This is a genomic window from Candidatus Omnitrophota bacterium (assembly GCA_028716165.1).
Lineage (GTDB): Bacteria > Omnitrophota > Gorgyraeia > JABMRG01 > JABMRG01 > JAQUQI01.
The window spans coordinates 1-48100 of record JAQUQI010000012.1 but is presented as its reverse complement, the minus strand read 5'-3'; the positions used below and the strand labels follow the sequence as shown (position 1 = coordinate 48100).

Annotated in this window: 46 protein-coding genes and 1 tRNA gene; 45 read left to right on the top strand and 2 right to left on the bottom strand. The window is 45.6% G+C overall.

Annotated elements, in window-relative coordinates; translation table 11 throughout:
* Window positions 1–98: 98 nt before the first annotated feature.
* The 8 genes from pnp to PHV77_06240 all read left to right on the top strand — a co-directional run bounded on the left by pnp (window position 99) and on the right by PHV77_06240 (window position 9117).
* Complete coding sequence (gene pnp / locus PHV77_06275) at window positions 99–2198, top strand: polyribonucleotide nucleotidyltransferase (GenBank protein ID MDD5504892.1); 2100 nt, start codon at window positions 99–101, stop codon at window positions 2196–2198.
* Between the two features lie 45 nt (window positions 2199–2243).
* Window positions 2244–2693 carry a dUTP diphosphatase gene (gene dut, locus PHV77_06270; protein ID MDD5504891.1) on the top strand — a complete coding sequence of 150 codons (450 nt, stop codon included), beginning with the start codon at window positions 2244–2246 and terminating at the stop codon, window positions 2691–2693.
* A gap of 60 nt (window positions 2694–2753) precedes the next feature.
* Window positions 2754–3515, top strand: a complete 762-nt coding sequence (locus tag PHV77_06265) for an undecaprenyl-diphosphate phosphatase (GenBank protein MDD5504890.1) — start codon at window positions 2754–2756, stop codon at window positions 3513–3515.
* Between the two features lie 9 nt (window positions 3516–3524).
* Window positions 3525–5834, top strand: a complete 2310-nt coding sequence (locus tag PHV77_06260) for a DNA translocase FtsK (protein ID MDD5504889.1) — start codon at window positions 3525–3527, stop codon at window positions 5832–5834.
* A gap of 3 nt (window positions 5835–5837) precedes the next feature.
* Window positions 5838–6635, top strand: coding sequence for a DUF4115 domain-containing protein (locus tag PHV77_06255; protein ID MDD5504888.1), 798 nt, complete (start codon window positions 5838–5840; stop codon window positions 6633–6635).
* A 64-nt stretch (window positions 6636–6699) separates the two neighbouring features.
* A complete protein-coding gene (gene rimO, locus PHV77_06250) occupies window positions 6700–8025 on the top strand; it encodes a 30S ribosomal protein S12 methylthiotransferase RimO (GenBank protein MDD5504887.1) in 1326 nt (441 codons plus the stop codon).
* 34 nt (window positions 8026–8059) lie between these two features.
* A complete protein-coding gene (gene pgsA / locus PHV77_06245; GenBank protein MDD5504886.1) occupies window positions 8060–8632 on the top strand; it encodes a CDP-diacylglycerol--glycerol-3-phosphate 3-phosphatidyltransferase in 573 nt (190 codons plus the stop codon).
* Complete coding sequence (locus PHV77_06240) at window positions 8629–9117, top strand: phosphatidylglycerophosphatase A (protein ID MDD5504885.1); 489 nt, start codon at window positions 8629–8631, stop codon at window positions 9115–9117. Before pgsA (PHV77_06245) ends, PHV77_06240 begins: the two co-directional genes overlap by 4 nt.
* On the opposite strand, the gene thpR is transcribed toward PHV77_06240, so the two are convergent.
* Complete coding sequence (thpR, locus tag PHV77_06235) at window positions 9035–9589, bottom strand: RNA 2',3'-cyclic phosphodiesterase (GenBank protein ID MDD5504884.1); 555 nt, start codon at window positions 9587–9589, stop codon at window positions 9035–9037. The two genes, PHV77_06240 and thpR, sit on opposite strands and share 83 nt — an antisense overlap.
* A gap of 20 nt (window positions 9590–9609) precedes the next feature.
* Window positions 9610–10854: a competence/damage-inducible protein A gene (locus PHV77_06230; protein ID MDD5504883.1), complete on the bottom strand. Its 1245-nt coding sequence runs from the start codon at window positions 10852–10854 to the stop codon at window positions 9610–9612.
* A gap of 314 nt (window positions 10855–11168) precedes the next feature.
* Between PHV77_06230 and recA the strand changes: the two genes are divergently transcribed.
* The 37 genes from recA to PHV77_06045 all read left to right on the top strand — a co-directional run.
* On the top strand, window positions 11169–12218 hold the full coding sequence (recA, locus tag PHV77_06225; GenBank protein ID MDD5504882.1) for a recombinase RecA: 1050 nt from the start codon (window positions 11169–11171) through the stop codon (window positions 12216–12218).
* A gap of 188 nt (window positions 12219–12406) precedes the next feature.
* Window positions 12407–12883, top strand: coding sequence for a regulatory protein RecX (locus PHV77_06220; GenBank protein MDD5504881.1), 477 nt, complete (start codon window positions 12407–12409; stop codon window positions 12881–12883).
* Window positions 12858–15446 (top strand): alanine--tRNA ligase, encoded by a 2589-nt coding sequence (alaS, locus tag PHV77_06215; protein ID MDD5504880.1) that lies wholly within the window; start codon window positions 12858–12860, stop codon window positions 15444–15446. The genes PHV77_06220 and alaS overlap by 26 nt, the downstream gene beginning before the upstream one ends.
* Window positions 15443–16663 carry a histidinol dehydrogenase gene (gene hisD / locus PHV77_06210; GenBank protein ID MDD5504879.1) on the top strand — a complete coding sequence of 407 codons (1221 nt, stop codon included), beginning with the start codon at window positions 15443–15445 and terminating at the stop codon, window positions 16661–16663. Before alaS ends, hisD begins: the two co-directional genes overlap by 4 nt.
* 130 nt (window positions 16664–16793) lie before the next feature.
* On the top strand, window positions 16794–17402 hold the full coding sequence (locus PHV77_06205) for an imidazoleglycerol-phosphate dehydratase (GenBank protein ID MDD5504878.1): 609 nt from the start codon (window positions 16794–16796) through the stop codon (window positions 17400–17402).
* Window positions 17402–18013 (top strand): imidazole glycerol phosphate synthase subunit HisH, encoded by a 612-nt coding sequence (hisH, locus tag PHV77_06200; protein MDD5504877.1) that lies wholly within the window; start codon window positions 17402–17404, stop codon window positions 18011–18013. Before PHV77_06205 ends, hisH begins: the two co-directional genes overlap by 1 nt.
* A 1-nt stretch (window position 18014) precedes the next feature.
* Complete coding sequence (locus tag PHV77_06195; GenBank protein MDD5504876.1) at window positions 18015–18770, top strand: HisA/HisF-related TIM barrel protein; 756 nt, start codon at window positions 18015–18017, stop codon at window positions 18768–18770.
* Entirely contained in the window at window positions 18760–19515 is a 756-nt protein-coding gene (hisF, locus tag PHV77_06190; protein ID MDD5504875.1) for an imidazole glycerol phosphate synthase subunit HisF, read from the top strand. Before PHV77_06195 ends, hisF begins: the two co-directional genes overlap by 11 nt.
* Entirely contained in the window at window positions 19512–19883 is a 372-nt protein-coding gene (gene hisI, locus PHV77_06185; GenBank protein ID MDD5504874.1) for a phosphoribosyl-AMP cyclohydrolase, read from the top strand. Before hisF ends, hisI begins: the two co-directional genes overlap by 4 nt.
* Window positions 19884–21362: an anthranilate synthase component I gene (trpE, locus tag PHV77_06180; protein ID MDD5504873.1), complete on the top strand. Its 1479-nt coding sequence runs from the start codon at window positions 19884–19886 to the stop codon at window positions 21360–21362.
* A gap of 36 nt (window positions 21363–21398) precedes the next feature.
* Window positions 21399–21962, top strand: a complete 564-nt coding sequence (locus PHV77_06175) for an aminodeoxychorismate/anthranilate synthase component II (GenBank protein ID MDD5504872.1) — start codon at window positions 21399–21401, stop codon at window positions 21960–21962.
* Window positions 21963–21986: 24 nt separating this feature from the next.
* The gene (gene trpD / locus PHV77_06170) at window positions 21987–23036 is read left to right on the top strand and encodes an anthranilate phosphoribosyltransferase (protein MDD5504871.1); all 1050 of its coding nucleotides are present in this window, start codon (window positions 21987–21989) and stop codon (window positions 23034–23036) included.
* Window positions 23033–23812: an indole-3-glycerol phosphate synthase TrpC gene (trpC, locus tag PHV77_06165; protein ID MDD5504870.1), complete on the top strand. Its 780-nt coding sequence runs from the start codon at window positions 23033–23035 to the stop codon at window positions 23810–23812. The genes trpD and trpC overlap by 4 nt, the downstream gene beginning before the upstream one ends.
* 14 nt (window positions 23813–23826) lie before the next feature.
* Entirely contained in the window at window positions 23827–24453 is a 627-nt protein-coding gene (locus PHV77_06160; GenBank protein ID MDD5504869.1) for a phosphoribosylanthranilate isomerase, read from the top strand.
* 23 nt (window positions 24454–24476) lie between these two features.
* Window positions 24477–25697, top strand: coding sequence for a M20 family metallopeptidase (locus tag PHV77_06155; GenBank protein ID MDD5504868.1), 1221 nt, complete (start codon window positions 24477–24479; stop codon window positions 25695–25697).
* Between the two features lie 7 nt (window positions 25698–25704).
* Window positions 25705–26892: a tryptophan synthase subunit beta gene (trpB, locus tag PHV77_06150; GenBank protein ID MDD5504867.1), complete on the top strand. Its 1188-nt coding sequence runs from the start codon at window positions 25705–25707 to the stop codon at window positions 26890–26892.
* Window positions 26893–26933: 41 nt separating this feature from the next.
* Window positions 26934–27728, top strand: a complete 795-nt coding sequence (gene trpA / locus PHV77_06145; GenBank protein ID MDD5504866.1) for a tryptophan synthase subunit alpha — start codon at window positions 26934–26936, stop codon at window positions 27726–27728.
* A gap of 2 nt (window positions 27729–27730) precedes the next feature.
* Entirely contained in the window at window positions 27731–28813 is a 1083-nt protein-coding gene (locus PHV77_06140) for a sugar phosphate nucleotidyltransferase (protein MDD5504865.1), read from the top strand.
* Window positions 28814–29242, top strand: coding sequence for a Holliday junction resolvase RuvX (gene ruvX, locus PHV77_06135; GenBank protein ID MDD5504864.1), 429 nt, complete (start codon window positions 28814–28816; stop codon window positions 29240–29242). It abuts the gene before it with no gap.
* A 28-nt stretch (window positions 29243–29270) separates the two neighbouring features.
* Window positions 29271–30533, top strand: coding sequence for a pitrilysin family protein (locus tag PHV77_06130; GenBank protein ID MDD5504863.1), 1263 nt, complete (start codon window positions 29271–29273; stop codon window positions 30531–30533).
* Window positions 30534–30574: 41 nt separating this feature from the next.
* Window positions 30575–31231 carry a ribulose-phosphate 3-epimerase gene (gene rpe / locus PHV77_06125; GenBank protein MDD5504862.1) on the top strand — a complete coding sequence of 219 codons (657 nt, stop codon included), beginning with the start codon at window positions 30575–30577 and terminating at the stop codon, window positions 31229–31231.
* Between the two features lie 112 nt (window positions 31232–31343).
* Entirely contained in the window at window positions 31344–32765 is a 1422-nt protein-coding gene (locus tag PHV77_06120) for a phosphoglucomutase/phosphomannomutase family protein (GenBank protein ID MDD5504861.1), read from the top strand.
* A 100-nt stretch (window positions 32766–32865) separates the two neighbouring features.
* Complete coding sequence (lepA, locus tag PHV77_06115) at window positions 32866–34665, top strand: translation elongation factor 4 (GenBank protein ID MDD5504860.1); 1800 nt, start codon at window positions 32866–32868, stop codon at window positions 34663–34665.
* A gap of 22 nt (window positions 34666–34687) precedes the next feature.
* Window positions 34688–35257: a signal peptidase I gene (gene lepB, locus PHV77_06110; protein MDD5504859.1), complete on the top strand. Its 570-nt coding sequence runs from the start codon at window positions 34688–34690 to the stop codon at window positions 35255–35257.
* Between the two features lie 16 nt (window positions 35258–35273).
* Window positions 35274–36116, top strand: a complete 843-nt coding sequence (locus tag PHV77_06105) for a CsgG/HfaB family protein (GenBank protein MDD5504858.1) — start codon at window positions 35274–35276, stop codon at window positions 36114–36116.
* A 137-nt stretch (window positions 36117–36253) separates the two neighbouring features.
* Window positions 36254–36805: a CDP-diacylglycerol--glycerol-3-phosphate 3-phosphatidyltransferase gene (gene pgsA / locus PHV77_06100; protein ID MDD5504857.1), complete on the top strand. Its 552-nt coding sequence runs from the start codon at window positions 36254–36256 to the stop codon at window positions 36803–36805.
* Window positions 36792–38165, top strand: coding sequence for a ribosome biogenesis GTPase Der (gene der, locus PHV77_06095; protein ID MDD5504856.1), 1374 nt, complete (start codon window positions 36792–36794; stop codon window positions 38163–38165). The genes pgsA (PHV77_06100) and der overlap by 14 nt, the downstream gene beginning before the upstream one ends.
* Window positions 38155–38775, top strand: a complete 621-nt coding sequence (gene plsY, locus PHV77_06090; protein MDD5504855.1) for a glycerol-3-phosphate 1-O-acyltransferase PlsY — start codon at window positions 38155–38157, stop codon at window positions 38773–38775. The genes der and plsY overlap by 11 nt, the downstream gene beginning before the upstream one ends.
* A 233-nt stretch (window positions 38776–39008) precedes the next feature.
* A complete protein-coding gene (locus PHV77_06085; GenBank protein ID MDD5504854.1) occupies window positions 39009–39593 on the top strand; it encodes a sigma-70 family RNA polymerase sigma factor in 585 nt (194 codons plus the stop codon).
* Window positions 39590–41044 carry a FecR domain-containing protein gene (locus tag PHV77_06080; GenBank protein MDD5504853.1) on the top strand — a complete coding sequence of 485 codons (1455 nt, stop codon included), beginning with the start codon at window positions 39590–39592 and terminating at the stop codon, window positions 41042–41044. The genes PHV77_06085 and PHV77_06080 overlap by 4 nt, the downstream gene beginning before the upstream one ends.
* A gap of 148 nt (window positions 41045–41192) precedes the next feature.
* Window positions 41193–42197, top strand: a complete 1005-nt coding sequence (locus tag PHV77_06075) for an NAD(P)-dependent glycerol-3-phosphate dehydrogenase (GenBank protein MDD5504852.1) — start codon at window positions 41193–41195, stop codon at window positions 42195–42197.
* Between the two features lie 299 nt (window positions 42198–42496).
* A tRNA-Pro gene (locus PHV77_06070) sits at window positions 42497–42574 on the top strand.
* Between the two features lie 101 nt (window positions 42575–42675).
* The gene (locus tag PHV77_06065; GenBank protein MDD5504851.1) at window positions 42676–43983 is read left to right on the top strand and encodes a homoserine dehydrogenase; all 1308 of its coding nucleotides are present in this window, start codon (window positions 42676–42678) and stop codon (window positions 43981–43983) included.
* A complete protein-coding gene (gene thrC / locus PHV77_06060; GenBank protein MDD5504850.1) occupies window positions 43973–45055 on the top strand; it encodes a threonine synthase in 1083 nt (360 codons plus the stop codon). The genes PHV77_06065 and thrC overlap by 11 nt, the downstream gene beginning before the upstream one ends.
* A 37-nt stretch (window positions 45056–45092) precedes the next feature.
* Window positions 45093–46301, top strand: coding sequence for a cofactor-independent phosphoglycerate mutase (locus PHV77_06055; protein ID MDD5504849.1), 1209 nt, complete (start codon window positions 45093–45095; stop codon window positions 46299–46301).
* Window positions 46298–47929, top strand: a complete 1632-nt coding sequence (locus PHV77_06050; GenBank protein ID MDD5504848.1) for a carbon starvation protein A — start codon at window positions 46298–46300, stop codon at window positions 47927–47929. Before PHV77_06055 ends, PHV77_06050 begins: the two co-directional genes overlap by 4 nt.
* Window positions 47916–48100, top strand: a 185-nt coding sequence (locus tag PHV77_06045) for an aspartate kinase (protein ID MDD5504847.1), incomplete at its 3' end; no start/stop codon positions are given. The genes PHV77_06050 and PHV77_06045, both read left to right, overlap by 14 nt.

Here is a 48100-nt window from a genome sequence, read left to right as displayed (position 1 = left end):
AGGGGAGTGTTTGTTATAAAGGCGGTTAACAACGGCGTTGTCTGTTATTTTTTTACGGACAGGATAAACATTACGCAACTTTAAAGTCAGGAGACAGGATGAAGACGAGCGCAAAAGCTGTAATAGGCAATAAGGAGATTATTATTGAAACAGGCAGGCTTGCCAAACAGGCCGACGGAGCAGTTACGGTTTCATGCGGAGACACGGTTGTTCTTGTCACCGCTGTTATGTCAAGGCAGGCAAAAGAGGACACCGATTTTTTCCCTCTGATGGTTGATTACCGGGAAAGGACATATGCCGCCGGCAGGATACCCGGAGGATATTTTAAAAGAGAGGGCCGCCCCACGGAGCGCGAAATATTGACAGCACGCCTGATAGACAGGCCTATAAGGCCGTTATTCCCTGAAGGCATGTCTAATGAGGTCCAGATCATGGCTATGGTCGTATCAAGCGACGGCGAAAATGATCCCGATATATTATCTGTTATAGGCGCTTCAAGTGCCGTGCAATTATCAGGCATACCCTATCTTGGGCCGTTTGGCGCTGTAAGGATTGCCCGCGTTGAAGGGGATTTTGTGGTAAACCCCACATACGCGGAACTATGCGAATCTGATATTGATATTGTGGTTTGCGCCGGAAAAGAAGGCATCCTGATGATAGAATCAGGCTCCAAAGAAGTGCCCGAGGATGTTTTTTTAAAAGCCATTGACTTGGGTTTTGCGCAGTGCCAAAAATGCATAGCCTTGCAGAATGAGCTTGCCAAGGGGCTTAAAAAGAAAGAACTGACAGCGAGTATAAAAGTCCCCGAAGCCTCGCTTATTGAAAAGTTAAAAAATATGGCCTCAAGCAGGATAGCGCAGATTAATTCCGTTCCGGTCAAAGAAGAGAGGATAGAAATGATGGGGGCGCTGTCCAAGGAGATTATAGGCCAGCTTGTGACCGAAGGCGGCGAGATTAACGCCGCGGACATTATGACAGCGCTTAATGACATAGAAAAAAAGATTGTCCGCGATATGATATTACTACAGAAAAAAAGAGTGGACAAGAGAAGCTTTGATGGTATACGAAACATAGAGTCAGAGGTGGGCGTTCTTCCCCGCACTCACGGTTCGTCTTTGTTTACCAGAGGCCAGACCCAATCCCTTTCGGTAGTAACGCTTGGGACAGGCTCTGACGAGCAGTCCATAGAGGCGCTTGAAGGCGATTGGAAAAAAACGTTTATGCTCCATTACAATTTTCCTCCATTCAGCGTTGGAGAAGCCAAGCCCGTAAGGGGTGTTGGCAGAAGAGAAGTAGGCCATGGCGCCTTGGCCGAAAGGGCCCTTAAACCTGTTATACCCTCAAAAGAGCAATTTCCTTATACTGTCCGCATTGTCTCGGATGTTCTTGAAAGCAACGGTTCGTCCAGTATGGCGACAGTCTGCGCGGGCTCCCTTGCCCTAATGGACGCCGGCGTTCCAATAATAAGAGCTGTGGCAGGCATAGCCATAGGCGTTGTCAAGGAAGGCGATAATTACGTTGTTTTGACGGATATAGCCGGGCTTGAGGACCATTACGGCGATATGGATTTTAAGGTGGCTGGAACGTCCAAGGGCATAACGGCCCTTCAGGTTGACGTAAAATTGAAATCAGGCATTACCATGGATATCGTCAAAGACGCCATAGATGCCGCTAAAAAAGCCAGGATTAAGATACTGGACAATATGAATAAAGCCATATCGGTTCCGAAATCAAGCCTGTCGCAATATGCCCCCAGGATAGAGACTATCAAGATAAGCACGGACAAGATAAAAGATGTGATAGGCCCGGGCGGCAAAGTGATCAAAAAGATCATTGCTGATACGGGTGTTGATATAAATGTTGATGACGACGGGACCATCAATGTGGCTTCAAATGACCCGGAGGCGCTTAAAAAAGCGATGGATATTATCGCCAAAATAGTTGAAGAGCCGGAAGTGGGCAAGATATACAAGGCAACTGTAAAGAGGATAATGAACTTTGGGGCTTTTTGCGAGATATTACCCGGCAAAGAAGGCCTTTGCCATGTCTCGGAACTTTCCGACGAATACGTAAAAAACGTGGAAAGTATTGTTAAATTGGGGGATGAGATAACAGTAAAGCTTGTTGAGATAGACGAACAGGGCAGGCTTAATCTCTCAAGGAAAAAAGCCATGCCAAAATCCGGTAAGAATGCTTAAAACCGGCCTTAATAGACTTTATTTTATGTCGGAGATATGCCGGGCATGGATAAGACGGTTATAAAAATTAAAAAGAAACAGGGCTGTCAGGACCTGCCGACCCCATGCTATATGAGTACAGGCGCAAGCGGTATGGATGTATACGCGGATGTTGACGGCAGTGTTACCATCCAGCCGAAAGAGATAAGGCTTGTGTCGGCGGGTTTTTATATGAGTATCCCGGAAGGTTTTGAAGTTCAGGTGCGTCCCCGCAGCGGGCTTGCGCTAAAACACGGCATCGGTATAGTAAACAGCCCCGGCACCATAGACAGTGATTACAGAGGGCTTGTGGGGATTATATTGATAAATCACGGCCAACAGCCCTTTGTGGTAAAAAGGGCTGACCGCATAGCCCAGCTTGTTGTTCACAGGGTGGTAAGGGCTGATATGTCTGTTGTTGACGACCTTGATGATACCATGCGTTCGCACGGCGGTTTTGGCCATACGGGGGTTTGAGCCTAAGGGCGCGCTTCGCGTTTTATATGCGTTAGGAACTTATATTACGGTTTTTGATTTATGTCGTATATTCATGCCATAGTTTCGGGTATCATACAGGGGTTGACGGAATTCCTTCCGGTCAGCTCGTCCGGCCATCTGGCTATTCTGCATAGATGTTTTGGTTATGCCCAGCCGGATATCATCTTTGATATTGTTTTGCATGTAGGCAGTCTTTTTGCGGTCATTGTCTATTTCCGGCGGGATATAGCTGAAATCCTGACGAAGCAGAGGGGGTATATTTTATCGGTTTTTATAGCGTGCCTGCCCACGGCCGCAATAGGTATTTTTTTTAAAGACGTTTTTGAATCAATATTCGCAAACGTGAAATTAATTGGTATAATGCTTTATGTGACTGCTGTTTTCCTTAGCCTGGCGCATATAGCGTCAAAAAGCCGGCGCCAAGACGGGCCTTTAAAGGCTCCCGGCCCAGTAAAGTCATTTATTATCGGTATCGCGCAAGGCATAGCCATTATACCCGGTATATCCAGAAGCGGCGCTACGATATCGTGCGGGTTATTTTTGAAGGTTAACAAAGAATCAGCGGTAAGGTTTTCTTTTTTGGCTTCAATCCCGGCTGTCCTTGGGGCGTTGATTTTAAAGTTTCCCGATTGGGATGTTTCATCGGCTTCTTTACCGCAAATGGGTTTAGGATTATTTTTTTCTTTTTTGTTCGGGCTTGGGTCAATCTACGCGGTAAAAAAAGCCGTTATTACCGGGAAGCTGAAATGGTTTGCCGTATATTGCTTTATACTGGGAACAGCGGCTATAGCCATAAGGTGATTATTGAAAATGACTCAACAGCGCATTAATGAGATCGTTGGATTTGCATACCTGGCCGTAGGAGTACTTGTCTTTGTAAGCCTTGTATCGTTTGACCCTGCGGATATAGAGTTTTTTGCCTCCACCCCAAACCTGCGTATAAATAATTTCATAGGTATTATCGGAGCTTATATCGGAGCCGGTTTGTTTTTTCTGATAGGATACAGTTCTTACGTGATACCCGCATTGTGCCTTATTTGGGCTATAGACAGGTTTACATCTCAACAACCCCAGCGTTCGCTTGTAAAATTTTCAGGCACTGCCGTTCTCTTTTTAGCTTCCAGCGCCTTCATGTCTTTGTTGTTTAACGGTGAAAACACATCCAGGATGCAGGCAGGCGGATTTTCCGGAATGATGCTGTCCTTAATGCTTGAGAAATATTTTGGAGTGGTCGGTTCTTATGTTATCGTATCAACGCTTATAATCCTTGCCGTTCTTCTGGCAACGGAATTGCTCATTATACCATTTACCGTTATCCTTATAGACAAGCTTAAATGCGCGTATCAACGCCGGAAAGAAATTTCTGACGCAAAGAGGCAGTTAAGGCCTGCAGCGGCGAATAATAGGCCTACTGCCCCAAGGTTTGTTAAGAGGCCTGCCATAAAAGGGTTTGTTCCAAAAACTGCGGAGAAAACAGCCCCGATTATTACTGAAGCGAGGGTAGAGTCTCCCCGGCCCGAGTTAAAAACCCGTCTTGCGGTGACGGTTCCGGACATCAAAATAGACAGGAAACATATAACTGCTAAGGCGCACGATAAAGATAAAGACGGCCTTGGGGCTAAACCCAAGACAGCGGCCGGCGAATATAATCTTCCCACCATGGATCTGCTTGATTCGCCTCCTCCCGTGGAAGAAAGGCAGATAAAAGAAGACCTGACAGCGTCGTCAGCAATACTTGAAGACACGCTTAGGGATTTTGGCATAGACGTAAAGGTTGCCCAGGTTGAGAAAGGCCCTGTTATAACCAGATATGAGCTTGAACCTTCACCCGGCGTTAAGGTAAACAGGATAACGGCTTTAAATGATGATATAGCGCTTGCAATGAAAGCGCAGTCGGTAAGGATCATAGCTCCTATACCCGGAAAATCCAGGGTCGGCATAGAGGTGCCGAACACGACCGCTTCATTGGTTTTTCTAAAAGAGGTCCTGGCCTCCAGGGAATTTCAGGAATCCCAATCAAAGCTTATGCTGGCTCTTGGCAAGGATACGGCAGGCCTGCCTGTTGTCTGCGATCTTGCTAAGATGCCTCATCTTCTTATCGCCGGCACTACGGGCGCTGGTAAGACTGTTTGCGTTAACAGTATAGTGCTTAGTATGTTATTTAACGCCTCCCCGGACGAGCTTAAGCTGATACTTGTTGATCCAAAAATGGTTGAGATGGCGATGTTCAATAAACTGCCCCATCTCATATGCCCTGTTTTGACTAATGCCAAGAAGGTGTCCGGCGCCCTGGCCTGGCTGGTCCATGAGATGGAATCGCGTTATCAATTGCTTGCCAAGGTATCATGCCGTAATATAGCCATGTTTAATCAAAAGGCGAAAGAGGGCGGGCTTAAGGACTATCCCGACGTGCCTTCTTTTATGTATTATATCGTCTTAGTGATAGATGAGCTCGCCGATTTGATGGCGGTCGCTTCCAATGAAATAGAAAGCGCTATAGCCCGTCTGGCCCAGTTATCGCGCGCGGTAGGCATACATATTATCCTGGCCACACAGAGGCCGTCCGTGGACGTTATAACAGGCGTGATAAAGGCGAATTTTCCTGCAAGGATATCCTTTAAGGTCGCGTCAAAAGTGGACTCCCGCACAGTGCTTGATATGAACGGCGCGGACAAGCTTTTGGGCAGAGGCGATATGTTGTTCATGGAACCCGGAGCGGCAAAACCTGTAAGGGCGCAGTCAAGTCTTGTCTCTGATAAGGAGATTGAACGTGTTATTAATTTTATATCCGGGCAGAGAGAAGCGGATTATGAGGAAAATATTATCAAGGAACAGGGCAAAAAAGGCCTTGGCATAAGTTCGGCAAAAGACGACCTTTTTGACGACGCGGTAAAGCTCGTGATGGAATCAGGACAGGCATCGGTATCTATATTGCAGAGGCGCCTGCGTCTTAGCTATACGCGCGCGGCACGCCTTATTGATAGCATGGAAGAAGACGGTCTGATAGGCCCTTATTGCGGGTCAAAACCGCGCGATATCCTTGTTGACAGAAAACAATATCTGGGTGTTTCAGGCAAACTTGCCGGCCAGGAAAATGACCGGCCCGGGGACGCGGTATAATAAATGACGACAATAGCCAGCCAGTTCAAAAAAGCCAGACAGCAGGCCCAGCTTACGATAAACGATGTTTATCTTAAGACCAAGATATCCCCTGATACGCTTTTAACCCTTGAAGATGATGCCATGATCCTCAAGGCTAATCCGCTGTATATTAAAAGTTTTTTAAAAAAATATGCTTTATATTTAGGCCTTGATGACAAAGCCATATTAGAGCAGTATTCTAACGCGCTCTGCCAGGCATCCCCTAACTGTGCGCAGAACGTAAACGCCGGCACTGCCCGTCCGCGCGCCCGGGCCGGCACCGGAAGGATACAAACAAGGCTTGTCTTCAGCCGACTTTTATATATAGTTTTTATTATATTTGCCGCGATGTTTATATTCAAAACAGCGGGTTTTGTAAAGGCCTCTTTTGCGCGTTTTAAGTCTACACGCCAGTTAAAGCTGGCTGTAAAACGCCAGGCTCCGCCGCCCGCTAAAGCGTCTTTGCCGGTTTCCTCCAGGCAGCCGGAAGCGGCGGCCCTCAAGGAGAATGTGATCTCTATTCCCAAGAATGAAAAGCTTTGTCTCGTGATTAAATTGAATGATGATGTGTGGGCTGAAGTAAAAAGAGACGGGGAAATTGTATTCAAAGGGATATTGAAAAATGGGACTCTTAAGCAGTGGCAGGCTGATGATCATTTTGAACTCTGGACAGGTAATGCTTTTGCTATGGAGCTTACCCTTAATGGCCATGATATGGGAAGCCTTGGCAGGGGCGTTAAAAAGGGTATTATTATTGACAGAAGCGGAATACGCGGGTAGCCTTTATCAGCCGCTATTATAAATCTTTCAAACATCGGAATATAATTCCGATTTTTTATTTGATATGAAAGCAAGCATAATAAGTTTAGGTTGTGCGCGAAATCTTGTTGACTCCGAGCTTTTGGCGGGCAGGCTTAAGGCCCTGGGTTTCGGGATTGCCGAAGAAGCTCAAGGCAGCGATATTGTCATTATAAATACATGCGCTTTTATAGAAGAATCAAAGAAGGAGGCAATAGAGACCATATTAAAGGCGGTAGAGCTGAAAAAAGAAGGCAGTGTTAAAAAAGTAATTGTGTGCGGATGTCTCGGCCAGCGATACGGCAGACAGGTCAGCTCTGATATAACCGAAGTAGACGCTATTCTTGGGGTGGACGGTTTTAACACGGTGGCCAGGGCCCTTAAAGCGGCCGCGAAGGGCCGGCGTTATCTGGAAATAAACCCTCCCGATACGGCATATCCCGATAATGCATGCCGCGTTCTTATGACCCCTGCCCATTACGCGTATATTAAGATCGCTGAAGGCTGCCGCAACCGCTGCAGTTATTGCGCCATATATAAGATACGAGGCGACATCAGGAGCAGGCCCATGGCTTCCGTCTTATCCGAAATAGGCGTTCTGGCGTCACGAGGGGCTATAGGTGAGTTGAATATCATAGCGCAAGACAGCACATCATATGGTATAGACAAATATAAAAAGCCTTCTCTTGTCCGTCTGCTTGAAAAGATATGCAAGCTTAATAAGGCCCACTGGATAAGGCTTTTGTATACTCATCCAGGCCGTTTTAGCGATGAGCTTATAGATATCATCGCGGATCAGCCTTGTATTTGTAAATATATTGACCTTCCGATTCAGCACATAAGCGATAAAATCCTCTCTGCCATGAACAGGCGCACGTCGCGCGCCCAGATAGAGGCCCTGATAAAAAAAATAAGGCGCAGAATACCGCAGGCGGCCATAAGGACATCGGTCATTACCGGTTTTCCGTCGGAGACTGAATCGGATTTCAGGCAGCTGCTTGATTTTATAAGAGATACGCAGTTTGAAAGGCTCGGGGCTTTTGTCTATTCAAAAGAGGAGAATACCCCGGCGTTTGGGTTCAAAGGGCATATAAGCCGTCCGGTAAAGACAGATCGTTTTGACAGGATCATGAAACTGCAACAGGTGGTTTCTGAATCGGTCAATAAGCGTTTCCTGGGCAGGCGCATTGAGGTGCTTGTGGAAAGACAGATTGATGCCACAAACTATGAAGGCCGTTCGGAGTATGACGCCCCCGAGGTTGACGGAATGGTGTATATTAAATCAAAGGTCTTACTTAGGCCGGGGCAGTTTGTCCAGGTTGATATAAACGATACGCTTGAATATGACATAACCGGAAACGCGGTTTTTTAAGCGAAACGGTAAAAAATAATGCAAGGGCGCGAAAATGAATTTACCGAATAAGCTGACATTGTCACGCATAGGGCTTACATTTGTGTTCATGTTTTTTTTATTTACCAAATGGCATTATGGAAAGGCCATGGCAATAGCGGTCTTTGCCCTGGCTTCTTTTACCGACTACCTTGACGGAATGATCGCCAAGAGAAGGGGCCTGGTATCTGATTTCGGCAAGTTTATGGACCCCATTGCGGACAAGGTATTGATACTGGCGGCATTTTTAGCTTTTGTAGAGATGGGGATCGTGCCGGCATGGATGGTCCTTATCATTATATTTCGTGAATTTATTATATTGGGGCTAAGGATACTGGGTATCATCAAAGGCAGTATCGTGTCTGCTTCGCGCGCCGGAAAGCATAAAACGGTCTCGCAGATAGTGGCCGTATTTTTTATTCTCGTTTATTTATTGATAAAAGAGCACGCCATAAAAATCGGTTTCTGGACGCAAAAGGCCGAAAGCGTGTCATGCTTTTTGATTTTTTTCCTTATGCTTGTTGCCGTTACTTTGACGCTTATATCGGGCGCTTCGTATATCTCTAAAAACAGGAGATTGTTTCGTTGAATTTTATCATAAAACTTATCGCGAGCTTTTTTTTCACAGGTTATTTTCCAGCGGCAAGCGGGACAGCGGCCAGTTTGCTATCGGTCATAATTTATTATTATTTGCGTATGAGCCCGTTTGTGTACCTGCCGTTCGTATTTTTTTTATTTTTGTCGGGTTTTGCCTTTTCAGGCAGGGCGCAGGTATTGTTTCAGAAAAAGGATTCAGAAAAGATAGTCATAGATGAGGCGGCATCAATGTCATTGGTGTGCATGTTCACGAAGGGGGATTACCTGCTCCTGGCATGCGGTTTTTTATTTTTCAGGTTTTTTGACATAATAAAACCGCCCCCCATAAAAAGAATAGAAAAAATATCAGGCCCAAAGGCTGTTATGCTTGACGATATCGCGGCCGCTTTATACGCTATATTATTGGTCTTGCTGGTTTACCGGCTCCAGCAAGCCGGAATTCTTCCAGCAGTAAGTATTGGGGCCCGGCCTGCGTAAGCAGGCTTGAAAAAAGGCCTATTTTTTTTACGGTTATTTTTTCTTCCGCTGTAAAACCCGATTCATTCTCTATTGCTTTGGCCAACTCCGGGCTTATCCCGTGCTTTCTTATCCTGCCAAGGCTTATATGAGGTAAAAAAGGCCTCTTGTCTACGGGAAGGCCTTCATTTTCACAGGCACAGCTTATGTGCCGGTATAGGTTCGCCAATTCTTTTGGGGGATTATCTACGCCAGCCCGGATTACGCGCGGTTGAAGTGAATCGGAAAGAATTCCAACGCCCGATATGTTAATTTTAATAACAGGGCAGGATTCTGTAATTTTTAAAACAGCGTTTTTTAGGCGGTTGACGGTATAATCGTTTATATTGCCTAAAAATTTTATGCTGATATGCATATGGCAGGGCTTGACCCATTTTATGTCTGCGTCATAGCGCATAAGCCTGCACTGCAGGGACGATAATGACGCTTTTATTTTTTCCGTTAATCATATCGCTATGAATCCGCGCATTGAATGATATGAGTCCTCGCCATGTCAAGAGCCGCCTGGCTGTAACGGAATTTGATGTGTTTTCTTGAGCCGATGAAAAAGTGCCTTTTTGAATACGTTTTTTCTTTATCGGAAATGGCCGTATACACAAGGCCTACCGGCTTGGCGCCTTTTCCGCCGCCCGGCCCGGCTATACCGGTTACGGAAAGGCCTATGTCCGCGCCTGAAATGATTCTTATGTTTTTTGCCATAGCCCTGGCTGTTTGGGCGCTTACGGCCCCGTAGCGGTTTAATATAACAGCGGAGACTCTAAGCAAATTAATCTTTGATTCGTTTGAATAAGCGACAACAGAGAGGATAAGGTTTTTGGACGCTCCGGGGACATTGGTTATCCTGTCGCTTATGAGTCCGCCGGTGCACGATTCGGCTACCGCTATAGTCCTTGATTTGAGCAGGCGTAATACTGTTTCTTCAAGGCCTTGATGATCAATGCCGCATATCAAATTACCCAGCCTTTTACGCAGTTTTTGTTCTATCGCGTCAATATGCTTATTTGCAATAATGGCGTTTTCCGCCTTTGAGGTTATCTTGAGCTCAACCTGTCCGGGTTTGACGTATATACCCATAGTGGTATGGCCTGATAGTTTTAAAAAACCTTTGACTTTTTGGTGCACTTGAGACTCGCTTAAGCCTGTTGTTTTTATTGTCCTTGTTAATATAACGCCGCGAAAAGGCGAGATTTTTTTTAAAAACATCAGGACTTTTTTTTCTAACATGGGTATCATTTCAGAATCAGGCCCGGGAAGACAGATCAGGGTTTTTTTATATTTTTTGATTATCAATCCCGGCGCGGTGCCGGAATTATTTTTAAGCCATACAGCGCCTTTGGGTATATAGGCCTGGCGGATATTGATTTTCGGCATTTTTATATGCCTTGCGGAGAAATGTTTTTTTATAAGGCAAAGTATATTTGCGTTGAGAATAAGACTCCTGTCCGATATTCTGGCCGCCGCGTCAAGAGTTACGTCATCAATGGTAGGCCCCAATCCGCCTGTAGTTATGACTATGTCTGATCTTTTCATCGCGGTTTTTATTGTTTCATAGAGCCTGGTATTATTATCACCTACCGTAGTGTGGTAATATACGTCTATGCCTATGCGGGCCAATTCCCTTGAAATATACGCCGAATTGGTATCTATAGACTGGCCAAGCAGTAACTCCGTGCCTATGCTTATTATTTCCGCTTTCATAACTGTTTATTATATCACATATTGCGTATTTTTTAGAATTTTTTTAAAATATTCTTAAAAAGTAATGGTATTAGAAACAGTTTTTCCTTTTTTCGCGGGCAAAAAAGCTTTACCGGCTTTTGAAAGAAAACAGCCTAAATATGCGTCATATATAGCAGAATCCATTGCGCTAAAAAATTGGAGGCCTATGGCAGAGGTAAAAATTATATGTCCCTTTGACACATCGTGAAGCCGAAGAGTAATTTTTCTTTACAAGGTTAATCGGAAAGGGTATAATTTAGACTAATATTTATTGTATATAAAAGGAGGCTTTTATGGTGAAGGTAGAGAAGCAGAAAAGTGCTCAAGCGCCCGCTGAAGAAGGCAGTCAAAACACTGAAAAAGAGCGGGCTAAAGCCCTTGAGCTTGCGGTATCACAGATTGAAAAGCAATTTGGCAAGGGTTCTATTATGAAGCTTGATAAAAACATTAAAGCGGCAGTCCAGGTTATACCTACCGGAGCCGTATCTCTTGACATAGCCCTTGGCGTGGGCGGGGTGCCCAGAGGAAGGGTGATAGAAATATTCGGCCCTGAATCAAGCGGCAAGACAACACTTACCTTAAGTATTATAGCGCAGGTCCAGAAAAGAGCGGGTGTCGCGGCATTTATTGACGCTGAAAACGCCTTTGACTCAAGTTATGCCTCAAAGATCGGCGTTAACCTTGACGACCTTCTCATATCACAGCCGGATGACGGTGAGCAGGCGCTTGAAATTACCGAAACGCTTGTCCGTTCCAATGCCGTAGACGTGATAGTCATTGATTCTGTTGCCGCTCTTGTTCCCCGCGCGGAGATAGAAGGCGCCATGGGCCAGGCGCAGGTGGGCTTACAGGCAAGATTGATGAGCCAGGCCTTGCGTAAATTGTCGGGCGCTATTAATAAATCAAAGACCTGTGTTATATTTATCAATCAGATAAGGGAAAAGATAGGCGTTATGTTTGGGAACCCGGAGACAACACCCGGGGGCAGGGCATTGAAGTTCTATGCCTCGGTTAGGATAGATGTCCGGAGGAAAGAATATATCAAGACGGGTGATGTAGTTACCGGAAGCCTTGTAAAGGCCAAGGTTGTTAAGAACAAAGTAGCCGCTCCTTTTAGAAGCGCCGAGTTTGATATTATATACACCGAAGGCATATCAAAAGAGGCAAGCCTTTTGGATGTGGGCGTGTCTTTTGATATTATAAAAAAGCAGGGCGCATGGTTTTCTTTTAACGACACAAAGATAGGCCAGGGCCGGGAAAGCGCGCGCCTGTATTTAAAAGAAAATCCCAAAATTGTTTCCGAGATAGAAAAGAGAGTCAGGGAATCGGCCGCAAAATCCTGATAAGAAAGCCTGGACGAATATCAAGCAGAGTTCTTTACCGGACACGCTTACCATGGCGATACCGGCATTTTTATGGAAGCCTCGCCGCGTTATCCGCGGCACGCCCTTGTGTACCGGTTGAGAGTTTTTTAAGGATAGGATAACAGGATTACCGTATTTTTCGGCAAAGGAGTGATTTTTACAGCCCGATGAAGATAGATGTTTTTGACAGGGCAAGGCTTTATGCTGTAAGCCTTCTGAATTATCGGCCTCGCACCGAAGCGGAGATCAGGCAAAAGCTTAAGAAAAAGGGTTTTCCCGCGCATGTGATAAACAGCCTTGTCGCGGATTTTAAGGAAAAATCTCTGATAGACGATAAAAAATTTTCTATGCTATGGACACGGTCAAGGCTCCAGGGCCAGGGGCATAGTTTTCGTAAAATTAAAAGAGAGCTTTTGTTGAAGGGGGTTGACAGGCAGCTAATTGACAATACGGCTGTAGGCCTTAAGCAGGAGTTTAGCGAAATGGAGATAGCGCTTAAACTTTCGGCGAATAGAATGGCTAGTTTTAAAGGTATAGATGCCGGTAAAGCAAAAAGGCGCCTGTATTCTTATCTTATGAGGCGCGGTTTTTCAAACAGTATTGTTTTTGAGGTTATAAATGAAGCATACCCGGATACGCGGTGAATACTTGGATTTTTTTAAGGGCAAAGGGCACAGGATAGTCCCCAGCGATTCCCTTGTCCCTGCCGGAGACCCAAGCCTGCTTTTTACAAGCGCGGGCATGACGCAGTTTAAAAACGAGTTCATGGGTAATGTAAAGGATTTTACCCGTGCCGCAAGTTGTCAAAAATGTATGCGTACCGCCGACCTTGATAATGTGGGCAGGACCTGTTATCATCATAGTTTTTTTGAGATGCTTGGCAATTTTTCTTTCGGGGATTACTTTAAAAAAGAGGCCATTGCCTGGGCATGGGAATTTCTTACGGTTAATTTACGCCTTGATCCGGCCAGTCTCTGGGCCTCTGTTTACGAAGAAGATGAAGAGTCTTATTTTATATGGCAGGATATGATTAAGATTCCCGGCGAGCGGATTGTCAAGCTCGGTCAGAAAGATAATTTCTGGCCTTCAGAGGCCAAAGATAAAGGGCCTAACGGCCCCTGCGGGCCCTGTTCGGAAATTTATTATGATTATGGCCCGCGTTCCGGCTGCGGCAGGCCTGATTGCACCCCCGCATGCTCTTGCGGGCGTTTTGTGGAGATATGGAATTTAGTGTTTACCCAATATAACAGAAAGGATTCAGGTTTATTGGAGCCTTTGCCTAATAAAAACATTGACACAGGCATGGGCCTGGAGCGCCTCTGCGCGGTGATGCAGGGCGTAAAAAATAATTTTGAAACAGACCTGTTTGTTCCCATCATAGAAGCGATAAAAAAAGAGCTTGATATAGCGCCCGCAGGAGGCAGTGTTTCCAGGATACATGCTGTTGCCGATCACGCGCGCGCGGCGGTTTTTGCCATTGCGGACGGGATAACGCCTTCTAATGAAGATAGAGGTTATGTTATAAGAAATATACTGCGCAGGGCTTTATTGCACGCTATTGAATTAGGCGCGAAGGAGCCTGTTTTATATAAACTTATTTATTCCGTTTCAAAGGTCATGCAAGAGCCCTATCCTGAGTTGTCAAAAAAACACCAGGATATTGCCGGCATCGTGAGGCTTGAGGAGGAAAAATTTTTTAGCACATTAAAAAAAGGCAGATCGGTCCTGGATGCCATGATAAAAGAGGCGCAAGAATCCGGCAGGGCAATGCTTTCGGGCGAAGATGCTTTTCGCCTGTTTGATACCCATGGCCTGCCTTTCGCGGTTACCAAACAGCTTTGCCATGGCCGGGGCTTTAGCGTTGATGAGGACGCCTTCAACGGCTTAATGCGCGTCCAAAGAGAGCAGTCCAGACAGCACAGCAATATCAGCAGTTCGGTTTTTTTAGACACTGGTATAAAGGAAAAAACAGAATTTATCGGTTATGATAAATGCCGCTCAAAGGCTAAGGTCTTGCGTATTATGTCGCCCGACGGCGACGAGATTCATTCTGCCGACAGCAGTTTATCTAAGGCGCAGGTCATATTAGACCAATCGGTTTTTTATCCTCAACAGGGAGGCCAGGAGCCTGATAAAGGCAGGCTTTTTTCAAAGGCTTTTGAAGCCGAAGTTTTTTTTGCCAGAAAAGTACAAGGTTATATCGTCCTTGATATAAAGGTCCTGTCCGGCCGTGTAAGCCGGGCTGATATTGTTGAATCTGAAGTCAATGTTGAAAGGCGTATGGATATTGCCAGAAATCATACGGCGACACATTTACTGCAGGCCGCTTTGCGTTGTGTGCTTGGTTCTCACGTCCAGCAGCAAGGGTCTATGGTGGATGCCGACAGGTTAAGGTTTGATTTTACTCATTTCAAGGCCATGACGCCCGGCGAATTACAAAAAGCGGAGGCCATGGTCAATGAATACATTAACGGCGCAAACGCTGTGGCGGTTGAAGAGATGACGATTGAACAGGCCAGGGCCACTGGCGCATTGGCTTTTTTTGGCGATAAATATGGCCAAAAAGTAAGAGTAGTTAAGGCAGGGAATGCAAGCCTTGAGTTTTGCGCGGGCACGCATCTTGGCAATACTTCCGATATCGCCTTGTTCAGGATAGTAAAAGAAGGCTCTGCCGCTTCAGGCATAAGGAGGATAGAAGCTGTGACCGCGCAGTATGCCATGCGGTGGCAGGAAGACCAGGCTCGCGGCCTGGCCGTACAGCAGAAGGCGTTTCAGGATAAGCAAGAGAAAAAAAAGCTTGAAAAAGACATGTTGAAAAAATCCGAAGGCGAAGTTGATCTTATTATTGAATCTGCCGAAGAGATGAAGGGTATCAGAGTTATTATTAAGTGCCTGAATGGCCGCAATATGGATGCTTTAAAAAGGATTTCTGATATAATAAGAAACAGGCTTGAGAAAGGCTATATTATATTTCTTGCCGCGCCGGATGATTTGAAGATACCGGTATATCTTTGTATAAGCAAAGACCTCGCGGCAAAAGGATTTGATGCCTCAAACATTCTTAATACAATATTGGTTTCTTTTTCAGGTTCAGGCGGCGGCAGGCAGGAAGCGGCCCAGGGAGGGGTTAAAGGCTTGAAAGATGCCGGTATGCTTCTATCCAGAGCGAAAGAGGTGCTTGCTAAACAATTAGGGGAAACAGTATGAGGGTTTTAAAGCCTAACAGCAAAGAGCTTTTAAAAATATACGGCAGGGGCCTTGATATCAGGCAAAATGTGCGCAGAAAGGTCGCGAACATCATAGAGGATGTCAGGCTCGGCGGAGACGATTCTCTCGTCAAGTATACGAAGCGTTTTGACGGCGTTAAGCTTAATTCCCGACAGCTTAAGGTCGGCCCGGGCGAGACGAATGGCGCCTATCAGGATATGGACCCCGCCTTGGTGAGCAGTTTTAAGGTCGCTATTGAAAACATCAACCAGTTCTATAAAAGGCAGATTAAAAAATCCTGGAAGATCAAGCATCAGGACGGAATAATGCTCGGCGAAAAGATTACGCCGCTTGAAAATGTAGGCATATATATACCGGCAGGCACAGCGCCTCTTATATCCACTGTTTATATGACGGTTATTCCTGCCAGGATAGCCGGGGTCAAAAGGATAGTTATTGTTACTCCGCCGAACCAGCATGCCAGCGTGCATCCGTTTATACTTGTAATGGCAAATTTGTTAGGAGTAAATGAAGTTTATAAGGTAGGCGGCGCCCAGGCTATCGCGGCACTTGCCTTTGGCACCAAAACCATACCAAAGGTGGATAAGATAGTAGGCCCGGGTAATCTTTATGTCAGTGAGGCGAAGAGGCAGGTATTCGGTTATGTTGATATTGATATGCTTGCCGGCCCCAGCGAGGTTGTGATAATCGCCGATGACAGCGCCTGCCCTGAACATATCGCCGCGGACATGGCGGCCCAGGCAGAACATTTTATGGGGATGTCTATACTGATAACAAAATCAAAAAAACTCGTCAATCTCATGAGGCAGCAGCAGTCCAAGGGTTATATAATTGCCGTGAAAAATTTAAAGCAGGCGGCCGAGATCTCAAACAGAATAGCGCCGGAGCATCTACAGCTTATGGTAAAAGACCCGGCCAAGCTTCTCAAGCTTGTCACTAATGCCGGCTGTGTCTTGTTGGGGGAATATTCCCCCACTGCTTTAAGCGATTACATAGCAGGGCCCAGCCACGTCTTGCCTACAGGCGGCAGCGCTAAGTTTTTTTCAGGTCTTAGCATATGGGACTTTATCAAGGGTATCCATGTAGTCTCTTATTCAAAAAAAGCCCTTGAACTCGTTAAACCTGATATAGAAAAGATAGCCTCGCTTGAAGGCCTGAACAGGCATATAGAATCCATACAGAAAAGATTTGCCTGATGCCTGACAAGATTTTTTTTAGATACCATATATTGTTTTATGCGCGCGCGGATTCTGATACTGCGCCATAATGGCGGTAAGAACGGATAGCCGGTACCGGATCAATGTCAATTGACAGGAGCGTATACTTATGAAAAAAAGAACAGCTTTATTAAACCGTAATACCACGGAAACAAATATCACCGGTAGTTTAAATATAGACGGTGTTGGCAAGGCTTCTATCAGCACAGGCATCGGCCTTCTGGATCACATGCTTGAGCTCTTTGCCTTTCATGGGTTATTTGATCTGGAGATCAAGGCGAAGGGGGACTTGCATATTGATATGCACCACACCAATGAGGACATAGGCATTGAATTAGGCAAGGCCTTTAAAAAAGCCCTTTTAGACATGAAGGGTATACGCAGGTTTGGTTTTGCTTCTGTTCCCATGGAAAAAGTCCTGGCTAATGTTACTGTTGATATCAGCGGAAGGGGATTATACGAGCGCAAAGAAAATGCCGGCGCGGGCCCTTGTCCGGAGGATGAAAGAGGCTATTCGCTTAAAGACGCTGATCATTTTTTTGAGAGTTTTGCCGGCCACATGGGCGTTAACCTTATTATAAGCATTGAACCGATGGCGCGGGATCTGCACGCGACATTAGAGCCTGTGTTTAAGGCGCTGGGCGTGGCGTTAGATCAGGCGACCCAGATAGACGCGCGTAAAAAAGGCATACCCTCCACAAAAGGGATAATAGACTAATGGTCATTGTCATTGATTACGGTATGGGTAATCTTGCCTCTGTCGTCAACGCGGTTTGGCGTTATACACGGGATGTTTTAATAAGCAGTGACCCTGATGATATAATCAAGGCGGACAAGCTTATACTGCCGGGCGTAGGCGCTTTTGAGGATGCCTTGCGTGAAATAGAGGCCAGAGGCCAGCGGTCAAATATTCTGAAATTTGCCGCTTCAGGAAGGCCTTTTCTGGGTATATGCCTGGGTATGCAGCTTCTTTTTACAAGAAGCTGCGAGGGCGGTAATCACCCTGGCCTTGATATAATAAAAGGTGATGTCCTGCCGTTTACCCCTTCTTTCGGGTTGAAAATACCGCATATGGGCTGGAACAGGGTAAGCGGCCCGGGATTGGCCGAATGCCCTTTGTTTAAAGGCGTACCCAATAATGCCTATATGTATTTTGTGCATTCATATTATGCCGTGCCCGAAGACGGCAGATTTTGCGCCGGATTTACGGATTACGGCGGAAAATTTTGTTCAATGGTATGTAAAGAAAATATATACGCCGTGCAATTTCACCCTGAAAAAAGCCAGGGGCAAGGTTTAAAAATAATTGAGAATTTTGTGAGATTGTGAAATGCTGATAATACCGGCTATTGATATAATAAGCGGTCAGGTTGTGAGGCTGACGCAAGGTGATTATAAAAGGCGCACGTATTATTCAAGCGATCCTGTAAAGACAGCCAGAAGTTTCAAGCTTGCGGGAGCAGGGATGATCCATATTGTGGATTTAGACGGCGCCCGGGAAGGCCGGCCGATTAACCTTGCTGTTGTAAAATCTATACTAGACGATAAAGATATCAACCTGCCCCTGCAATTTGGCGGCGGGATAAGAAGCCGTGATGATATTGCCAGGCTCCTTGATATGGGTGTATCAAGGGTTATCCTCGGCACCAAGGCCGCTCTTGATTTAAGCTTTACGGAAGGTATTATTCGTGAATATGGCAGGCGTATTGCCATAAGCATTGATTCTCTCGGCCCGGATGTGATGGCTTCAGGCTGGGTTGAAGGAGTTTCAAAGACTCCTTTTGAGCTCGGCAGGGAGATGGCCGCTATGGGAGCAATGACTATAATCTTTACAAACATAAAGGCTGACGGAACATTACAGGGTATGGACAAAGGCTGGTTTAGCGGCCTGGTCCAATCGGCCGCGCCCTCTGATGTTATCCTTGCCGGAGGAGTTTCATGCCTTGATGATATTAAGATGCTTATAGAGTTCTCTCATTATCAGGCAAATTTACGAGGCGTAATTACCGGCAAGGCTGTTTATGAGGCGAGGCTTGACCTGGCCCAGGCCGTCAGATTAGCAGAGGAAGATAAAAATGCTGACTAAAAGGATCATACCCTGCCTTGACGTAAAAGACGGCCGGGTTGTAAAGGGTGTGAAATTTGTGGGCTTAAAAGACGCCGGTGATCCGGCTGAAATTGCCTTAGCATATGATAAAGAAGGCGCTGATGAGATCGTTTTTCTTGACATAACCGCCAGTTACGAACAGAGGCCTATTATTATTGATGTGGTCCGGCGCACGGCAAGGGATGTTTTTATGCCATTGACTGTTGGCGGCGGCATAAATGACCTTGATACCATAGAAAGGCTTTTAAAGGCGGGCGCCGATAAGGTATCAATAAACACCATGGCCGTAAAAGAGCCTGACTTTGTCACGCGCGCGGCAAAGCGCTTTGGCAGTCAGTGCATTGTTGTCGCTATTGACGCCAAAAGAGACGGAGGCGGCTGGCAGGTGTATACGCATGGAGGAAGAACGCCGGCGCGAAAAGACGTTCTTCAGTGGGCCAGAGATGTCCAGAAAATGGGCGCGGGAGAAATTCTTCTTACGAGCATGGATTGCGACGGCATGAAAAACGGTTATGATATTGATCTTACAAGGTCGGTTTCCGAAGCGGTGAGCATACCCGTTATAGCTTCAGGCGGTGCCGGAAAGCTCCAACATTTATACGAGGCCCTGGCAAAGGGCAAAGCTGACGCGGTATTGGCGGCAAGCATTTTTCATTTCAAGGAATTTACCATTATGCAGGCTAAACGGTATTTGAGCGAAAAAGGAGTGAGTGTAAGGCTATGAATTGGACAGGCAGGTTGAAATTTAAGGATGGATTGATCCCTGTTATAACACAGGACAATACTACAGGCCAGGTGCTGATGCTGGCATATATGAATAGGCAGGCGCTTTTAAAAACCTTAAAGACAAAAAAGTGCCATTATTACAGCCGCTCAAGAAAAAAACTTTGGTTCAAAGGGGAATCTTCAGGCCATATCCAGAAGGTCAGGTCAATTATGCCTGACTGCGACATGGACTGCTTGCTTATAAAAGTAGAACAAACAGGCGGGGCGTGCCATACGGGGCATATGAGTTGTTTTTACAGGAAGGCAAGGGGCGCGCGGTTGTGCTTTACGGAAAAGAGGGTCTTTGACCCAAAAAAGGTGTATTAAGTGTATTATCCTGATAAGAAAGAATTCATAAAATTATCAAGCAAGGGAAATGTCATTCCCGTTTATAAGGAGATCTTTGCCGATTTTGATACTCCGCTTTCGGCGTTTATGAAAATAGACGATAAGAGGCATTCTTTTCTGCTTGAATCTGTTGAAGGCGCGGAAAAGATAAGCAGGTATTCTTTTTTAAGCAGTGATCCTGCCGCGGTTATTGAGGCGAAAGGCGGCACGGTCAGGATAAAGAAAAAAAATGGAACCACTATTATCAAAAGCTCTAATCCTCTTGATGAGATAGCCGGGTTTATGAAACAATTTAGCTTTGTTGAGGTCAAGGGCCTGCCGAGATTTTGCGGAGGCCTTGTAGGTTATATCGGATATGATATTGTCAGGTTTATAGAAAAATTACCCTTACCGCGCAAGGATGATCTTCATGTCCCTGACCTTAGGCTTATGCTTACCGATACACTGCTCGTGTTTGACCATATAAGGCATACGATAAAAATCGTCTCCAACGCCTTTATTCCGGCATCTTCTAAGGCTCCGGCTTCGGATTTTTATGATAAATCGGTTTCAAAGATAGAAGTTTTGGCGCGCAGATTGCGCGCGCCTTTTAAGAATAATTTTAGCTCTATGGACAAACCCGCTCCCGCGGCAGAAATCAGCTCAAATATATCAAAGTCTGATTTTAAAAAGAGCGTATTAAAGGCAAAAGAATATATACGTTCAGGAGATATCATACAGGTTGTGTTATCGCAGAGGTTTCAGGCCGAGTACGACAAAAATCCTATAAACCTTTATAGGGCATTGAGGTCTATTAATCCGTCGCCTTATATGTTCTATCTGTCTTTTAAGGACTTCAAGCTTATAGGTTCATCCCCGGAGATAATGGTGCGCAAAGAAAACGCCATCGCGCGGGTGCGGCCTATAGCCGGGACACGGCCCAGGGGCAGGGATGAAAAGCAGGATGCCGAATTTGAAAAAAGCCTGTTGCGTGACAAGAAAGAGAATGCCGAACACCTTATGCTTGTTGACCTGGGCAGGAATGATTTAGGCCGCGTATGCCGGCCGGGCAGTGTGCGGGTAAATGATTTTATGGTAATTGAAAAATATTCCCATGTAATGCATATAGTAAGCGACTGCTCGGGCGTATTATTGCCGCCCGCCGATATGACACGGCTTTTAAGGGCTTCATTTCCGGCAGGCACGGTGACGGGCGCGCCAAAAATACGCGCCATGCAGATTATTAATGAGCTTGAAGGGGCAAAGAGAGGCCCTTATGCCGGCTGTGTCGGCTATCTTTCGTTTTCCGGAAATCTTGATGTTTGCATTACAATACGGACTATTTTGCTTCAGGGCTCAAAGGCCTATGTTCAAGTCGGGGCCGGTATTGTTGCTGATTCTATTCCGGAAAAAGAATACCAGGAGACTGTTAATAAGGCTAAGGCCATGTTTAAGGCTATATCAATGGCTAATACATAAGCCGTAAAAAATAACGTTTACCCCAAGGGGTGCCGCATGATAGTACTCATAGACAATTATGATTCTTTTACCTATAATCTTGTCCAATATTTTGGAGAATTAGGTTTAGGGGTAAAGGTTTTTAGAAATGATGAAATAACGCCTAATGGAATACGCAAGCTTAGGCCCAGCCATATTGTAATATCTCCGGGCCCGGGCAGGCCCGATGATGCCGGAATATCCAAATCGGTAATAAACGATTTTAAAGCCGATCTTCCTATCCTTGGAGTCTGCCTGGGGCATCAATGCGTTGGCGAGGTATTTGGAGCCAGTATTGTCCGGGCGAAGAGGTTAATGCACGGAAAAACTTCGCTTGTATATCATAACAAAAAATCAATATTCAAAAATATAAAGAGCCCGTTCCAGGCTACAAGATACCATTCTCTTATCGTAAAAAGGGAAAACCTGCCGCAATGCCTTGAGATCATTGCCCAGACAAGGCAAAAAGAAATAATGGCCGTTAAACACAGGCAATATCCCGTATGGGGCGTGCAGTTTCATCCGGAATCAATACTTACTACGGACGGCAAACGCCTGCTTAAAAATTTTATCGGCATGTAAGCTAATAAGGAGTCAGGCGGTTTTATGATGAAAGAGGCGATAATAAGTCTTACGGAAGGAAAAGACCTGTCTTGCGCGCGGATGGGGAAAATTTTTTCCATGATAATGTCGGCTTCAGCGCAGCCTGCCCAGGTAGCGGCTTTCTTGACCGCTTTACGCATAAAGGGTGAAACGGTTGATGAGATAACCGCGGCCGCCAGGGTTATGAGAAAGTTCGCGGTAAAAATAGATGTTCGTTCATGCGTTGACATGGATAGGGATGAGATTAATGTTGAAGAAGAGACTGTGCTTGATACATGCGGCACTGGAGGAACAGGCACAAACACCTTCAACATATCAACGACATCGGCATTTGTGGTTTCTGCCTGCGGCATCAAGGTAGCCAAGCACGGCAACCGCTCTGCCTCAAGCGCCTGCGGTTCAGCCGATGTCCTTGACAAATTAGGTATAAGGCTGGATCTCAAACCCGCGCAGGTAAAAGAATGCATACGCAGGATAGGCATAGGCTTTATGTATGCTCCGGTGTTCCACCGGGCGATGAAGCACGCCTTGCCTGTAAGAAAGGCCATAGGCATAAGGACGATTTTTAATCTCCTGGGGCCTTTATGCAATCCTGCCGGCGCTACATGCCAATTATTGGGCGTATACGACAGAAGCTTGACCCGTATAATTGCCAATGTCCTATGCAAGCTTGGGTCAAAAAGGGCTTTTGTTGTCCACGGGCTTGATACCCTTGATGAGATATCAATAACAGGGCCCACGCAGGTCTCTGAACTCAATTCGGGCAAGGTCAGGACATATATGATAGAACCGGAACAGTTTGGCATGAAAAGGGCCAGGCTTAAATCTATTGAAGGCGGAGACGCGGGCCAGAATGCCAAAATAATACTTTCTGTTTTAAGCGGCGCCCGCGGGCCGAGGCGTGATATAGTTTTGCTTAACGCTGCCTATGCCCTTGTCGCGGCAAGGGCCCAAAAGGACGTCAGAAAGGCTGTCAGTGCCGCCGCCCAATCTATTGATTCGGGAAGGGCTATGGATAAACTAAGGCAATTAAAGGACTTTGCCCGTTTATGATATTATCAGAGATAATAAAGGCAAAGAGGCTTTATATTGAGCAGGCTAAAAAAACTACGTCATTTGAATATCTCAAGCACCGTAGCCTAAGAAAGAACATTAAAACAAGGAATTTTAAATCGGCAATCGCCCGCTGTAAGGACGTGGCGGTAATCGCGGAAATAAAACAAGCCTCGCCGTCAAGAGGTATTATACGGCAGGATTTTAACCCAAGGGCGATAGCGGTCCAATATCAGATAAACGGCGCCGCGGCCATATCCGTTCTTACCGATGAACAGTTTTTTAAAGGCAGGCTTGAATATATTAATGAGGTAAAGTCTGTTACGAGCCTGCCGGTTTTGAGAAAAGATTTTATAATAGATGAATACCAGGTGTATGAATCGGCTATAGGCGGCGCTGACGCGATATTATTGATCACCGATTTATTGTCCAGAGAAGAGATAGTGAGGTTTTCATCTGTTGCCAGGTCTTTAGGCATGGATGTCCTGTGTGAGGCGCACAGCGAATCCGAGGTTGAAAAGGCCGTGAGCGCCAGGCAGGACATTATCGGTATTAATAACAGGGATTTAGATACCTTCAAGCTTAGCCTTGATACCACGCAGAACTTGATAGGCTTAATACCGCCGGGCAAGATTATTGTCAGCGAAAGCGGTATACGGTCGCGCTCGGACATAATGTTTTTAAAAAGCATAGGCGTCCATGCCGTGCTTGTGGGAGAGGCGCTTATGGACTCCGATGATGTGGGTCAAAAGCTTAAGGAATTAACGGGTAAATAGGACGGTTGATACCTGTGACCAAGGTAAAGATTTGCGGCATAACAAATTTAGAAGACGCGCTTTGTGCCCAGGCCTGCGGCGCGAATTTTATCGGATTTGTGTTTGCCGAAAGCCCGCGGATGATAAAACCCGGGATTGCGGCGCGGATAATAGAGAGGCTTTCGCCGAAGATAAAAATAGTGGCTCTCTTTGCCGATCAAAAAGAGAAATTTATCCTGCGGGTCATTGAAGAGCTGGGCAGGGTTGACGCCCTGCAGTTACACGGCCGCGAAACCCCGGGATTTTGCGCTTCTTTTGCGCCCAGGCGTATTATCAAGGCATTCCGGATTAAAGATGAAAATTCCATAGGCGCGATAAAAGACTATACCGCTATGGATTTTGCCCTTCTTGACGGTTATAGTGATAAAGCCAAAGGCGGCACAGGCAAAGGCTTTGACTTAGGCCTTGCCGTTTCGGCAAAGCGTTTTGGCATACCGTTATTTATCGCCGGGGGCCTTAATCCTCAAAATGTAAAGCGCGTGGTCAATTTGGTGAAACCCTTTTGCGTGGACGTATCAAGCGGGGTTGAAAAGTCCGCGGGTAAGAAAGACCATGGTTTGATACGCTTGTTTATTCAAAATGCCAGGAGCTGTTTAACCTGACTTGGCAATGAAAAGGAAATAGCATGTATTTTGCTTATATAAAAAAGGAAAAGGCCGAGCTTATAAAGCTTACGAGCCGGCTTATAGAGATACCGACCTTTAACCCTCCGGGTGTTAATTATGAAAAAATGGTTGACTTCATTGAGCAGTATTGCCGCAGTCTTGGCCTTAGGACATCAAGATATGAGGTCCCTGCCGCCCGTTTAAAAAAATATAATATATCAGGCGGCTCAAAGAGGATAAACCTCATAGCCTTTTGGGACGCGGGCGCTAAGAAAACATTACATATAAACGGCCATTATGATGTAGTTCCTGCCGGTTCATCATGGGCGAGTGACCCGTTTAAGGCTGTTATTAAAAATAATAAAATTTACGGCCGCGGAAGCGAGGACATGAAGTCAAATATCGCCGCAGTATTATTTGCGATAAAAGCCCTTAAGCAATGCGGTATTGGCCCCGGATGCAATATTGAGCTTTCTTTTACCCCTGATGAGGAAATAGGCGGAAGGACAGGTTTTGGCTATCTTGTTGATAAAGGTATTGTAGCTCCTGATTATGCCATATCCGAAGGGTATAATAACGAATTCATATCCTATGGCAATAAGGGCCTGGCCTGGTTTAAAATAGATATAATCGGACGGGCATGCCATAGCAGTGAACCCTATAACGGGATAAATGCCTTTGAAAAAATGGCCGATGCCGTCAAAACCTTACGGCAGTTGAATAAAAAAATATCGTCCAGGAAAACCCGTTATAAGGTAAAGGACGCCAGAAATAGGTATTCCACCATGGTCCTGGGCGGAGAAATAGCCGGCGGGGCAAAGGCAAACATTGTTTGCGACTCATGCAGTTTTATGATAGACCGCAGGTTTTTGCCTGAAGAAAATCTTGATGATGTCAAAGATGAAATAACGGGTGTTTTTAAAACCCTGGCGAAGAAAGACAAACAGTTTAAATTTAGGATCACTATGCTTAGCGAGGAAGATTCTGTTGTTTCTGATGAAAAGAACGCGCTTTTTAAAGAATTTAAAAGCTCTATTAACCGGGTACTTAAGAAAAAGGCCAGGTGCGTTCTTATGGCCGGCGCTACGGACATAAGATTTTTGATTAGAAAAGGGGTGCCCTGTTTGGGTTATTCGGTTTACGGGGCGCATACCGCCCATTGCGATAATGAATTTATCTATGTAAAAAGTTTGGTGGATACAACTAAGATTTTTGCTGATATAATATATAATCTAAAATAGCATTAACATGAAAGAGAAGAACATGCTGCCTGACAGCAGAGGATATTTTGGCCCGTTCGGGGGCCGTTATGTGCCGGAAACGCTTGTATCGGCTATAGAGGCGCTTGGGGCGGAATATGCCAAAGCCAAAAAGGATAAGCATTTTAAATCGGATTTTGAATATTACTTGAGGCAATACGCGGGAAGGCCCACGCCTTTATATTTTGCCAAAAATCTTAGCAAGGCCTGCGGCAAAGGCAGGATATACTTAAAAAGAGAAGACCTCTGCCATACGGGATCGCATAAGATAAACAATACAATGGGCCAGGCGCTATTGGCCAAAAGGATGAAAAAACGCAGGCTTATAGCGGAAACAGGCGCCGGACAGCACGGTGTGGCGACCGCGACAGTTGCCGCGCTTTTTAATTTCAAATGCGATGTTTATATGGGCCAGGAGGACATAGACAGGCAGGCCTTAAATGTAATCAGGATGAAGCTTCTGGGGGCTAATGTTATACCTGTTTTAAGCGGCAGTATGACGCTTAAGGATGCCACCAATGAGGCAATGCGTGATTGGGTGGCAAGCTCCGGATACACGCATTATATTATCGGTTCGGTTGTAGGGCCTCATCCATATCCAATGATGGTAAGGGATTTCCAGTCGGTTATCGGCAATGAGCTCAAGGGCCAGCTTAAGCAGATAGGCGAAAAGGAGCCGGATTACCTGATTGCTTGTGTCGGAGGCGGCTCAAATTCCATGGGGCTTTTTTATCCGTTTTTTAATTCAAGGGCAAGGTTTATTGGTGTTGAGGCAGGCGGCATGGGCGTCAACACTAAAAAGCATGCCGCCACGCTTTCAAGAGGCAGTATTGGCGTATTGCATGGTTCAAAGAGTTATTTATTGCAAGATGACTTTGGCCAGATCAAGATAGCTCATTCGGTATCGGCCGGCCTTGATTATCCCGGCGTGGGCCCTGAACATTCTTTTTATAAAAAAATCCGCAGGGCGGGCTATGTATCTGTTAATGACAGAGAGGCTGTTGAAGGTATGCGGTTTTTATCCGAGACAGAAGGCATTATACCGGCCCTTGAGAGCGCGCATGCCGTCGCCTACTTAAGAAAATTAAAGATGAGATCAAGGGACGTATGCGTCCTTTGCCTGTCCGGCAGAGGCGATAAAGACATTGACATAATAAGGAATAAAATAGAATTTTAAGGCCAGATGTTTTGGATCAATCGGCAAGAAGCGGGTATGCGATGAATAGAATAGAGGCAAAATTCAAAGCTTTAAAGGGCGCGGGAAGGCCGGCGCTGATTACTTATATATGCGCCGGAGACCCCGATATAAAAACAACTCGCCGCCTGCTTCCCGCTCTTGCTGAAGCGGGAGCTGATATAATTGAGATAGGCATGCCGTTTTCAGACCCGATGGCAGACGGGCCTACGATACAGATGGCGTCTCAAAGGGCGTTAAAAAACAATGTAAATTGTGATATGATTTTTGACATGGTAATGTCTGTAAGGAGCAGGCAGGATACGCCGTTATTGCTTATGGGTTATTATAATCCAGTTTACCGCTATGGTATAGCGCGCTTTGTCGCTAATGCAAAGGCCGCGGGCATTGACGGTATTATAATACCCGACCTTATTCCCGAAGAGTCTGACGAGCTTGTTTTGGCGGCCAGGCGCCATGATTTTAGCACTGTTTTTTTGGCCTCTCCGACGAGCGGCAGGGAAAGGCTTAAGCTTATTTCATCTAAATCAACAGGTTTTATATATTATGTCTCGCTGGCAGGAGTAACAGGCGCCAGAAAATCTCTGCCAAAGGATATGCGCCGTCATGTCATGGATATCAAGAATGTTTCCAGCAAGCCTGTCTGTGTCGGTTTTGGCGTGTCAACACCGCGGCAGGCAAAGAGGATCTGCGCTTTTTCGGACGGTGTTATTGTAGGCAGTGCTATTATAAAGATTATTGAAAACAGCCTGAAACACGATTCAGATATTATTCCGGGCGTGGTGTCATTTGTTAAAAAATTAAGAAAGGCTTTGTAATCATGTTGCATGCCCTTATTATCGCCGGAGGCTCCGGCAAGAGGCTATGGCCTAAATCAAGGCGTCAGAGCCCGAAATTCCTGCTTAAGGTCAAGGGCGCAAAGACCCTGCTCCAGCTGGCCGTTGAAAGGGCCGCGGCCATAATGCCCCTTGAAAATATTCTAATATTTACCAATGAGCTCCACGCGGGCCTGATAAAAAAGGCCCTGCCCGGGTTTCCTAAACGGAATATCATATCCGAGCCTGTTTCAAGGAATACCGCGCCGGCAATATGCCTGGCAGCCGCTATAATCCAGGCTAAGGATGCTGACAGCATTATGTATGTTATGCCGGCCGACCAAATAATTGAAGATAAGTCCGCAATAAAACGGGTATTCAGGTTGTGCGCGCTTGTCTCGCGCTTAAACGACATCATTGTTACTATAGGTATAAAACCCATTTTTGCTTCCACAGGTTATGGCTATATAGAGACCGCCCAATCATATAAAAGCCCGGCATCAGAACACGCTAACGATGTATTCAAGGTCAAAAGATTTACCGAAAAGCCCGATGCCCGGCGCGCGAAGGCCTTTGTAAAAACGAACAGGTATTTATGGAACAGCGGTATATTTATCGCCAGGCCAGAGATTTTTCTTAAAGAATTCAAAAAATATTGTCCCGCGGCGGCCGGTATTACGGATAAGATAATGCTTGAAAAAGGCCTTACAAAAATTAAAAAAGCCGTCAAGCTTCATTATAAGGATTTTCCTGATATATCCATTGATTATGCTATTATGGAAAAAACGGGCAAGGCCATGGTTGTCCGGGCTGATCCCGGATGGTCGGACATAGGTTCATGGTCCGCAATCAGCGGTTTTCTAAGCCATGACGGCAGTAATGCTTTGGGTGCCGGGCATATCGGTCTTGATACGGCCGATTCGGTTATTGTCGCCGAGAAAGGCCATCTTGTGGCTACCTGCGGCATAAAAGGCCTTGTGATTGTCCATACGCCTAAAGCGACTCTGGTATGCCGCAAGTCCGATTCCGAGAATGTCAAAAAACTTGTAGGGCTTATGGAAAAAAAAGGCCTAAAGGAATATTTGTAAATGCCGCGTATTATAGGCCTGGACCTGGGCGAAAAAAGGATAGGCGTGGCAGTCAGCGACGAGACCATGACTATCAGTTCTGCCGCGGATACCATAGCCGTTTCCAATGCCAGGGATTCGGTCAAAAAGATCCGCGATCTGGCCGTGTTTTACCAGGCTTTGGAGATCGTGGTCGGCCTGCCGCTTAACATGAACGGTACGCGCGGGCCGCAGGCCGATAAGGTTGAAAAATTTGCCCAAAAAATAAGAGCGGCATGCGTTTCCTGCCAGGTACTGACTTTTGACGAACGGCTTACGACATCGCAAGGTTCGGCGATCCTCATATCAGCTGGCATGAGCAGAAAAAAAAGGAGGATGAATATAGACAAACTGGCCGCGCAGATCATGCTTCAAGCGTATCTGGATTATAAAAAGAACAAGTATTTTTAAAGGCGTAATCGCAAGGAAAGAGGAGAAAGTGCACAATCTAACGGTTTTAGATAATGGTTTTAAGGTCATCTCAAGCAGATTAAGCGATGTTAATTCAATCACCATAGGTATATGGATAAAGGCCGGCGGCAGATACGAAAATAAGGCAAACCAGGGCATATCTCATCTGATGGAGCATATGCTGTTTAAGGGGACAAAAAAACGATCCTGCCAGGCCCTCAAGAGATCCATTGAATCAAAGGGCGGCGCCTTCAATGCTTTTACTTCAGAAGAAAATGTCTGTTATTATATAAAAATATTATCCTCCCGTTTAGAACTCGCGGCGGAAGTCTTATCGGATATGGTTTTGAGCCCGTCGTTAAAAGAAACGGATATTGAAAAAGAAAAGAAGGTTATTTTTGAAGAGATAAGGATGTATCTTGACCTGCCTATGCATTATGTCTACGATCTTCTGGACGGCCTGATATGGCCGGGCCATCCGCTGGGCCTGCCGCTGGTAGGAACATATGAGACGGTTAAGAATATATCCCGCGCCGACCTTGTCAGGCAGAAAGACGTATTTTACGCCCCAAATAATATGGCGGCAGTCTGTTGCGGAAATATTGATCATGGCCGATTTGTAAAATTGATGAAGACATTATTTAGCGGATACAGCCGCGCAAAGGTTGCCAGATGCGTTCCGGCCGGCTCGTGTTCTGGAAAATCATCTTTGAAATTCATGAGAAAAGACACGGAACAGACCCATATATGCCTTGGCGTGAAGGGAGTAAGCGGTAATGATCCCCAAAGGTATGCCCTTTCTTTGCTTGGCATAATTCTCGGCGGTAACATGTCAAGCAGGTTATTTAATGAGATCAGAGAAAAGCGTTCGCTCGCTTATGAGATAGGCGCTTCAATGAAGGCCTACAGGGATACGGGTTCTTTTTTCGTTCACGCGGGTATTGACAATAAAAAACTTAAAGATGCCGTGTCCGTGATAATTGACGAGCTTTCAAAGATACGCAAAGCCCCTGTCACGGGCAGGGAATTTAGCATGGCAAAGGAATATTTTAAAAGCGGGCTATTGATGGCCATGGAAAGCACCATGTCAAATATGATGTTTTTTGGAGAACAGATTACCAGCATTGGAAGGATACAGGCCAAAGAGGAAATATTAAAGGCCGTTGACCTGGTCGCCCCTTCCGATTTACAGAATATAGCCAAAAAGATATTTGTCGGGCCGGCTTTAAGGCTTGCGGTGATTGGGCCGCAGAGTGATGATGAGATTGCCAGGGTGCAGTCTCTGTTTTAATTGACGCGCGTCTATCGTGTTATTTTAAAAGGTGTGATATTATGAAAACCAAATCCTGCTCCAAAAATAGGATTATCATAGCCCCGTCAATATTAGCGGCTGATTTCGGCAGTTTGACTAAGGAGATCGCGCGGGCCGAGTCGGCCGGGGCTGATTGGATACACGTTGATGTAATGGACGGCCGCTTTGTCCCCAATATTACAATAGGCGCTCCTGTCGTAAAGGCCATAAGCGCCAAAACAAGGCTTTTTATTGACAGCCACCTGATGATAGATGATCCGGCCAGATACATAAGCGATTTTGCCTCTGCCGGAAGCAGTATGATTACCGTTCATGCGGAAGCCTGCCGCGGGATGAGCAAGCTGATCGCAAGTATCAAGGCATTAGGCGTTAAAGCCGGCGTTTCAATAAAACCAAAAACCCCGGCGTCGGCAGTATTTGATGTCCTGGATATTGTTGACATGGTTCTTGTGATGACCGTTGAACCCGGTTTTGGCGGACAAAGTTTCATGGCGGGCATGCTGCCTAAGATAGAGAAGATAAGAAAACTTTTTAAAGGCTACATACAGGTTGATGGAGGCATCAATGCTGAAACGGCGCGCAAGGCCAAAGCCGCCGGCGCTAATGTCCTTGTGGCGGGGACATATATATTTGCGGCAAAAAACATGAAGTCAGCCATACAGGGCTTGAGGCAATAGAGAACTTTTTTTAAAAAATATTGATTTTGTTTAAAGCCGCGCGAACCGGCCCCGAGGCCTGGTATCTAACGGCTATTAGGATTATTAACAGATATAAAGGCGGAATTACTTTATGGCGAATATCAAATTCGGTACCGACGGCTGGCGGGCTGTAATAGCCAAAGAATTTACTTTTGACAATGTGCGTATCGTTGCCCAGGCTGTAGCTGATTATGTTAATAGCCGTATACTTTATCCGCGCCGCAAGGGCCTTAAACGCCTGATAGTAGGCTATGACCGAAGGTTCATGTCTGATGTATACGCGAAATTGATTGCCGATGTTTTAACGGCCAACCGCGTAAAAGTGTATCTTACTCTTGCCCCTACGCCTACGCCGGCCGTTTCGTTCGCCATAAAAACCCGCCAGCTGGACGGGGGCATAGTTGTGACGGCAAGCCATAATCCGCCTGTCTTTAACGGCATAAAGTTCAAGACGCATCTTGCCAATTCCGCGGATGAAAAAGTAACCGGCGCGATTGAATCTTTTCTCAAAAAGCGCGCAAAGCCGCGTTCGGCCGTTATCGGCAGGCAAACCGCCGCCAACAGGCAAGAAACAATTGACGCGGGCATTGATTATATCAGTTTTCTCCAAAGATACGTGGATATAAAACGCGTTAAAAATCTTAAATCAAAAGTGCTTATTGATTATATGCATGGCGCCGGCATAGGATATATGGAGGCTGTTTTAGGAAGCCCTGCCAATATGCTTGCCCTGCGCTGTCAGAATGATCCCTTATTCGGCGGCGTTAATCCCGAGCCGATATTGAAGAACATGCGCTATCCCGCGTCCTATATGAGGGAAAATAATTTTGACCTTTGTCTGGCGCTTGACGGGGATGCGGACAGGATAGGCGCCTTGGGCCCCGGCGGGCGGTTTATCACAAGCGGCCAGATAGTTGCTCTCATATTACTGCATTTTCTCCAGAACAGAAAGCTTACAGGCGCTGTTGTCAAGACCATATCAGGCACTACCTTGATAGAGAAGATTTGCGCCAGGTATGGGCTTACCATGTTTGAGACGCCGGTGGGTTTTAAATATATTTCAGCTTTGATGCTTAAGGAAAATATTCTTATAGGAGGCGAGGAATCGGGCGGTATTGGTTTTTGCGGTTATATACCTGAAAGAGACGGTATATTATCGTCTCTTTTATTGCTGGAGATGCTTGCTTACAGGGGTAAAAAGATTGACGAAGTAATAGCGGGGATGGAAAAAGAATACGGAGTATTTTGTTATAACCGTATAGACATGCAATATCCTTTTGAGAAGGCCCAGGCCCTTACCGCAAAACTTAAAAAAACTCCCCCCAAAAAAATAGCGGGTAAAAAGGTGCTTAAGGTAAAGACTTATGACGGTATTAAATTTATACTTGAGGATTCCAGCTGGCTTTTGCTAAGGTTTTCAGGCACAGAACCTCTTATCAGAATATACGCGGAAGCCGATTCGGATAAGAAGGTGGAGAGATTATTATCAGCCGGCAGGGATATTACAAAATAACCGGCAGGGCAAAACGGGCTTTTACGGCGCGGTTTATGCCCTGTTTTTTTAAAGTTTGATATGCCAAGGCGGCAGGCTTTGTCAGCCGCCGATAAGACAAATGAAAACCAAATATATCAGGAACTTTTGCATAATAGCCCATGTAGATCATGGCAAGTCAACGCTGGCTGACAGGATACTACAGTTTACGGGCACCATTACCGAGAGGGAGTTCAAGGACCAGCTCCTGGACAGTATGGACCTTGAAAGGGAACATGGTATTACTATCAAGGCCTCGGCAGTAGGCATTCATTACAGGGCCAAAGATTCCAATGAGTATCTTTTAAACCTTATTGATACACCCGGGCATGTGGACTTTACGTATGAGGTTTCAAAATCAATTAGGGCCTGTGAAGGCGCCGTTCTTCTCGTAGACGCGGGGCAGGGGGTGCAGGCCCAGACTGTTGCCAATCTTTACCTTGCCAAAGAGAGCGGCCTGGTTGTTATACCTGTCATAAATAAAATAGACCTGATAAGCGCTGATGTTGCCAAGGTAAAAAATCAATTGGGGAATATGCTTAATATCAATGAAGACGAGATCATCTTGGCCAGCGCGAGGGAAAATATCGGTACCGAAGAGATACTTGAAAGTATAATCAGCCATGTCCCTCCTCCGTCGGGCGATCCCTCAAAGCCCCTGCAGGCGCTTATATTTGATTCGCAGTATGATTCCTATAAGGGTGTTCTTGTCTATATAAAGGTGGTAAACGGCGGGATAAAAACAGGCTCAAAGATTAAACTTATGCAGGCAGGACGAGAGTATGAACTCTTGGAATTAGGGGTGTTCAAACCAGGCATGTGTAAGACAGCTTCGCTTGGCTGCGGCATGGTGGGATATTTTGCCGCTAATATAAGAAACCCTAAGCATGTTATGGCCGGCGATACCGTTACCGACGCGCTGGAGCCTGCCGCGAGGCCTTTGCCCGGCTATAAGAGAATGAGGCCTATGGTTTATTGCGGCATATACCCTATTGACACAAATGATTTTGAGGCCCTGCGCGATGCTATTGAAAAATTACAATTATCGGACAGCTCGTTTGATGCTGTCCAGGAAAGCTCTACATCCATGGGTTATGGGTTTCGCTGCGGGTTTTTGGGCCTTTTACACATGCAGATTATACAGGAAAGGCTGGAAAGAGAATACGGCCTGGATCTTGTATTGACAACACCGGGCGTTGTTTACAAGGTCAAAAAGTCTAACGGCGAAATTCTGGAGATAGAAAATCCCGCGAAATTACCCGCTTTAAACGAGATTGAAGAGATATCGGAGCCTTTTGTTGAGGCAAAGATGATAATACCGGCCGAAAGCCTTGGAAATATTATGGAATTGTCAAGGCAGAGGAGGGGCATTTATATAGGCACTGAATACATAAGCACGGAGAGGGCCAATCTTACTTATTTTTTTCCGCTTTCCGAAATCGTGGTTGATTTTCATGATAAGTTGAAATCCCTGACACAAGGTTATGGTTCGCTTGATTATGAATTTATTGACTATCAGGCCAATGACCTGGTCAAGCTTGATATACTTCTAAACGGCGAGCCCTGCGACGCTCTTTCATCCATTATATATAAAGAAAAGGCGCAGGCAAAAGGCAGGGCCATTGCTTTAAAATTAAAAGAACTCATACCCAAACAACTTTTTCAGGTTGCCATACAGGCCGCGGTGGGCAATCAGGTGATAGCGCGCGAGACGGTTAGCGCCTTAAAAAAGAACGTGACCGGTAAATGTTACGGAGGGGATATCACCCGTAAGCGAAAGCTGTGGGCAAAGCAAAAGGAGGGTAAGAAACGCCTGAAAGCCTTTGGCAAAGTGGAGGTGCCGCAAGAGGCGTTTTTATCGGTGATGAAGATACAGATATGATATTTCACGGGAGGGCAAAGTCTTGAATATCAAACATTACATAAAGCATGTCTGGAGTTCGGTTTTTAACAGGGAGAATGTGGAAGTCGTAGTTACGGCGGTCATCCTTGCTCTTATCATCAGGACATTCGTGGTGCAGGCTTTTAAGATACCGACCGGTTCCATGAGGCCTACGCTTATTGAAGGAGACAGGATACTTGTGAATAAATTTATATATAAGTTTACAAACCCTAAGCGCGGAGACATCGTGGTCTTCAAATACCCGGAAGATAAAAAGAAGGATTTCATCAAAAGGCTTATCGCTGTCCAGGGTGAAACTGTCCGTATCGTTGACGGCGATATATATATAGATGATGTTCTCGTAGAGTCCCCGCAAAAGATCAAACAGATATATTATTATAATAAGCCCGGCACTCCATACGGGGAGAATTCAATATCAATAAAGGTCCCCCGGGATTCATATTTTGTCTTAGGAGACAACAGCGCCTCATCAAGGGACAGCAGGTATTGGGGGTTTGTGCCCGCCAAATATATGGTCGGCAAGGCGTTTGTCACGTATTGGCCGCTTAACAGGATACGATTGCTGGAATAAGGAAAGGAGTATGGCAATGAAAAGTATATTGACGGTTTTTACACTTTGTGTTTTTTTATTTTCCGCAAATTTATGCCGCGCCGGCGAATACAAACCGACGGTCACTGTTTATGGTTTTGAGGTCAAGGCCTCAAGCGGTTTTTGGCATGATGCCAAATGGGATATCGGTTCAGGCATGGGCGAAATGCTTATAGACGCGCTTGTCAATACCGATAAATTCAATGTTGTTGAAAGGCTCAATCTAAGCGATATCACCACGGAGCAGGATCTTGTGACAAAAGGAAGGGTATCAAAAAAGACAGGCGCTAAAACAGCCGAGCTTAAGGGAGCGGAATATATAGTGCGCGGGACAATAACCGAATTCAGCTATAAGGAATCGGGCGGGGGCCTGGGGCTTAATATTAAAGGTTTTAATCTTGGAGGGACCTCTTCCGAGGCCCATATAGCCGGAACTATCAGGATATTTGATTCAACGACAGGCGAGATCTGCGGGTCAAAAAGGTTTGAGAGAAAAGTGCCTGCCACAGGATTGACCATAGGGTATCAGCAAAGCGGTATAGGCGGAAATCTGGCGGGTTTTAAACAAACGCCTCTTGGCAAAGCTACGAATATGGCTATCGCGGATATGACAGGCTTTATATCTGAAAAAATTCCGTCGTGCCCGCCGACGCAGGAAGAGAGCAGCGGTTTATCGGTATGCCCCAAATGCGGGAATGACATTGATAACGGCGCGAAATTCTGCGCCCATTGCGGACTGCAATTGGAGGGCCTGATATGCCCCAAATGCGGCAGGGAGCTTAGCCCTGGCACTAATTTTTGCCAGGACTGCGGTACAAGAGTCCAATCTTCTCAACAGTAGAATCCATCCCTGATAAGGATTATTACCGGTTTTTTTTCTTGCCTACGCGGCTTGTTTTTGGGCTTGATAATGCCGGTTGTTAAAAATACCGGCCTTAACGGCAGGGGATAGCCAGCTTAAAAAAAGGCGTTCATTGTATGGGATTAGCAAACAAGATAACAATTATAAGGATACTTTTGGTACCTTTTTTAATGGCCGCTTTGTTCTATTACAGGCCTGAATATGATTTTTTGCGTTTTATTGCTTTAGCCATATTTTTTGTATGCGCGGTAACAGACGCTGTAGATGGTTATGTGGCAAGAAGATTTTATCAGAAAACGGAACTCGGCAGGATACTTGACCCTCTGGCGGATAAACTTCTTATATTAACTTCTTTTTTATGCCTTTCCGTGCTAAAAGATATTCCCGCTTCATCAAGGATACCGTCCTGGCTTACTATAATTGTTTTAAGCAGGGATGCCATCATATTGCTGGGATCAATGATTATTTTTATGATGCTGAAGAACATCAATGTCAAGCCCTCTCTTTTAGGTAAGATTACGACATTTTTTCAGATGTCAACCGTTGTGGCCTCGCTTTTACAGGTCGGTATAATTTACGTGTTTTGGTATACAGCGGCGTTTTTTACTTTGATATCCTGTCTTGATTATGTATGGCTGGGCAGTAAGGTGTTAAATGAGTCACATTGAATTGTCAAAAAACCGGGCTAAGATAGCGATCATAGGCAGGCCCAATGTCGGCAAGAGCTCTCTTTTTAACAGGATAATTAAAAAGAGAAAGGCCATAGTCCAGGCAGTTGCCGGAGTTACCAGAGACCGCCTCTATGCTGATGTCAAAGCGCGCGGCGCTGAATTCATACTGGTTGATACCGGCGGGATACTACCCGGCGCCTCAAAAGTCATGGAGTCTTTGGTATGCGGCCAGAGCATTAACGCCATAGACGAGTCGGATGCCGTTGTACTTGTCTGCGATGTGAGGACAGGGATTACTTATCCTGACCAGCATATAGCCGATCTTTTAAAAAAAAGGGGCGCTAAGGTTTTTCTTGCTGTAAATAAAGCGGATGATAAAATTTCGGAGAACGAATCATACGTTTTTATGAACCTTGGTTTAGGCCAGCCTTATATTGTCTCCGTCCTGAATAATAAAGGTATAGATAATCTTATCGCGGGCATAGCGTCTTTTGTTTTAAGTTTAGGTAAGGACAGGCGCTCCGCGAGAGGCGGCGGCGATGATTTATCCGGTGGTTTAAATATAGCCTTGGCCGGTAAGCCCAATGTGGGCAAGTCGTCTTTTATCAACACACTGCTTGAAAAGCAAAGGCTTATTGTCAATGATATACCCGGCACGACGAGGGATTCCGTTGACGTGTCTATAAAACGCGCCGGAGGAGTAGTTACTCTTGTGGACACGGCCGGAGTCAAGCATAAAAAGAAATTTCGCGATGTCATTGAGGTTTTCAGCCTTTCCAGGACAAGGGCGGCGATAAAACGATGTAACGTTGTTTTTATCATGATTGATGCCGCCGAGGGCCTTGACAGGGACGATCTGTCTGTTTTTGATTATGTAATCAAGGAAGGCAAGCCGTCAGCCCTGCTTGTAAATAAGTCGGACCTGATAAAAGGATTTGATTTGCAGGAATATAAAAAAAACCTTACCCGCAAATTCAGCCCTATTGAATGGATACCCGTTGTTTTTACATCGTGTAAAGATAAAAAAAATATTGAAAAAACACTGGATATGGCACGGGATATTTATGAAAGGTCTAAGAAAACTATACCGACGGCCGAACTTAATAAATTCCTTGTTGATGTCCAGAAGACAAACCCGCATGTATCTTATATGGGCGCCAGGCCAAAGATACTTTACGCGACCCAGATAAGCAGTATGCCGCAGAGGTTTTTGTTGTTTTGCACCAAAGCACAGCTTATAAAAAAGGAATACTTGAGGTTTATTGAAAAACGATTAAGAAGTTATTTTGGATTGGAAGCTGTCCCTATAAGTTTTCAGCTTCGCTCAAGGGGGCAAAAGAGTAAAGATGATGATTAATATTATTACCGCGGTTTTCTTGTCTTACCTTTTGGGCGCTATACCGTTTAGTTTTTTATTAGGAAAACTGTTGAAGGGGATTGATATCAGGCATATGGGCAGCGGTAATATTGGCGCTACAAATCTTATGCGCTGTGCCGGAAAGCCTATAGGCATTACCGCGCTTGTTCTTGATATGTCCAAAGGAACGCTTGCCGTAACTGTTATAGCAGACATATTTTACAGCAGCAGCATGCCCTTGGGCTTGTCTTTGTTTAAGATAATTCTTGGGCTTTTGGCCGTGATAGGCCATATATGGACAGTAATGCTTAAGTTCAGAGGAGGTAAGGGTGTCGCTACCGCGATAGGGGTTTTAGCAGGCCTTTCACCGTTTGTTGTAATCTACTCCGGCCTTGTCTGGCTGGCAATATTATTGGTAAGCAAGTATGTCTCATTAAGTTCAATTGTGATGGCTCTATGCCTACCTGTGTTCACGTATTTATCAGGCCAGCCTGCGGAATATACGCTTTTGTCGGTGGGCTTGTGTGTTTTGATAATATGCAGGCATCGCGGCAATATCGCCAGGCTCATCAAAGGCACTGAATATAAGGTTGGCCAAAAGGCCCAATAGCCCCAATAGTCCTGATTATGGCAGGTGCGCATATTTTTTTGTTATTGTTATAACATGTTTAGAATAAATGTGTTATAAAAATAAACCTGTTTATGCCAATAACTTTTTAAAAGCATGCTCTAAAAGCGGTATTTGTTTTAGAATACGGGTCTTAAAATTACACGGTATGGCATATTTTTCTTTATAAAGTAAAAAAATATGGGAATAAATCCGATAATTAAGGGTTTTAATGTATGGAAGATGAAAGTTTAGTTTTAAGGATAAAACAAGGAGACAGGCAGGCCTTTGACGAGATATATCAGAAATATAAAAGGCCTATATTAAATTATATATACAGGTTCATCGGCAGTCTCCATTCTGCCGAAGAACTTACACAGGAGGCATTTGTAAGGGTTTATGTAAATATACATAAATATGAACCAAAGGCAAAATTTTCGTCATGGCTTTATAGGATAGCCGGTAATTTAGCGAGGAATTTTTTAAGGCACGCTTCATACGACAAAAGGATGCCGGTTTTTACAGAGCCCGCTAAATCAGGCGAGCAACAGCATATCTCGGTGGCGGAAAATATCGCTGATAATACCGGACGGCCCGACAAGCAGGCCCAGTCCAAAGAAGAGCAAAGCCTGGTACAAAAAGCCATAGACCAGTTGCCAGAGCACCTTAAGGAGGCGGTCATATTGTGTGATATTGAAGGTTTTTCATATGATGAAGCTTCCGATATTATGAGATGCAGGCCGATGACGGTAGGCTCGCGCCTTTCGCGCGGCCGGCAGAAGCTGGCTAAATTGTTGCGTTACACAGGGGACGGACAATGAAAAAAAATAAATGCCGGATTTCATTCAACGACATATCTTTATATGTTGATAATGCCCATAGCCAAAAAAAGAGAGAGGCCTTGAAGGCTCATTTTGACAGTTGCCCCCACTGCAAAAAGAGCCTGGAACAGGCCGAGTCTTTAAAGGCCTCCCTTTTAAATATGACCCAAGTGCGCGAATCGGCGGGCTTTGATTTTGAATTTAACAGACTGCTTGACGAAAGAATAGAGGCTCTGAAGGGCCGGTCTTTGCAAGCCGTAGTCCGGTCTAAAATATCGGCTTTTATCCATTCATTGATAATTCCCATGCCCTTAGCGGCCAAGGCCGCGGTATCTTTATCAACCGTAGTGTTTCTTGTGGCAGGGTTAAGGTATAATTATCTGCAATCCATGCCCTTTGTTGAGTTTAGCGCCGGTGATGTCAGGATATACAGGCAGTCGGAAGGCGCTTGGGCGCGTCCGTATCCGAATTTCCGTTTAAGGCAGTCTGATAAGATAGAGCTCAAAGACGGGGCCCTGATAAATCTTGTAGTTAAAGGAAAATATAAAGCAAGGGTTAAAGACAATTCCCTTATTGTCATATCGCGGCTTGGCGCGAGATTTGGCAGGCTTGACACGGATTTCAGCCTTTCTTATGGAAAACTCTTGGTTAATACGACTGATAAATTCAAGGGTTCTAATATGAAGGTTTTTACTCCGGCCTGCCAAGCCGAGATAGTAGGAACAGCTTTTATGATAGAGGTTTCGGAAAATAATACCTTGCTTGGGGTGCTTGAGGGTAGTGTAAAACTCGTTTCAAGGCCGCACCCTTTAAAAGCAGACAGGCAATATCCTGCCGAAGTGTATGTCAATTCAGGCCAAAAGGCCTTTGTGAAACAGTACGCTTCGCCATCCGCGCCTGAATTGTGTTCAAGACACCAGTGGAAGTCTATGCTTGAACTTTATCAACTGGTAGAAAATCCGCAGGTTATTTTACTTATCGGAACCGGTGTTGACAGAGTGGATGATCTTCTTGGCGGGCATGCTCCAGTGTATATCCCAGATTCAGTAAAGCGCTCTATACCGCAGGCATTATTCCGTTTAATCAATGCCGTTTCCAGCACGGAACAAAGCTCTGACCCGGTTCTTTTTGCCGGCAGGATAAAAGAGCTTTTACAGGAACTTGAGTATTATCCGGATTTTCGCTATAAGGCCGAAATACTCATGTTTATTGCCTCTAATCTATACAAAGCCGGTGATCACAGGCTGGCTCTGGACATTCTTGAGCAGGTAGCTTACGGCTATCCCGGCTCGGAAATGGCAGGCGTTGCCTGGTCGGGCGCGGCATCTATCTACCAGCATGATTTAAACGATATATCAACGGCCAAAAAGATTTATGCTGATCTGATATATAATTATCCGGACAGTTCCGAGGCCATAAGGGCGTCGGAGATGCTGTCATCCATTAGCTGATATCAAGCCCTTTTTTTATTATCTATCGGTTTTTCTAACAAGAAGCCGCGAAACAGATTTGTTTCCTTTTAAGTCCATATCTGTCGGCACGCAATCCCGGCCCAATTATCTTGACTAAGAATGCCCTATTTGTTATACTTTAGGCATTATGAAAAACAGGGATATTAAAAAGATAACCGTATTAGGCGACGGCGGATGGGGCACCGCGCTGGCTGTTTTGCTCGCCGGTAAAGGCTTTGAGATTTGCCTGTGGAGCGCTTTTAAGGACAATGCGGCGCGGATTAATAAAAATCGCGAAAACCGGGTTTTTTTACCCGGTATTATCCTACCGGAAAATATAACCGTAGTATCCGACACAGGCCTTGCTGTCGCGGATACGGATATGGTCGTTATTGCTATACCATCGCAATTTTTAAGACAGACAATCCAGCGGCTGAAAGGTTTTGACCTGTCAGGCAAAACCCTTGTCAGTGTTGTCAAAGGCATTGAAAATAATACATTTCACAGGCCCTCGGAGATTATCCGCCTTGAATTGGGCGGGCTGGAAATAGGCGTGCTTTCAGGGCCAACTATAGCTATAGAGATTGCCAAGGGCTTGCCCGCAAGCTGTGTGTCTGCCTGCAGGGATCTTTACATTGCTGGCGTGATACAATCTGTGTTTACAACCGATAGATTCAGGGTTTATACCTCAACAGATGTAGCAGGCGTTGAAACCGCGGGCGCTTTGAAGAATATCATGGCCATTGCCTCCGGTATCTCTGATGGATTAGGTTTAGGTTCCAATGCCAAGGCGGCATTATTTACAAGGGGCTTGGTGGAGATGAAGAGATTAGGCCTTGCCTTAGGTGCTCAAGAAGCCACCTTTAACGGGTTAAGCGGTATGGGAGACCTGGTGACCACATGTGTCAGCTCTTTTAGCAGGAATAGAAAGCTTGGTGAGGATATAGCAAAAGGCAAGACGCTTTCTCTGATACTGCAAGGCATGAGCATGGTTGCCGAAGGTGTTGAAACTACCAGGTCTGTTTATAACTATTCAGCAAAATTAGGAATTGAAATGCCTATTACCGAGCAGGTTTACAAGGTCCTTTTTGAGGATAAGCCGCCTTATAAGGCGGTTATTGATCTTATGCTGCGCGAGAGTAAACCCGAATGAACCCTGCCCGCCGCGGCGTTATTGTCCGCGGCCAGGCGCGATTTATGCCATTTTTTAAGCCTTCAATATACCGCCTGCCTTCAGCCAGAATTCTGCCAGGTAAAATTCCCGCTTGCCGTTTTTCTGCCGGTCATTCGTCAGGATTTCTCCCGCCATTTCTCTTGACTATATATTTACTATTTGTTATACTTATGCTCATATAATTTAAGGTTTTTAATAGCATGTCCATAAAGGTGACGATTCGCGGTAAGGCCTTATTTTTTTGAATTATTTTGCGGGTATATTTTGAAATTTACTGTCGGGACGTAGCGCAGCTTGGCTAGCGCACTTGAATGGGGTTCAAGGGGTCGCCGGTTCAAATCCGGCCGTCCCGACCAGTGTTTTTATGGTTTGTGTCAAAAGATTTTTTCATTAGGTTTTTTTGTTTTACAGAAGAATATGGTTTTACAGATAGTCAATATATTGTCCCGGAGGCGGTATGCGGCATATAAATGTGGGTGTAATAGGATTTGGCACCGTCGGAAGCGGTGTTGTTGAGGCATTGATAAAAAAACGAAGCCATCTTAGCCGGCGGATCGGTTCGGCAATAAATATCGTAAAGATCTGTGATAAAGACCTTGGTAGAAAGCGTTGTATTAGTATTGACAAGTCGCTTCTTACGCGGGATGCCGATGATATACTAAATGACCCCAGGGTGGATATAGTTATTGAATTGATAGGAGGCATACACCCTGCCTATGAAATTATCTGCCGCGCCCTGAAAAGCAAAAAACACGTGGTCACAGCCAACAAGGCTTTGCTTGCTTTGAAAAAAGAGGCCCTTCTTAAGCTTGCTTTTGACAATAATGTCCAGCTTAAGTTTGAGGCAAGCGTGGCGGGAGGGGTGCCGATAATAAAGGCGCTGAAGGAAGGCCTGGTTTCAAACAAAGTCAATTCTATATACGGTATTATTAACGGGACATGCAATTATATTTTAAGCGGAATGACAAATTTTGGGATAGGTTTTGACGAAGCGCTGGCAAATGCCCAGAAAAAAGGTTATGCTGAAAAATCCCCTGTTATGGATATCAGCGGCCTTGATTCGGCGCATAAGCTGGCTATTTTAGCCTCATTGGGTTTTGGTTTAAATGTCAGGCTTTCAGACATGCTTATTGAGGGCATATCTTCCATAACGGATGCTGATATTAAATACGCGGCAGAGTGGGGCTATGTAATAAAGCTCTTGGGTATAGCCAAAGCAACCTCCGGAGGGCTGGAGGCAAGGGTCCACCCTACCCTTGTGCCTAATAAACATCCCCTTGCCTCTGTTGGTAAAAACTTCAATGCCATATTTATTAATACCGATATGCTCGGAGATTCGCTTTTTTACGGTAAAGGGGCGGGCTCTGTGCCTACCGCCAGCGCTGTTCTTAGTGACATAGCGGATATCTCAAAGGACATTATCTGCGCCTCATCATGCCGCGGCTGCGGTATCGTATATGATAACTATGTCAGCCGCGTCAAGAAAAAAGACGATTTTTCATCCAGCTATTACGTGCGTTTTTCAGCCATTGACAAACCGGGCGTGCTTGCCAGGATATCCAGGATTTTTTCTGAATACAAAATAAGTATTGCCTTTGTAAGCCAGGAGGCGCGGCGGCAGGAGAGGATAGTTCCTATCGTAATGATGACTCATATAGCCAAAGAAAGAGATTTCGCGAAAGCGCTTGCCGAAATAGACAGCCTGACTTTTATAAAAAAGAAATCGGTCGTTATACGGGCCGAGGAGTCGTTAAATGAAAAATAAGGGTATTATAGAAAATTACCGGCAATATCTTCCCGTCAGCGCCAAAACGCCCGTTATAACATTGCTTGAAGGCCAAACGCCGCTTATCTATTCCGGCCATTTGAGCCGGTTGCTCGGCGATGATTATGAAGTTTTTTTAAAATACGAAGGTTTAAATCCTACGGGTTCTTTCAAAGACAGGGGCATGACAATGGCTGTTTCCAAGGCTCTTGAACAGGGCTCAAGGGCTGTTATGTGCGCCTCAACCGGTAATACCTCGGCTTCTGCCGCGGCATATGCCGCCAGGGCAGGCATAAAATGCGTGGTTATTATCCCCAAAGGCGCGATTGCGCTGGGAAAGCTGGCACAGGCGCTTATCCATAATGCCCATGTCGTTGCCATAGACGGTAATTTTGATGACGCTTTGGATATCGTAAAACAGATTACCGACAGATATCCGATAACCCTTGTCAATTCGCTCAATCCCTTCAGGATAGAAGGCCAAAAATCAGCATCATTTGAAATATGCGATTGCCTGTCTCAAGCCCCTGATTATCATTTTATACCTGTAGGCAACGCGGGTAATATTACCGCTTATTGGAAGGGATATAAGGAATATAAACAGGCAGGCAAAATAAACAGGCTTCCAAAGATGTGCGGTTTTCAGGCCGAGGGCGCGGCGCCTATTGTTCGCGGCAGGCCTGTTAAAGATCCTGAAACTATAGCCACAGCGATAAGGATAGGTAATCCTGCCAGCTGGAAGCAGGCGGAGTTTGCCCGTGACGAGTCAGGCGGCCTGATTGATATGGTAACAGACGAAGAGATACTATATGCCTATAAGTTTTTGGCCCAAAAAGAAGGCGTATTTGCCGAGCCGGCATCAGCGGCATCTGTCGCGGGCCTGATTAAGATGCAAAAGAAGGGATTTTTTTCCAAGGCCTGTTGTAAAGGGGCGGAAGGCGGAAAGGCCCGCGTGGTTTGCGTATTGACCGGGCATGGCCTCAAAGACCCCGACAGAGCGATAAAATCCGTCCGCGAACCGTCGCCTGTCCCGGCCAGGATAGAGGCTGTGTTAGAAGATATCGGTTTATAAGGTATAAAATATTTTTTTAAAAAAAGGCGCGCGATACATGAAATACATAATGTTGGTTGGCGATGGTATGGCCGACAGGCCTGTAAAGGAGCTGGACAATCTTACCCCGCTCGCGGTTGCCCGGACCCCGAATATGGACTATATTGCCAAAAACGGTATGGTTGGCAATGCTGTCACCGTCCCCGAGGGGTTGCAGGCGGCAAGCGATGTGGCAAATACCGCTCTTTTGGGCTATGACCCTGTTAAATACTATTGCGGAAGAGGTCCCCTTGAGGCCGCCAATATGGGTATTGAGATACAGGACAATGAGGTTGCCTTTAGATGCAATACGGTGACTATTTCCGACGACAAGATGGCGGATTATTCGGCCGGGCATATCACCACAAAAGAGTCCCAAAAGATAATATCTGTTTTAGACAGGCAGATGCATTCAAAGACTGTTAAATTTTATCCGGGAATAAGCTACAGGCATCTGGCTATAATAAATTGCGATCAAGCGGGGCTTGAAAAAGAAGCCCTTGTAAAAACAGTCTGCACCCCGCCGCACGATATACTGGACAAGCACATTTCGCGTTATCTGCCCCATGGCCCGGGCGGAGATTTCCTCGCGGATATAATGATTAAGTCAAAGAACATACTTGAAAAACACGATATAAATAAAGTCCGTATTGACCTTAAGGAAAACCCGGCGAACATGATATGGCTTTGGGGCCAGGGCGTAAAACCCGTTATGCCTGTTTTTAAAGATAAATTCGGAATATCGGGTTCTATCATATCAGCGGTTGACCTGATCAAAGGCCTTGGTAAAATTATAGGTTTAGAACCCGTGAATGTTCCCGGCGCTACAGGTTATTATGATACGGATTATCTTGCAAAAGGCAGGTGCGCGCTTAAATCGCTTGAGAGCGGAGATTTTGTTTTTGTTCATGTGGAAGCTCCCGATGAGGCGGGACATAACGGTGATTTGCAACAGAAGATTGCCGCGATAGAAAATTTTGACAAATTTGTTGTAGGCACTATCTTGAATGCCTTAAGCAAATCCAAAGACTTCAGAATAATAGTCCTGCCTGATCACGCTACTCCATTGTCTGTCCGCACGCATACCCGCGAGCCCATACCTTTTGCCATATGCGGCAGTGGGGTAGAGAGAGGCGGTATAGAAACCTATAATGAACAATCTGCCAGGGCATCGCGTTTATTTATAAAAGACGGATTCAGGATAATGGAGCTTTTGTTAAATAAATGAATTCCCTTATACTTGTTTTAGGCTCGGGCCTGCTGTTTTGGGCAGGTTATCATTTCTACGCGCAAAAAATTGCATCCGTGTTCTTGCCTGATAAAGACAGGACAACTCCGGCATCTGCCAAATATGACGGGGTTGATTATGTGCCGGCGAAACACTGGACTGTGCTTTTTGGCCATCACTTTTCATCAATCGCGGGGGCCGCGCCGATTATCGGGCCTGTCCTGGCCGTTTCCATATGGGGCTGGGCACCGGCATTACTGTGGATTGTTCTTGGAAGCATTTTTGCCGGCGGTATACACGATTACTGCAGTTTAATGATATCTGTAAGGCATGAAGGCCGTTCTATCGCGGACCTGTCAGGGCAGGTCACATCGCGAAACGCGAAATTGATTTTTCTCTCGTTTGCCTGGGTCACGCTTATTTTGGTTATATCCGTTTTTGTCCATTTATGCGCTAAGACCCTGACGCTGTCTCCCGCGATAGTTTTGCCGTCAATAGGGCTTATACCCTTGTCCATGCTTACGGGTTTTTTGCTGTATTCAAAGAGGTTCGTAAACAGGTTAGGCCTGGCGGGTATTACCATCTTTGGCCTTGCGGGTCTTGCAGTTCTTATGGTATTGGGCTTTGAACTGCCAATATCGTTAAACTTTGGCAATCCTGTTCATATCTGGAGCGTAATACTGCTTATTTACGCTTATTGTTCCAGCATTATGCCGGTCCAGATATTGCTTCAGCCCCGTGACTATCTATCGGCTTTTTTATTGCTGGCAGGCCTGCTGATCGGCTATATTGGCTTGATTACGCGTGCTCCTGATATAGTATTTCCGGCTTTTACGGGTTTTAAGGTCTCAACGACAGATATGCTTTGGCCGGTCCTTTTTGTGACCGTTGCCTGCGGCGCTATAAGCGGTTTTCACTCTCTTGTGGCAAGCGGCACGACCTCAAAACAGCTTGATAATGAAGTTAACGCGAAGAAGATAGGTTATGGCGGGATGATAGCCGAAGGTGTCCTGGCAGTCCTGGCGCTTTTGATTGTTGCCAGTGTTTATCGTGAATCAGCAGGGCTCTCCGGTATTGTCAACGGCCCCGGCGGTCCTATCCACGCCTTTAGCACAGCTTACGGTAAGATAACCGAGAGCTTTCTCGGCTCTTATGGAGCCGCGTTCGCGGTTTTGATATTGAATGCTTTTATATTTACCACTCTTGATACGGCAACCAGGATAGCCAGATATTTGACTCAAGAACTTTTTTCTTTAGATAACCGATACCTGGCAACTTTGCTTGTAGTAGCATTAAGCGGATGGCTGGGCATAAGCGGCGAATGGAACAGCATATGGCCTGTGTTCGGAGCCGCCAATCAGCTTATAGCCGCTTTTACGTTAATAGCAATTACAGGTTATTTGCTTTCTTTAAAAAAACCTGTTATATACACGCTGGCGCCCGCGGTGTTTATGCTGGCGACATCAACGGCCGCGTTGTTTTTAAAAATAATAGAGCATTTTAAAAACGGTGATTACCTATTGGTCATGATAGCCCTGGTGCTATTTGTTTTGGCTTTTGTTGTTTTTTATCAGGCAATGGCAGTGTGGATACGAAACCGCAGGAGAAAGCGTAATGTCAATAAATAGGGTTATTGTTCAAAAATACGGCGGAAGCAGTGTGGCCGATATTGTCAAGATCAAGCAGGTGGCCCTAAGGGTCGCCAAAGGCGAAAAAAGCGGCAACAAAATGGTTGTGGTGGTATCGGCGCTTGGCGATACGACTGATGATTTGATCAAGCTTGCCTATGAGATAACCGA

Excerpts from the sequence above, each read along its gene's own strand:
- pnp (MDD5504892.1), top strand. The coding sequence starts at position 99 with ATGAAGACGAGCGCAAAAGCTGTAATAGGCAATAAGGAGATTATTATT.
- dut (MDD5504891.1), top strand. The coding sequence starts at position 2,244 with ATGGATAAGACGGTTATAAAAATTAAAAAGAAACAGGGCTGTCAGGAC.
- PHV77_06265 (MDD5504890.1), top strand. The coding sequence starts at position 2,754 with ATGTCGTATATTCATGCCATAGTTTCGGGTATCATACAGGGGTTGACG.
- PHV77_06260 (MDD5504889.1), top strand. The coding sequence starts at position 3,525 with ATGACTCAACAGCGCATTAATGAGATCGTTGGATTTGCATACCTGGCC.
- PHV77_06255 (MDD5504888.1), top strand. The coding sequence starts at position 5,838 with ATGACGACAATAGCCAGCCAGTTCAAAAAAGCCAGACAGCAGGCCCAG.
- rimO (MDD5504887.1), top strand. The coding sequence starts at position 6,700 with ATGAAAGCAAGCATAATAAGTTTAGGTTGTGCGCGAAATCTTGTTGAC.
- pgsA (MDD5504886.1), top strand. The coding sequence starts at position 8,060 with ATGAATTTACCGAATAAGCTGACATTGTCACGCATAGGGCTTACATTT.
- PHV77_06230 (MDD5504883.1), bottom strand. The coding sequence starts at position 10,854 with ATGAAAGCGGAAATAATAAGCATAGGCACGGAGTTACTGCTTGGCCAG.
- recA (MDD5504882.1), top strand. The coding sequence starts at position 11,169 with ATGGTGAAGGTAGAGAAGCAGAAAAGTGCTCAAGCGCCCGCTGAAGAA.
- PHV77_06220 (MDD5504881.1), top strand. The coding sequence starts at position 12,407 with ATGAAGATAGATGTTTTTGACAGGGCAAGGCTTTATGCTGTAAGCCTT.
- alaS (MDD5504880.1), top strand. The coding sequence starts at position 12,858 with ATGAAGCATACCCGGATACGCGGTGAATACTTGGATTTTTTTAAGGGC.
- hisD (MDD5504879.1), top strand. The coding sequence starts at position 15,443 with ATGAGGGTTTTAAAGCCTAACAGCAAAGAGCTTTTAAAAATATACGGC.
- PHV77_06205 (MDD5504878.1), top strand. The coding sequence starts at position 16,794 with ATGAAAAAAAGAACAGCTTTATTAAACCGTAATACCACGGAAACAAAT.
- hisH (MDD5504877.1), top strand. The coding sequence starts at position 17,402 with ATGGTCATTGTCATTGATTACGGTATGGGTAATCTTGCCTCTGTCGTC.
- PHV77_06195 (MDD5504876.1), top strand. The coding sequence starts at position 18,015 with ATGCTGATAATACCGGCTATTGATATAATAAGCGGTCAGGTTGTGAGG.
- hisF (MDD5504875.1), top strand. The coding sequence starts at position 18,760 with ATGCTGACTAAAAGGATCATACCCTGCCTTGACGTAAAAGACGGCCGG.
- hisI (MDD5504874.1), top strand. The coding sequence starts at position 19,512 with ATGAATTGGACAGGCAGGTTGAAATTTAAGGATGGATTGATCCCTGTT.
- PHV77_06175 (MDD5504872.1), top strand. The coding sequence starts at position 21,399 with ATGATAGTACTCATAGACAATTATGATTCTTTTACCTATAATCTTGTC.
- trpD (MDD5504871.1), top strand. The coding sequence starts at position 21,987 with ATGATGAAAGAGGCGATAATAAGTCTTACGGAAGGAAAAGACCTGTCT.
- trpC (MDD5504870.1), top strand. The coding sequence starts at position 23,033 with ATGATATTATCAGAGATAATAAAGGCAAAGAGGCTTTATATTGAGCAG.
- PHV77_06155 (MDD5504868.1), top strand. The coding sequence starts at position 24,477 with ATGTATTTTGCTTATATAAAAAAGGAAAAGGCCGAGCTTATAAAGCTT.
- trpB (MDD5504867.1), top strand. The coding sequence starts at position 25,705 with ATGAAAGAGAAGAACATGCTGCCTGACAGCAGAGGATATTTTGGCCCG.
- trpA (MDD5504866.1), top strand. The coding sequence starts at position 26,934 with ATGAATAGAATAGAGGCAAAATTCAAAGCTTTAAAGGGCGCGGGAAGG.
- PHV77_06140 (MDD5504865.1), top strand. The coding sequence starts at position 27,731 with ATGTTGCATGCCCTTATTATCGCCGGAGGCTCCGGCAAGAGGCTATGG.
- ruvX (MDD5504864.1), top strand. The coding sequence starts at position 28,814 with ATGCCGCGTATTATAGGCCTGGACCTGGGCGAAAAAAGGATAGGCGTG.
- rpe (MDD5504862.1), top strand. The coding sequence starts at position 30,575 with ATGAAAACCAAATCCTGCTCCAAAAATAGGATTATCATAGCCCCGTCA.
- PHV77_06120 (MDD5504861.1), top strand. The coding sequence starts at position 31,344 with ATGGCGAATATCAAATTCGGTACCGACGGCTGGCGGGCTGTAATAGCC.
- lepA (MDD5504860.1), top strand. The coding sequence starts at position 32,866 with ATGAAAACCAAATATATCAGGAACTTTTGCATAATAGCCCATGTAGAT.
- PHV77_06105 (MDD5504858.1), top strand. The coding sequence starts at position 35,274 with ATGAAAAGTATATTGACGGTTTTTACACTTTGTGTTTTTTTATTTTCC.
- pgsA (MDD5504857.1), top strand. The coding sequence starts at position 36,254 with ATGGGATTAGCAAACAAGATAACAATTATAAGGATACTTTTGGTACCT.
- der (MDD5504856.1), top strand. The coding sequence starts at position 36,792 with ATGAGTCACATTGAATTGTCAAAAAACCGGGCTAAGATAGCGATCATA.
- plsY (MDD5504855.1), top strand. The coding sequence starts at position 38,155 with ATGATGATTAATATTATTACCGCGGTTTTCTTGTCTTACCTTTTGGGC.
- PHV77_06085 (MDD5504854.1), top strand. The coding sequence starts at position 39,009 with ATGGAAGATGAAAGTTTAGTTTTAAGGATAAAACAAGGAGACAGGCAG.
- PHV77_06080 (MDD5504853.1), top strand. The coding sequence starts at position 39,590 with ATGAAAAAAAATAAATGCCGGATTTCATTCAACGACATATCTTTATAT.
- PHV77_06075 (MDD5504852.1), top strand. The coding sequence starts at position 41,193 with ATGAAAAACAGGGATATTAAAAAGATAACCGTATTAGGCGACGGCGGA.
- PHV77_06065 (MDD5504851.1), top strand. The coding sequence starts at position 42,676 with ATGCGGCATATAAATGTGGGTGTAATAGGATTTGGCACCGTCGGAAGC.
- thrC (MDD5504850.1), top strand. The coding sequence starts at position 43,973 with ATGAAAAATAAGGGTATTATAGAAAATTACCGGCAATATCTTCCCGTC.
- PHV77_06055 (MDD5504849.1), top strand. The coding sequence starts at position 45,093 with ATGAAATACATAATGTTGGTTGGCGATGGTATGGCCGACAGGCCTGTA.
- PHV77_06050 (MDD5504848.1), top strand. The coding sequence starts at position 46,298 with ATGAATTCCCTTATACTTGTTTTAGGCTCGGGCCTGCTGTTTTGGGCA.